The 57,671-nt window shown below is 49.9% G+C and carries 52 protein-coding genes, 1 other RNA gene and 2 riboswitches (1 of these 55 running past the window's edge); of the genes, 43 read left to right on the top strand and 10 right to left on the bottom strand.

Annotation, left to right across the window (positions count from 1 at the left end; genetic code table 11):
• The 4 genes from ABEW34_RS18405 to ABEW34_RS18390 all read right to left on the bottom strand — a co-directional run.
• Positions 1 to 417 carry the 5' portion of a cbb3-type cytochrome c oxidase subunit I gene (locus ABEW34_RS18405; RefSeq protein WP_430160596.1) on the bottom strand. 1,557 nt of this gene lie to the left of the window's left edge, so only the first 417 of its 1,974 coding nucleotides appear in the window; its start codon is at positions 415 to 417; its stop codon lies off the left edge, out of view.
• A 24-nt stretch (positions 418 to 441) separates the two neighbouring features.
• Positions 442 to 1,407 (bottom strand): ubiquinol oxidase subunit II, encoded by a 966-nt coding sequence (cyoA, locus tag ABEW34_RS18400; RefSeq protein ID WP_430160726.1) that lies wholly within the window; start codon positions 1,405 to 1,407, stop codon positions 442 to 444.
• A 303-nt stretch (positions 1,408 to 1,710) separates the two neighbouring features.
• Positions 1,711 to 1,986, bottom strand: a complete 276-nt coding sequence (locus ABEW34_RS18395; protein ID WP_430160595.1) for a hypothetical protein — start codon at positions 1,984 to 1,986, stop codon at positions 1,711 to 1,713.
• A 139-nt stretch (positions 1,987 to 2,125) separates the two neighbouring features.
• Positions 2,126 to 4,261: a transglycosylase domain-containing protein gene (locus ABEW34_RS18390; protein WP_430160594.1), complete on the bottom strand. Its 2,136-nt coding sequence runs from the start codon at positions 4,259 to 4,261 to the stop codon at positions 2,126 to 2,128.
• Between the two features lie 184 nt (positions 4,262 to 4,445).
• Between ABEW34_RS18390 and speE the strand changes: the two genes are divergently transcribed.
• Positions 4,446 to 5,273, top strand: coding sequence for a polyamine aminopropyltransferase (gene speE / locus ABEW34_RS18385; RefSeq protein WP_099517729.1), 828 nt, complete (start codon positions 4,446 to 4,448; stop codon positions 5,271 to 5,273).
• Positions 5,274 to 5,304: 31 nt separating this feature from the next.
• Positions 5,305 to 6,174, top strand: coding sequence for an agmatinase (gene speB, locus ABEW34_RS18380; protein ID WP_046229589.1), 870 nt, complete (start codon positions 5,305 to 5,307; stop codon positions 6,172 to 6,174).
• A gap of 123 nt (positions 6,175 to 6,297) precedes the next feature.
• On the opposite strand, the gene ssuD is transcribed toward speB, so the two are convergent.
• Both ssuD and ABEW34_RS18370 read right to left on the bottom strand, forming a co-directional pair.
• Positions 6,298 to 7,449 carry an FMNH2-dependent alkanesulfonate monooxygenase gene (gene ssuD / locus ABEW34_RS18375; RefSeq protein WP_430160593.1) on the bottom strand — a complete coding sequence of 384 codons (1,152 nt, stop codon included), beginning with the start codon at positions 7,447 to 7,449 and terminating at the stop codon, positions 6,298 to 6,300.
• A 48-nt stretch (positions 7,450 to 7,497) separates the two neighbouring features.
• Positions 7,498 to 8,937 carry a 4-hydroxyphenylacetate 3-hydroxylase family protein gene (locus ABEW34_RS18370; RefSeq protein ID WP_430160592.1) on the bottom strand — a complete coding sequence of 480 codons (1,440 nt, stop codon included), beginning with the start codon at positions 8,935 to 8,937 and terminating at the stop codon, positions 7,498 to 7,500.
• 243 nt (positions 8,938 to 9,180) lie between these two features.
• Between ABEW34_RS18370 and ABEW34_RS18365 the strand changes: the two genes are divergently transcribed.
• The 3 genes from ABEW34_RS18365 to ABEW34_RS18355 all read left to right on the top strand — a co-directional run bounded on the left by ABEW34_RS18365 (position 9,181) and on the right by ABEW34_RS18355 (position 12,439).
• Positions 9,181 to 9,795, top strand: coding sequence for a TetR/AcrR family transcriptional regulator (locus ABEW34_RS18365; protein ID WP_430160591.1), 615 nt, complete (start codon positions 9,181 to 9,183; stop codon positions 9,793 to 9,795).
• A gap of 331 nt (positions 9,796 to 10,126) precedes the next feature.
• Positions 10,127 to 11,203: a dimethylsulfone monooxygenase SfnG gene (gene sfnG, locus ABEW34_RS18360; RefSeq protein ID WP_430160590.1), complete on the top strand. Its 1,077-nt coding sequence runs from the start codon at positions 10,127 to 10,129 to the stop codon at positions 11,201 to 11,203.
• A 24-nt stretch (positions 11,204 to 11,227) separates the two neighbouring features.
• Positions 11,228 to 12,439 carry an acyl-CoA dehydrogenase family protein gene (locus ABEW34_RS18355; protein WP_430160589.1) on the top strand — a complete coding sequence of 404 codons (1,212 nt, stop codon included), beginning with the start codon at positions 11,228 to 11,230 and terminating at the stop codon, positions 12,437 to 12,439.
• A 76-nt stretch (positions 12,440 to 12,515) separates the two neighbouring features.
• Here the strand turns inward: ABEW34_RS18355 and ABEW34_RS18350 are convergent, their stop codons facing one another.
• Together ABEW34_RS18350 and ABEW34_RS18345 are read right to left on the bottom strand one after the other, a co-directional pair.
• The gene (locus ABEW34_RS18350; protein WP_056035029.1) at positions 12,516 to 13,067 is read right to left on the bottom strand and encodes a guanylate kinase; all 552 of its coding nucleotides are present in this window, start codon (positions 13,065 to 13,067) and stop codon (positions 12,516 to 12,518) included.
• A 178-nt stretch (positions 13,068 to 13,245) separates the two neighbouring features.
• Complete coding sequence (locus tag ABEW34_RS18345; protein WP_430160588.1) at positions 13,246 to 14,139, bottom strand: LysR family transcriptional regulator; 894 nt, start codon at positions 14,137 to 14,139, stop codon at positions 13,246 to 13,248.
• A gap of 113 nt (positions 14,140 to 14,252) precedes the next feature.
• Here ABEW34_RS18345 and ABEW34_RS18340 point away from each other — a divergent pair, with 113 nt between their 5' ends.
• Positions 14,253 to 14,627, top strand: coding sequence for a CidA/LrgA family holin-like protein (locus ABEW34_RS18340; RefSeq protein WP_430160587.1), 375 nt, complete (start codon positions 14,253 to 14,255; stop codon positions 14,625 to 14,627).
• Positions 14,624 to 15,307 carry an LrgB family protein gene (locus ABEW34_RS18335; RefSeq protein WP_430160586.1) on the top strand — a complete coding sequence of 228 codons (684 nt, stop codon included), beginning with the start codon at positions 14,624 to 14,626 and terminating at the stop codon, positions 15,305 to 15,307. Before ABEW34_RS18340 ends, ABEW34_RS18335 begins: the two co-directional genes overlap by 4 nt.
• Positions 15,308 to 15,363: 56 nt before the next feature.
• Here the strand turns inward: ABEW34_RS18335 and ABEW34_RS18330 are convergent, their stop codons facing one another.
• Positions 15,364 to 15,636 carry a hypothetical protein gene (locus ABEW34_RS18330; RefSeq protein WP_430160585.1) on the bottom strand — a complete coding sequence of 91 codons (273 nt, stop codon included), beginning with the start codon at positions 15,634 to 15,636 and terminating at the stop codon, positions 15,364 to 15,366.
• Positions 15,637 to 15,797: 161 nt separating this feature from the next.
• On the opposite strand from ABEW34_RS18330, the gene ABEW34_RS18325 reads away from it, so the two are divergent.
• From ABEW34_RS18325 to ABEW34_RS18220, 22 genes are all read left to right on the top strand, one after another.
• Positions 15,798 to 16,316: a DNA-deoxyinosine glycosylase gene (locus ABEW34_RS18325; RefSeq protein ID WP_430160584.1), complete on the top strand. Its 519-nt coding sequence runs from the start codon at positions 15,798 to 15,800 to the stop codon at positions 16,314 to 16,316.
• A gap of 81 nt (positions 16,317 to 16,397) precedes the next feature.
• On the top strand, positions 16,398 to 16,844 hold the full coding sequence (locus tag ABEW34_RS18320) for a DUF1934 domain-containing protein (protein ID WP_430160583.1): 447 nt from the start codon (positions 16,398 to 16,400) through the stop codon (positions 16,842 to 16,844).
• Positions 16,845 to 16,846: 2 nt separating this feature from the next.
• Positions 16,847 to 18,526 carry an arginine--tRNA ligase gene (argS, locus tag ABEW34_RS18315; protein WP_430160582.1) on the top strand — a complete coding sequence of 560 codons (1,680 nt, stop codon included), beginning with the start codon at positions 16,847 to 16,849 and terminating at the stop codon, positions 18,524 to 18,526.
• Positions 18,527 to 18,742: 216 nt separating this feature from the next.
• Entirely contained in the window at positions 18,743 to 19,759 is a 1,017-nt protein-coding gene (locus tag ABEW34_RS18310) for a glycosyltransferase family 2 protein (RefSeq protein WP_430160581.1), read from the top strand.
• Positions 19,760 to 19,762: 3 nt separating this feature from the next.
• Complete coding sequence (locus tag ABEW34_RS18305; RefSeq protein WP_430160580.1) at positions 19,763 to 21,022, top strand: mannosyltransferase family protein; 1,260 nt, start codon at positions 19,763 to 19,765, stop codon at positions 21,020 to 21,022.
• Positions 21,023 to 21,110: 88 nt separating this feature from the next.
• A riboswitch (cyclic di-GMP riboswitch) is annotated at positions 21,111 to 21,198 on the top strand.
• 82 nt (positions 21,199 to 21,280) lie between these two features.
• Positions 21,281 to 21,369: riboswitch (cyclic di-GMP riboswitch) on the top strand.
• Between the two features lie 85 nt (positions 21,370 to 21,454).
• Entirely contained in the window at positions 21,455 to 22,402 is a 948-nt protein-coding gene (locus ABEW34_RS18300; RefSeq protein ID WP_430160579.1) for a glycoside hydrolase family 26 protein, read from the top strand.
• 423 nt (positions 22,403 to 22,825) lie between these two features.
• On the top strand, positions 22,826 to 25,024 hold the full coding sequence (locus ABEW34_RS18295) for a glycosyltransferase (protein ID WP_430160724.1): 2,199 nt from the start codon (positions 22,826 to 22,828) through the stop codon (positions 25,022 to 25,024).
• A gap of 68 nt (positions 25,025 to 25,092) precedes the next feature.
• Positions 25,093 to 26,340: a Wzz/FepE/Etk N-terminal domain-containing protein gene (locus ABEW34_RS18290; RefSeq protein ID WP_430160578.1), complete on the top strand. Its 1,248-nt coding sequence runs from the start codon at positions 25,093 to 25,095 to the stop codon at positions 26,338 to 26,340.
• A gap of 32 nt (positions 26,341 to 26,372) precedes the next feature.
• On the top strand, positions 26,373 to 27,257 hold the full coding sequence (gene galU / locus ABEW34_RS18285; protein ID WP_430160577.1) for a UTP--glucose-1-phosphate uridylyltransferase GalU: 885 nt from the start codon (positions 26,373 to 26,375) through the stop codon (positions 27,255 to 27,257).
• Complete coding sequence (tuaD, locus tag ABEW34_RS18280) at positions 27,257 to 28,585, top strand: UDP-glucose 6-dehydrogenase TuaD (protein WP_430160576.1); 1,329 nt, start codon at positions 27,257 to 27,259, stop codon at positions 28,583 to 28,585. Before galU ends, tuaD begins: the two co-directional genes overlap by 1 nt.
• A complete protein-coding gene (locus ABEW34_RS18275) occupies positions 28,497 to 30,092 on the top strand; it encodes a lipopolysaccharide biosynthesis protein (protein ID WP_430160575.1) in 1,596 nt (531 codons plus the stop codon). Before tuaD ends, ABEW34_RS18275 begins: the two co-directional genes overlap by 89 nt.
• A 26-nt stretch (positions 30,093 to 30,118) precedes the next feature.
• Complete coding sequence (locus tag ABEW34_RS18270) at positions 30,119 to 31,264, top strand: glycosyltransferase (protein ID WP_430160574.1); 1,146 nt, start codon at positions 30,119 to 30,121, stop codon at positions 31,262 to 31,264.
• Positions 31,265 to 31,310: 46 nt separating this feature from the next.
• Entirely contained in the window at positions 31,311 to 33,131 is a 1,821-nt protein-coding gene (locus tag ABEW34_RS18265; protein ID WP_430160573.1) for a polysaccharide biosynthesis protein, read from the top strand.
• 43 nt (positions 33,132 to 33,174) lie between these two features.
• The gene (locus ABEW34_RS18260) at positions 33,175 to 34,485 is read left to right on the top strand and encodes an O-antigen ligase family protein (RefSeq protein WP_430160572.1); all 1,311 of its coding nucleotides are present in this window, start codon (positions 33,175 to 33,177) and stop codon (positions 34,483 to 34,485) included.
• Between the two features lie 66 nt (positions 34,486 to 34,551).
• A complete protein-coding gene (locus tag ABEW34_RS18255) occupies positions 34,552 to 35,301 on the top strand; it encodes a glycosyltransferase family 2 protein (RefSeq protein WP_430160722.1) in 750 nt (249 codons plus the stop codon).
• Between the two features lie 36 nt (positions 35,302 to 35,337).
• A complete protein-coding gene (locus ABEW34_RS18250; protein ID WP_430160571.1) occupies positions 35,338 to 35,913 on the top strand; it encodes a sugar transferase in 576 nt (191 codons plus the stop codon).
• A gap of 16 nt (positions 35,914 to 35,929) precedes the next feature.
• Positions 35,930 to 36,805 (top strand): SDR family oxidoreductase, encoded by an 876-nt coding sequence (locus tag ABEW34_RS18245; protein WP_430160570.1) that lies wholly within the window; start codon positions 35,930 to 35,932, stop codon positions 36,803 to 36,805.
• Positions 36,805 to 38,475: a hypothetical protein gene (locus ABEW34_RS18240; RefSeq protein ID WP_430160569.1), complete on the top strand. Its 1,671-nt coding sequence runs from the start codon at positions 36,805 to 36,807 to the stop codon at positions 38,473 to 38,475. Before ABEW34_RS18245 ends, ABEW34_RS18240 begins: the two co-directional genes overlap by 1 nt.
• Positions 38,476 to 38,629: 154 nt before the next feature.
• Positions 38,630 to 39,676, top strand: coding sequence for a hypothetical protein (locus ABEW34_RS18235; RefSeq protein ID WP_430160568.1), 1,047 nt, complete (start codon positions 38,630 to 38,632; stop codon positions 39,674 to 39,676).
• 4 nt (positions 39,677 to 39,680) lie between these two features.
• On the top strand, positions 39,681 to 41,078 hold the full coding sequence (locus tag ABEW34_RS18230; protein WP_430160567.1) for an MBOAT family O-acyltransferase: 1,398 nt from the start codon (positions 39,681 to 39,683) through the stop codon (positions 41,076 to 41,078).
• A gap of 12 nt (positions 41,079 to 41,090) precedes the next feature.
• On the top strand, positions 41,091 to 41,711 hold the full coding sequence (locus ABEW34_RS18225) for a YdcF family protein (RefSeq protein ID WP_430160566.1): 621 nt from the start codon (positions 41,091 to 41,093) through the stop codon (positions 41,709 to 41,711).
• A gap of 51 nt (positions 41,712 to 41,762) precedes the next feature.
• A complete protein-coding gene (locus tag ABEW34_RS18220; RefSeq protein ID WP_430160565.1) occupies positions 41,763 to 43,142 on the top strand; it encodes an ABC transporter substrate-binding protein in 1,380 nt (459 codons plus the stop codon).
• Positions 43,143 to 43,270: 128 nt separating this feature from the next.
• Here the strand turns inward: ABEW34_RS18220 and ABEW34_RS18215 are convergent, their stop codons facing one another.
• Positions 43,271 to 44,404: a S8 family peptidase gene (locus ABEW34_RS18215; protein ID WP_430160564.1), complete on the bottom strand. Its 1,134-nt coding sequence runs from the start codon at positions 44,402 to 44,404 to the stop codon at positions 43,271 to 43,273.
• A gap of 411 nt (positions 44,405 to 44,815) precedes the next feature.
• Here ABEW34_RS18215 and rpoE point away from each other — a divergent pair, with 411 nt between their 5' ends.
• From rpoE to ABEW34_RS18145, 14 genes are all read left to right on the top strand, one after another.
• Positions 44,816 to 45,388: a DNA-directed RNA polymerase subunit delta gene (gene rpoE, locus ABEW34_RS18210; protein ID WP_430160563.1), complete on the top strand. Its 573-nt coding sequence runs from the start codon at positions 44,816 to 44,818 to the stop codon at positions 45,386 to 45,388.
• 498 nt (positions 45,389 to 45,886) lie between these two features.
• Positions 45,887 to 47,491, top strand: a complete 1,605-nt coding sequence (locus ABEW34_RS18205; protein ID WP_056037640.1) for a CTP synthase — start codon at positions 45,887 to 45,889, stop codon at positions 47,489 to 47,491.
• A gap of 139 nt (positions 47,492 to 47,630) precedes the next feature.
• Positions 47,631 to 48,026, top strand: a complete 396-nt coding sequence (locus ABEW34_RS18200) for a response regulator (RefSeq protein ID WP_056037642.1) — start codon at positions 47,631 to 47,633, stop codon at positions 48,024 to 48,026.
• A 418-nt stretch (positions 48,027 to 48,444) separates the two neighbouring features.
• Positions 48,445 to 49,704 (top strand): UDP-N-acetylglucosamine 1-carboxyvinyltransferase, encoded by a 1,260-nt coding sequence (locus ABEW34_RS18195; RefSeq protein ID WP_430160719.1) that lies wholly within the window; start codon positions 48,445 to 48,447, stop codon positions 49,702 to 49,704.
• Positions 49,705 to 49,835: 131 nt separating this feature from the next.
• A complete protein-coding gene (gene rho, locus ABEW34_RS18190; protein WP_430160562.1) occupies positions 49,836 to 51,203 on the top strand; it encodes a transcription termination factor Rho in 1,368 nt (455 codons plus the stop codon).
• Positions 51,204 to 51,225: 22 nt separating this feature from the next.
• Positions 51,226 to 52,482 (top strand): radical SAM protein, encoded by a 1,257-nt coding sequence (locus ABEW34_RS18185; protein ID WP_430160561.1) that lies wholly within the window; start codon positions 51,226 to 51,228, stop codon positions 52,480 to 52,482.
• Positions 52,483 to 52,625: 143 nt separating this feature from the next.
• Positions 52,626 to 52,823 (top strand): 50S ribosomal protein L31, encoded by a 198-nt coding sequence (gene rpmE / locus ABEW34_RS18180; RefSeq protein WP_046229556.1) that lies wholly within the window; start codon positions 52,626 to 52,628, stop codon positions 52,821 to 52,823.
• 86 nt (positions 52,824 to 52,909) lie between these two features.
• On the top strand, positions 52,910 to 53,326 hold the full coding sequence (locus tag ABEW34_RS18175; protein ID WP_430160560.1) for a hypothetical protein: 417 nt from the start codon (positions 52,910 to 52,912) through the stop codon (positions 53,324 to 53,326).
• A gap of 141 nt (positions 53,327 to 53,467) precedes the next feature.
• Positions 53,468 to 53,735: signal recognition particle sRNA large type (gene ffs, locus ABEW34_RS18170), an RNA gene on the top strand.
• 168 nt (positions 53,736 to 53,903) lie between these two features.
• On the top strand, positions 53,904 to 55,691 hold the full coding sequence (dnaX, locus tag ABEW34_RS18165) for a DNA polymerase III subunit gamma/tau (protein ID WP_430160559.1): 1,788 nt from the start codon (positions 53,904 to 53,906) through the stop codon (positions 55,689 to 55,691).
• 22 nt (positions 55,692 to 55,713) lie between these two features.
• The gene (locus ABEW34_RS18160; protein WP_056037661.1) at positions 55,714 to 56,025 is read left to right on the top strand and encodes a YbaB/EbfC family nucleoid-associated protein; all 312 of its coding nucleotides are present in this window, start codon (positions 55,714 to 55,716) and stop codon (positions 56,023 to 56,025) included.
• Positions 56,026 to 56,068: 43 nt separating this feature from the next.
• Entirely contained in the window at positions 56,069 to 56,668 is a 600-nt protein-coding gene (gene recR / locus ABEW34_RS18155) for a recombination mediator RecR (RefSeq protein WP_046229552.1), read from the top strand.
• Between the two features lie 217 nt (positions 56,669 to 56,885).
• Positions 56,886 to 57,179, top strand: a complete 294-nt coding sequence (locus tag ABEW34_RS18150; RefSeq protein ID WP_430160558.1) for a DUF2508 family protein — start codon at positions 56,886 to 56,888, stop codon at positions 57,177 to 57,179.
• Positions 57,176 to 57,442, top strand: a complete 267-nt coding sequence (locus ABEW34_RS18145) for a pro-sigmaK processing inhibitor BofA family protein (protein ID WP_430160557.1) — start codon at positions 57,176 to 57,178, stop codon at positions 57,440 to 57,442. The genes ABEW34_RS18150 and ABEW34_RS18145 overlap by 4 nt, the downstream gene beginning before the upstream one ends.
• Positions 57,443 to 57,671: the final 229 nt, after the last annotated feature.

Below are 57,671 nucleotides of genomic sequence, written 5' to 3'. Positions count from 1 at the left end.
GTAGGCGACGTCGCGTGCGCCGATTTGCAGCGGCACAACGATATTGAATAAGCCGAACATAAGCGGCATCGCCATAAATAAAATCATAATAACGCCGTGCGTTGTAAAGATCGCATTATAGTGATCGGCGTGAAGGAACTCTACCTGCGGTATAGCGAGCTGCACCCGCATCAGCAGGGCATCGACGCCACCACGGAAAAGCATGAGAATCGACGCGATAATATACATAATGCCGATCCGTTTATGATCGACGGTGGTCAGCCATTCCGTCCATAGCCAGCGCCATTTTTTGAAATACGACAAGGCGAATACGACGGCAACCATGGCCAAGCCGATGGATACCTGTGCTCCAAGAATGAGCGGGTCGCCAGTGATGAAAAAATCATTGAGCAAGAAATCGATTAGATTCTGAAACATGCGGCGTCTCCTTTCGTCTTGTGTTTAGTGTGAATGCTGATTCGTTGAAGATTCTTGGTCATGATTCATATCCATACCGTCCATATCTTCCATGTCCATATCACTCATATCCATTTCGTCGTGATCCATGCTTGAGTTTTCTTCTGTAGCTGTGGAGCCGCCATGATGATGGGCAGAGCCGCCTTCGCCAATATATTGCATCACGACTTTCTGGAACAGTCCTTCAGGGAAGGAGGAGAACGATTGGACCGTCTCAACGCTTGGCTCAGTAAGCTTCTCGAAGCCTTCTTGCGTCAGTGCCGGAGCGGTTGTCTTCACCTCTTGAACCCACGCTTTATAATCATTCTCGGAAGTTGCCTTCACATTAAAGGTCATTTGGGCAAAATGCTCCCCCGTGAAGTTGGCGCCCGAGCCATAATAATTGCCAATCTCATCTGCTTGCAGATAAAGCGTCATGGCCATGCCGGACATCGTATAAATTTGGCCGCCCAGCTGCGGAATCCAGAACGAATTCATCGCCGTATCCGAAGTCAGTCTGAACTGAATCGGAGTGCCCTCTGGAATTTGAAGGTAGTTGACTGTAGAGATGCCCTCTTCCGGGTACGTGAACAGCCATTTCCAATCCAGCGAGGTCACTTCAATCGTTATCGGTGCTTTCGCAGAAGCAATCGGTTTGGATGGCTCCAAGTCATATGAATACTTCACCGTTACGATTGCTAGAATAGCGATAACTACAATTGGAATGCTCCACCAAATAATCTCCAGCTTCGTGCTGTGATTCCAGTTCGGCTGGTAAGGAGCGTCGTTGCCTTTTTTGTCACGGTAGCGCCATACGATGTAGCCGGTCAAGATTAGAACGGGAACGACAATAACTAGACAGAGGATTGTTGAAAAATAAATCAAATCCTTCTGGCTTTCGCCAATTGGCCCTTTTGGATCGAGCACCAGATACTGCTCGCCGCAGCCAGAGAGAAGAACGGCCATCAGCATGATGAGCAGGGGTGTCAATACACGAATATAACGTCTCAAATGGTTCAGCTCCTTGGATATACTCTTAGCCTTAACATTAGCAGAAGTTACGGAGAATAACTGCTGACTTAACAATTACGTCAACAATTCGTCTTTTTTTCGTAATAGAAAGTTCACCAGTTCGACAATTGTCATTCACTGGATCTCAAAAAGTCATAATTTTGGCTGCATTAAAGTAGGTTGAAAAAAATAAAAAGCCCCACTGTCAAATCGACGGTGAGGCTTTAAATTGTACGTTCTCAATGGTTGTGCTGCTCCAGCTGGTTACTTCTGTTCTTCATCAGCCTGCTGGGCCCGTCTTGCATGCACAAGGCCAATGGCAGTGCCAATGGTGTAAATAAATACGCTGCCTACCATAAATCCGAGCCCGACCATAAGCCATACGTTCTTATCGCTGAAGTGGCTGAGATTTATTAAGCAAAGGACTACGCCTACAGAGAGAACAGTCCAAGCGATGATGGTCATTGAAGTTACTAAACGTTTCACACTAGCTGCAGTTGCAGATTTAACGTCGCTGATTGTTGCTGTTTTCGTTGTCATTATAAACACCCCGTTTACTTGTAAGTGCTTTCTTGCACTCATTATAACACACTTTATGCGAAACGTTCAAAGAAAATTCACGATTTGATCAAATTTCCGACAAAATTAGGGGAAGTGCCTTTACTTTTAGGTTTTTGTATTAGTCGTGCTGCCACCAGCGCTTCAAATCATTCCACCATGATTTTCGCTCGTCGGCAGCTTTGCGCTCTCCTGTTCCCTGAACGGAGTTGTCCCCGGGCTCTCCCGATGCTTCGCCGCATACTTCGACAGGTTCGGTGCCTTTGACGAAATATTCAAGCTGCTTCGCCGAGCAGGTGGCCTCAGCCAGCTTGCCGCTGGCTGGATCGACGTAGACGCTGACGACATCCTCCGGTATCGGAAAAATTTTCGGCGGAACCGTCGACAGCGCCTGCTCGGTATAGGCGGCGAAAATCGGCGCTGCGCGGTGCGCCTCGGCAACGGTCAGCTTGCGGCCTTTGTCAAAGCCCGTCCACACTGCTGTAGCCAGCTCCGGCGTATAGCCAACGAGCCAAGCATCATTAGCGGTCGTGCCCGTTTTGCCCGCGATTGGCCGTTTAATCATGGCAGCTACGCGATTTCCTGTACCTCCGGTATCGAAGACACTCTCCATCAGGCTGGTCAATACGAACGCATTTGCGGGATCGACAACCTGCTCGGCTTGTTGCTTCGCTTCATATAAGATGTGTCCGCTGCGATCCTCTATTCTTGTAATAGCGATCGGCTCTACCCGTTTGCCGCCGTTAGCCAGCACGGCGAAAGCCGAAGCCATCTGGTAGGGGCTGACCGGGAAGGTGCCTAGCGCGAGCGAAGGCAGCGGGCTCATCGGGCTGGTAATGCCCAGCCTGCGCGCCGTCTCAATGACCTTGTCCGCCCCGACCGCCATAATCGTATCTACAGCGTAAATGTTATCGGAGCTGGCAATCGCCTGCCGCATCGTAATAAAGTCATTGGTGTACTTGTCATTGTAATTGCTCGGCTTATACACTTTGCGTCCCTCATCATAGAGGAAGGAGGTCGGCTCGCTTTTGAAGCGTGAAATGGGCGTCAACAGTCCGCTTTGGAGCGCGGTTAAATAAACAATCGGCTTGAAAGAAGAGCCGGGCTGGCGTGTATCCGCAAATACGCGGTTAAATTGATTGTTCTTGTAATCCCGTCCGCCAACCATGGCTTTAATGTAGCCATTACGCGGATCGAGCGAGATGAGCGCTGCTTGCTGACCGTCGCTGTCCGAAAGTTCCTTGTCGACGGCGGCTTCGGCAGCATTTTGCGCCACAGGATCAAGGGTTGTGTAAATCGTAATGCCGCCTTCGTTCAGCAGCTGCTCATTGATGCCAAGCTTGTCTACGGCTAAATATTTCACATAATCGCGAAAATACGGCGCGAATCCGGTCTGGTTGCCGGCCCCGAGCGGCTGGAATTGCAGCACCTCTTCATAAGCCTTATCCGCTTCCGTCTTCGAAATGACACCATCCTCCGCCATAATGGACAAAATGGTAAGCTGCCTGTCCTTGGCGTTTTTCATATCCATGTATGGGGAATAGTATTTGGGACCCTTCGGAATGCCGGCCAGCATGGCGCTTTCGGCAAGCGTCAATTCCGATGCTTTCTTATTAAAATAGAGCGAGGCTGCCGCCTCAATGCCATAAGCGCCATGCCCGTAATAGATTTGATTCAAATAGAGGCCCAAAATTTCGTCCTTGGAATAATGCATCTCCAGCTGCATCGTGTAGATCGCTTCTTTGAATTTGCGCTGCCACGTTTTCTCATGCGTCAAATACAAATTGCGGGCGAGCTGCTGCGTCAGCGTGCTGGCCCCTTGCTTGGCAGATAACGAAACGGTATTCGCCACGATGGCGCGTCCCAGCCCTTTGATATCGAAGCCAGGGTGGTCATAGAAGCGCCTGTCTTCTATTGCAATGGTTGCCTTCACCAGATTGGGGGATATTTGATCAAGCGGTACAGAACGGCGATTTTCGCCCGTATGGAATGTATCGATAACCTGGCCATGCAGGTCGAGCATTTGGGAAGTTTGGCTAATGGATGCCGCAGGCAGCGACTGCATGCTTAAATACAGCAGAGCGCCGACAAGGCAGGCGGTCAGCAGCAGAAACAGCGCGGCGAGCCGCCCCGCCCATTTTTTAAATCGATAAAAGGCTGTAGGGCGCTGGTGGAGTCTAGGGGAAAATCGTTCAGAAAACGCAGAAAGCTTGCGTCTTAAGGACGGCTTGACGGGCTTGATTTTGTGCTTGTTCATGGAGCGTGCTCCCTTCGGATGAACGATCATTCCTCTTTAGTATGGAAAAAGCAGGGAGGCTATATTCATCCTATGTTAGCGGAGTGTTAATTTTTTGGGCGGATATGGTGTAAAAGGTTGCTTTTTGACCTCGTTCTACTATAATACAGATTGAACCATTGACGGAAAGAAGGGATATCACGCTATGGAATTGTGGTACACGGAGAAACAAACTGACAGCTTCGGCATTACGGCGAAGATTAAAGAAACTTATGTTACGGAACAAACGGACTTTCAAAAGCTCGATATGATTGAGACGGAAGAATTCGGTACGATGCTCGTATTGGATGGCATGGTTATGACGACAGTGAAGGATGAGTTCGTTTACCACGAGATGGTTGCTCACCCGATCCTGTTCACGCACCCGAACCCTGAGCATGTGCTCGTTGTGGGTGGCGGCGACGGCGGCGTTATTCGTGAAATCATGAAACACCCTAAGGTGAAGAAAGCAGTCCTCGTTGACATCGACGGCAAAGTTATCGAATATTCGAAAAAATATTTGCCGACCATTGCTGGCGAGCTGGACAACCCGCGCGTAGAAGTTATCGTGAATGACGGCTTCATGCATATCCATGATCACAAAAACACGTATGATGTCATTATGGTTGACTCCACAGAGCCAGTTGGCCCTGCAGCTAACCTGTTCACACGAGGCTTCTATCAAGGTATTTACGAGGCGCTGAAGGAAGATGGCATTTTCGTTGCTCAGACGGACAACCCATGGTTTAAGGCAGACCTGATCCAAAGCGTCAATAAAGATGTAAAAGAAGTGTTCCCAATCGTGCGCGTATACGGTGCGAACATTCCTACGTATCCAAGCGGCCTGTGGACATTTACGCTGGGCAGCAAAAAATACGATCCGCTTGAGGTTGACGAAGCGTCAATCGCCGAGATCGAAACGAAATATTACACTCCGCGCCTTCACAAAGCGGCATTCGTGCTGCCTAAATTTGTGGAAGACCTGATTAAATAAGCTAACGTACAGAAAGCGAGGACAAGCCCTCATGAAACTCGATCAAAAATATTCCGGCAACGTCTTCATCCTGAGCTCTGAGGATTATGCGGCTTCCAAAGCAGTCATCTACGGCATGCCGATGGATTTCACCGTCAGCTTCCGTCCAGGCTCGCGCTTCGGCCCTCCGCGCATTCGCGAGGTATCGATTGGCCTGGAAGAATACAGCCCGTATCTTGACCGCAGCCTCGAAGAGATTGAATACTTCGATGCAGGCGACCTGCTGCTGCCATTCGGCAACGCGGCACGCAGCCTCGAAATCATCGGCGAATTTGTGCGCGGCGTACTGAACGATGGCAAAATGCCAGTCGGAATGGGCGGCGAGCATCTCGTATCTTGGCCGATTTTCCAAGAGGTGTATGCGAAATATCCGGATCTTGCGATCATTCATTTTGATGCGCATGCGGATCTGCGTGAAAGCTATGAAGGCGAGCCTTTGTCGCACTCCACGCCGCTGCGCAAAGCAGCAGGACTGCTTGGCGGCAAAAACATTTACCAATTCGGTATTCGTTCGGGCTCGCGCGAGGAGTTCCAATATGCCCGCGAGAACATTAATTTCCACCCGTTCGAGGTGCTGGAGCCTTTGAAAAAAGTGCTTCCGGAGCTGGCGGGACGTCCGGTTTACTTGACGATCGACATCGATGTGCTTGATCCTTCGGCAGCGCCGGGCACAGGTACAGCGGAAGCAGGCGGCATTACATCGAAAGAGCTGATCGAAGCGGTTCACGCGATCGCAGCTTCCGGTGTGAATGTTGTGGGCTGCGACCTTGTAGAGGTAGCGCCAGCTTATGACCCAACGGAGCAAACGCAAATCGTTGCGGCGAAGGTCATTCGCGAAATGCTGCTTGGTTTTATTAAGTAGCACTTGAATATAAGCAGCACTTGAAATCAGAAAGAAGCTTGCTCTGGCATAGATTGCCAGGGGCAAGCTTCTTTTTCATTCGGGCTCAGTTTTCTACTTCAGAAACGAAGGATTTTCGCGATTTCACCGCTTCGCCGTCAGCTTCTCCCCGCCCGGTATTTCATTGTTGGCAATCATTTCGCCAAATGGGCTGATGAAGGAAGGGTGGCTTCCGGCATCCCTGTGGTTTAAGGGCAGCTTCGGAAAGAGCAGCTCGGCTGTTCGATAAGCTTCCTCCAGATGCGGATAGCCTGACAAAATAAACGTTTCAATGCCCAGCTCCGCGTATTCTTTCATGCGTGCAGCTACGCTGTCCGGGCTTCCTACCAGGGCCGTACCTGCACCGCCGCGAACAAGTCCGATGCCCGCCCACAGATTAGGACTGATCTCCAGCTTGGAACGGTCGCCGGCGTGCAGCTGCGCCATTCTCTTCTGGCCCTCGGAATCCATTCGGGCGAAAATTTGCTGGGCCGAAGCAATCGTCTCTTCATCTAAATGCTGAATCAATTCATTTGCAGCCGTCCATGCTTCTTCGTCAGTAGGGCGGACAATGACATGCAGGCGAATGCCGAATCGCAGTGTTCGGCCCTGTGCGGCTGCGAGCTTCCGCATCCGGTTGATTTTTTCCTCCACCTGCTGAGGCGGCTCGCCCCATGTTAAATACACATCAACATGCTCGGCTGCGACCTCCATGGCTGCTTCCGAGGAGCCGCCGAAATAGAGCGGAGGGTAGGGCTTTTGAATCGATGGGTACAGCGCCTTGCCTCCTTCGATGCGGATATGCTCGCCTGCAAAATCCACCGATTCCCCTTCGAGCTCCTTGCGCCACACCTCCAGAAACTCATCCGTCAACGCATACCGATCATCGTGGCTGAGGAATAAGCCGTCACCGGCCAGCTCTACAGGATCGCCGCCCGCTACGACATTAATCAACAATCGCCCGTTGGAGAAGCGGTCCAGCGTCGCGGACATGCGGGCGGCAAGGGTGGGCGATATGAGCCCGGGCCTGACCGCCACCAGAAATTTCAACCGTTCTGTAACCGGGATGAGGCTGGAGGCGACGACCCAGGCGTCCTCACAGGATTTGCCCGTCGGCAGCAAAACGCCGCTGTAACCGAGCTCATCTGCCGCTTGGGCAATTTGCTTGCAATAGGAGTAGCTGACGGCGCGCGCTCCCTCGCGTGTTCCTAAATATCGCCCGTCGCCATGTGTGGGAATGAACCAGAATATTTCCATGCCGTAGTGGCCTTTGTTAAAATCGTTGCTACATCGCAAGCTTGTTATTCAGCGCTTGCTGCTCTCCTTAAGCAGCCGCCAGACGGGGTCTGTAAGGCTTCCCTTATCAAAGACGAGATATTGGTTGGCATAAGCCCGGACGGGATCGCCAGCATAGAAACGCTCATACAGCTCATGCCGTGAGCCGAGCGGACTTCCGACCAAATCCCAAGCCAGCTTGAACAACTGGACCTTCTTCTCGGCGCTGACGGAGGCACCCTCAAAATATAGATGCATCAGCTTCGAGATGGGGCCATAAAAGTCCTCGACGCCTGCGGGTGCCTGCACAAACCCGCCGCCGCCGACCTGCTGGACAATTTCAATGGCTCGCGGGTAAAACTTCGTTCCAATATTTCGAGCTGTATCGATGTAGGAAATTTCCGGAACGAGCACGCCGGCAGCATCGGGCCGGGCCTGTGTCTCGGAGGCGATGATAAGCGCCTTCATGACCGAAATTTGCGTCAGCAGCTCCCCTAGCTTTTCCTGCACATGCAGAAAGCCATTGGCGCCAATCGCCTCCGCAATCGCGAACGCAATGCCGGTTACAAATTCGAGCTTGGCGACATAGCGCACAACATTTTGATGGAAAGCCAGCGCATTGGCTGTCTTGTTCGCTCTGAGCGCGAGCACCTTCCCGGAATCGCCATGCAGCAGCACCCTTTCCCAAGGAATGAGCACATCATCGAAAAATAGCACCGCATCCATCTCGTCATAACGGGAGCTCAAAATATGATTCTGCTCTCTGCCGTCCGCGAAGGATTCCCGGCACACAATATGCAGCCCTGGCGAGTTGGCCGGTACGATCAGCACATGAGCGTGCTTGCGCTCCTCAGATTTGAATTTAAGAAAGGAGAAAATGAGGAAATCATGGGTGTAGGGCGCGCCTGTCGCAATCATTTTGGCACCCCGTACGACGATGCCTTCGCTCGTCTCTTTCACCACATGCAGAAAACGTTCAGAGATGCGGCTATCTTCCAAACTGCTGGATCGGTCAATCTGCGGGTCGATAATGGCGGTAGTCAAAAATAAATCCTGATCCCGCGCTTTCTCATAATAGGCGGAGATTTTGGATTCGAAATGGGGATCAAGCTGCCCCAGCTCGGATCTTGCCGCATACCAGCCGGTTACCATCGACCGTGCATAGTCGGACAGCCTGCTCATCATGCCGTGCGTCTCCTGTGACCAGAAGGCAAACGACTCGCTGCGTTTCGCAAGCTGCTCAGAAGTATAGGGCACAAGGAAGGAGCTGTGGGCATAGCGGTCGGTCCCTGGAACTTGAAAGCCGATTTTATCTCGCACTTCCGGGTCGTCGAGTTGATTAAATAAGGTTTTGATCGTCTCAAGCGTGCCTTTGAAGGCTGGATGAGCAGGCAAATCACTTAGCTTTTCTCCTCCGAGCCATACGCTTCTTCCATCATTCAAGCTTTGAAGAAAATGTCCTCCCCGCACTGAAGCTGGTCTCCTTTCATGGGTAAACCCTTGCTTTTTTAATCTCGCAAAAACCAATTGATTTAGTTTGATTTATTTATTATTATAGCTAGTAACCTGAAGGCAGCAACAAACAATCTGCCTGGTTTTATTGCTAAACCAACATTAAGCGGCCATATGTTGCCGTGCTTTGCCCATAGCCTATTTTTCCAACATATTCAATTCATGTGTCGGACTAAGCGGAGGAGGACTGAAGTTCATCAGATGGAACATTCAAACGCTCATTCTGTTGATCGCCGTATTCAACGCACGCGCCAGACGATTATCGATGCATTTGTGAAGCTCATGATGGAGAAGGAGTTTTCAAGCATTATCATTAAGGATATTACGGAGAAAGCCAATGTGAATCGCTCAACGTTCTATGCCCACTATTTGGATAAGTATGATTTACTGGATAAAATCGTGGAACAAAAGTTTTCTGCCCTCCGCATTCTTATGGAGCATGAGCTCGCAAAGCCGGAGCGCGAGCAGCCGGGTTTTGAAGCGCCTGATCCTTATTTTCTCGCTTTATTCGAGCATATTGCGGACAATGAAAGCTTTTATAGCGCGATGTTTGCTAATAAGCCGAGCGGAGCTTTCGGGGTGAAAATGGCGGATGTCATCCGGGAAAGCTGCTATGCCCAAATATCAGCGATGAGCCTGGAGAAGAAGATGATGGTTCCAATGGACTTGCTGCTGGATTATATGAGCGCATCCATTATGGGCATTATTCAAAGCTGGCTTGACCAGCGGATGATTTATTCCCCGCGTTACATTGCCCTTCAGCTTACACGCCTCTCCCTTTCGGGAACGTATTCGGCAATGGGACTGCAAAAATAAGCTCACTACAGATTCGGCTGCAAAGTGGATTATTGTTTTGATCCTTGCTATTCCATACGCGAAATGTAGGATATCCAACAAATTCGCTATAAATGGCGGTTGCATTGCTAGCGTGATTAGCTATTATAAATATCAAATACGATTAATTATATCGGAATTAAATGCTTTCTTTTTTTAAAACGTTTCATCATCAAAAACTGCCGATTAGACCACTAAAGGCACCTGATTTAAGTAAAGCTTCAGGTGTCTTTTTCGTGCGCAAAAATTGGGCCGCAAGGAGGGATAGCGCAGGCTATCCTCTTGACTAAAAAATCAGTAGAGGTGAGTAAAAATGACTTTGAAATTTGCTTATTGGGTGCCAAATGTAAGCGGAGGCTTGGTCATCTCCAAAATTCCGCAAAAAACCGGATGGTCGTTCGATGATAATGCGAGATATGCGCAGATTGCGGAAGAAGCGGGCTTCGAATTTGCGCTGCTGCAGACCCGTTTCATTGCCAGTTATGGAGCAGACAATCAGTTGGAGGCGATTAGTCTGGCTTCTGCGCTGGCGGCAGTGACCTCAAAGATTAAATGGATTGCGGCTGTATTGCCGGGTTTATGGCATCCGGGGACAGTAGCCAAAATGATTTCGACCATTGATCATATCAGCAATGGAAGGGCTGCTGTTAACATCGTCAGCGGCTGGTTTAAGGGAGAGTTTCATGGCTATGGCGAGCCATGGCTGGATCACGACGAGCGCTACCGCAGATCGGAGGAATTTATCCGCGTACTGCAAGAGCTGTGGTCGCAGGATGAAGCCTCCTTCCGCGGCGATTTCTACCGCCTGAACTCCGCCCCCCTGAAGCCGAAGCCGAGCGTCACTCCACCCGTATTTCAAGGTGGCAATTCCTCGGCAGCACGAAAGATGGCCTCGCGAGTATCGGATTGGTATTTTATGAATGGCAATACGATCGACGGCTTCAAGGCGCAAATTGATGAGGTTAAGGCGGATGCGGCGGCTAATAATCGTGAGCTGCGAGTAGGGGCAAATGCATTTGTCATCGTGCGGGATACGGAAGAAGAGGCCAGACAGGTGCTGAGGGACATTATTGCGTATTCGGACCCCGAGGCTGTGGAAGGTTTCCGCAGTCAAGTGCAGTTCGCCGGGAAAGCCTCGCCTGAGAAGGAGGGGATGTGGGCGAACTCGGATTACAACGATCTGGTGCAGTACAACGATGGCTTTAAGACGGGGCTCATTGGCACGGCTGAGCAGGTGGCTGACAAGATCATCGCGCTAAAGGCCATTGGGGTAGACCTCATTCTGACCGCCTTTCTGCATTACGATGAAGACATTCAAGCATTCGGCGAAAAAGTGATTCCTCTCGTTCGGGAGAAGGAAGCAGCATTGCTGAGCGTAGCATCCCAATAATAAGAAACTTAAGGAGAGATGAAGATGAGTGTACAAATAGCATCGACTGCAGACCCTGTTAAGCCTGACTATGAGCAGCTAAGGGAAGAAATTCGCAGCTTGGTAGAAGCGGAGATTAAGCCAAGAGCGGAGGCCACGGATAGAGAAGGCCGCTTTCCTAAAGAAAATCTGCAAGCACTGGCTGAAGCTGGCTGGAATGGCGTGCTGATCCCTGAGCAATGGAAGGGGCGCGGATTGGATCACGTCGCCTTCGCTATTGCGGCTGAGGAAATCGGCAAGGGCTGCCCTTCTACCTCGCTCGTATATGTGATGCATGTGGGCGCCGTCCAGACGATTGCGCTGTACGGCAACGACGATCAGAAGGAGCGCTGGCTTGTGCCGGTAAGCGAGGGGCTTGTAGGCACCTATTCAACAAGCGAGAAAGCATCGGGCGGTCATTGGTGGTTCAACTTCAGCGAGGCTTCCCGCGATGGGGACGATTATATACTGAATGCCGAGAAGTCGTTTACAACCAGCTCGGGCCAGGCGGATTTTTATGTGTTCCAGACGAGGACGCCTGGTGCGCAGACCCCTACCGACGTTAGCTTTTTCCTTGTAGATAGCAAGCTTCCGGGCATTACACCTGGCGTATGGGATGCATTGGGTGTACGAGGCAACCATAGCGGCCCGATTACTTATGAGGGTGTACGGGTTGAGGCGCAGGACAAATTAGGAATCGAAGGACAAGGCCGGGAGATTCTGGAGAGCGGCGTATCTCCGGTATACCTGATTGGGCTTGGATCAACCTGGCTGGGCGTTGCGGAGGCTGCTTTGGAGGCGGCGACCGCCTATGTGAAAGGCATGGTTCACCGGGATTTCAATAAACGGCTGGCTGATTATCAAATTATTCGCCAGCAGCTGGCCGAAGTGAAAATTTTAATCGAGAGCCTTAAGCCATGGCAGCAATCATTGGCGAAGCAGCTGGATGAGCTGCAGGCGCAGGGCAGACCGCAGGTAGAGCTGCTGCTGCCGCTGGTGGAATTTAAGGTGCATGCGGCCGAGGTGGCGAACAAAGCGACAAAAGCGGCATTGGATGTAACGGGAGGCTATGGCTACAAAAAAGGCGTATTCGAGCGTTTGTTTCGAGATGCCAGAGCCGGCATTGCGATGGGGCCTTCCAACAATATCGCCAGAGAGTGGATCGGCAAAGCGCTAGTCGGTCTGCCGCTGGAGTTGTGGCATGAGGGCGGAGACTAATAGAGGAAGGAAGAAGCTTTTAGATAAATAAATAACGGGTACTGCTCTGTTAGTAGAGCGGTACCCGTTTTTGCGATTATAAATGCGATTGAATCGCCTCGCGAATTTTCATCATCGTGCGATTCAGGTCGAGATTTTCCAGCACATGCTCGCATTGCTTGCGGTAGACGACCTCTTCGGTGTAAATCGACATGTAGCTGTTGATAACCTCTGCAGGAAGCCCCTTCGCCTCCAGCCGCTCGATGACGGTGCGTTTTTCTACGTACAGGAAGATGCGGACGACTTGCTCGCCGTATAGCTTCTTAATCAGGGAAGCGCCATCGCTGTTGAGAATCATATACACATGCTTGCCCTCGCTTAGTAAATCAGTAAGCTCATGAGTGCGGATTCCATAATGATGCTTATGGATAACGGCGGTTTCAATAAAATCGCCGCTTGCGTTCATCCGGTCAAATCGTTCTTGCTCAATATAGTGATAGTCGCGGTCAGGCGGCTCAGAATCTCGTGGAGGGCGTGTTGTGTAAGAGCTGACATGCTTGATGCCAAGTTCCTTGCCAATCCGGTGAGCCATTGTTTTTCTTCCAGATCCGCTAGTACCGGTGAAAATGAAGATATAAGGTCCAGCCATAGCCTGTCGCCTCCTTCATCGCGTAGAAATATAAGTCCATTTATAAGCTCATATATAGGCTCATCTACAAGCCCATCACTTAAAATGTCTTATATTTTAAAGATAGCATTCGACAAAAATCGCGTGAATCCTTCTTTATGGAAGAAGCGTTCATGTTAATTTTCAATAAATTGGTAAATCAAGCCCCCTTTGATTCAAAATAAGCCTTCGTAAACCGTATCCATTCTTGGGCGGCAAACGATAAATACCCGTCTCGACGCCAGATCATCGCGAGATTCCATGGAATGACGGGATCTACCATAGCAATCGTGTGGATGCGCGACGTATCGAGTTTCTGGCAAATGGCTTCGGGCAGCAGGGCGATGCCGAGTCCAACCGCCACCGTTTCACAAATAAAATCCCACTGGGAGCTTTCGAGCATAATTTTGGGTTTGAAACCGAGACGTGCGCATTCGTCTATGATGCGGGCATGCAGCGCGAAGTCCTCGCGGTACATAATGAACGCCTCCTGCTCAAGCTCGCGCAGCGTAAGCTTGCTGCGTCCTGCCAGAGGATGCTGGCGGTGCATAACGACTCTAAGGCTGGCAGTTTGAACCGGAAAAACCTCGAATTGGTCATTTCTCACAGGCATCATGACAATCCCGGCATCAATGGCACCGCTAGCTACTTCGGCCTCTACGGTCAGCGAGCCCTCCTCGATCAGCCGAATCGTCAGGCCGGGATAACGCTTCACGAACAGGCTGACGATCTCAGGGAACATAATCGAGCTGATCATCGGAGGGAGGCCAATGCGCACCAGCCCTTTGCGAAAATCAGTTACATCGTTAAGCTCGTTTTGCAAGGTTTTGAACAGGCGAACAATATCCTGCGACTGGGCCACGATAGCTTGACCTGCATCGGTCAGCTGCACTTTTTTTCCAGAACGAATGAATAGGGGAGTCTGCAGCTCATCCTCCAGGTTTTTAATCATTTTGCTAATGGTAGGCTGCGTAATATGCAGTGCCTCAGCTGCTTTCGTGAAGCTTTCATGGCGCACGACCTCCAGCACATATTCCAAATGACGAATGTCCATTCAGGCACTCCTATTTTTCTGACATAGATAATATCAATACGAATCATTCTAATTATTCATTTTACCTATGTCAATTCGCAGGTATACACTGGATGAAGGAAGGGGCTATACGCATGATAAGAAAAATAACACTTGGACTCATCCAGGTTCTCTTTTTTGTAGCACTGTTTTGGATGCTTAATGGCTTGTCGGTTTGGCTGCACTTGAAGGTACCGGGAAGCATTTTGGGACTGATTCTTGTCTTTCTGCTTCTGCACTTTAGAGTGATCAAGGTGGAATGGGTCGAACGGGGCTCGAAGTGGCTGGTGGCGGAAATGCTGCTGTTTTTCATTCCTCCTGCTGCGGGCATGATGCAGTTTAAAGATATATTGCTGGGAAGCGGCGTGCAAATTTTGCTCGTTATTGTGGTGACTTCTGTTCTCGTCATGGTGTGCGCTGGTGTAATGACGCAATTCGTAGCGGGCAGGAAAGAGCGGGGCAGGGGATGATGGCGCTGATGTATGTTCTGTTGACAGTCGGCATTTACTGGGGAGCGAAGCAACTTCATCGGTTGAAGCCCATGCTGCTGCTGTCTCCGCTGCTTGTGACACCGATCGCCGTCATAATTATTCTGGCATTAGGGAAAATTCCTTATCAAAATTATAATGAAGGCGGCCATTTGCTCAGCAGCATGGTTGGCCCGGCAACGATTGCTTTGGCGGTTCCTATGTATAAGAATGCAGCTATTATGAAAAAGCATGCATTTGAAATTATAACGGGCGTTCTCTCGGGCTGGATTTTCGGCATGATGGCGGCGCTGTTGTTCAGCCGTTCCCTTGAGCTGAGCGACAGCTTGATTGACTCGCTGCTGCTGCGCTCGACGACAACGCCGATTGCGCTGGTCATTAATGATATGATTGGCGGCATTTCTACCTTGACGGCTATTTTCGTGCTGGTTACAGGCATTCTTGGCACGATTATCGGGCCGCTCGTTATTCGAGTGGCACGCATTCGCAGCGATATTGCAAAGGGGGTTCTAATGGGGAGCAGCGCGCATAGCGCGGGTGCTCATAAAGCGTTTGAGTTTGGGCTTGTGCCGGGATCGATTGCGAGCATTGCGATGATCGCGACCGCTTTTATCTCACTGGCGCTGTTGCCTTGGCTGACGGGGCTGTTCATGCATGGGTAAATGAGGATAGGTGGTGAGTGAAGAGGGGGAAACGGAGAGGATTTGCTTGCCGCAGCTTAAGGTCCGAAAAAAAGCACGGCGAGCGGTGAAAACATAAAAATGTACCAGCCGAACAGCACGAAGTTGACCCATGCGACAGCTGCGTACCCAATGGATTGTTTTCTAGCCTGAAACGGGCCGCATAAGCTTAGAATCGAACCTGCCAGGCTGCTTGCAAACCCAATAAGCCACTGCGAACCGAACAACTGCTGCTTTGTCATTAAAAAATAGACGGTTAAAAGTGCCATGAATGCGGCTAATAGGGTAAGCATGCTGCGTGCTTTGCTCATTTGATCAGCTCCTTGTTCTTTTATTTTAGAAAAATAATGCGGATTGAAAAAGTACTAACTTTGTGTAGTACTTCTTATTTGCATGTGTTAATTTGTGCGCGAGAAATTTCCCGCCAAAAATGCCATAATAGTTAAAACAGCTGGCAGGGGGTGACAGAGCTATGACAGAACGTGTATATTCATTTCCTCCCGTCATTGATGAGCGGGCCCGCGTGCTGGTGCTGGGGACGGCGCCAAGCGTGAAATCTTTGGAGCATCGCCAGTTCTACGGTCATCCGCGGAACTATTTCTGGGGAATGGTGTATGGGTTGTTTGATGCTGGGGCGCCGGATGAGGATTATGCGAAGCGGCTCGCTTTTTTGCAGGAGCATCGGCTGGCGGTGTTCGACGTCATTGAATCCTGCGAGCGCGAAGGCAGCCTTGATGTGAATATTAAGGATGAGAAGCCGAATGATTTGCCTGCGCTGCTGGCGCAATATCCGGGGCTGCGCTGCTTTGCATTTAATGGCACGAAGGCGTACGATACGTTTCGAAAATATTTTCGCGAGCATCCGGCGTTTGATTCGCTGGCGCTGCTCAAGATGCCGTCCACGAGCCCGATCCCGACGCAGAAAATGCGAAATCTCGAAGATCGGATCGCAGCGTGGCGCGGCATTGTTCCTTTTCTAGAGGAACAGTAATCGACGGTAATCGTTGAAATTGAAAGGATACGTGTATATAGTAGAAGCATACGTCAAGACTGAAGATACAGGAGCACGAGCATGTCAGAAAGAATGAACGTCAGCATTAAGCTGGAAAGCAGGCAGGATGGCGCTGTTCAGGTGGGTGAGCACCTCGGGGAGCTGTTTCGCAAGGATCGCTCGCTCTATATCCGCTATGAGGAGCCGATCGAGGGAGAAGCGAATGCGGAGCCAATCAGGTCGCTTATTCGCTATCGCCAAGGCGAGCTGCTTATTACGCGCAGGGGAGCGGTAGAATCGGAGCAGCTTTTCGCCGTGGGCGGAAAGCGGGCTGGGCGCTATCGTTCCCCATTTATGAGTTTTCAAATGGAGACGGAGACGAAGCAGCTTGTGCTTCATGCGGATGGCGCTGCTGCGGGAGAGCTGGCGGAGCCTCCTTTTTCAATAGAGTGGAAATATGATTTGTGGATTGACGAGCATTTATCTGGCCGATTTCATATTCGGCTGCATATTCAGGGGGAACAGTAACGATGAGTGGAAATGTATTAGAGCAATTGTATGAGCAGGTAAAAGCGGCTATTGCCGACGCGGCAGTAGCGGGCGGGCTCGCAGCGAGAGACGAGCTGCCGGCATTCGTGCTGGAGGTGCCTAAGGATAAAGAGCATGGCGACTTGGCGACCAATGCAGCGATGCAGCTTACCAAGCTGGCGAAAAAAAATCCGCGGATGATCGCCGAAACGATCATCGCGAATCTCGATTATGCGAAAGCATCGATTCAATCGGCTGAAATCGCCGGACCAGGCTTCATTAACTTCCGTATGGACAAGAGCTACTTATACGCCGTTGTTGGCGAGGTTATATCAGGTGGCGACAACTACGGACGCACGCAAATCGGCGCAGGCAAGCGCGTGGAGATGGAGTTCGTCAGCGCGAATCCGACGGGCAGCCTGCATCTTGGACATGCACGCGGCGCAGCGGTAGGCGATGCGCTGTGCAATGTGCTTGAATATGCGGGCTATGAAGTAACCCGCGAATATTATATTAACGATGCCGGCAATCAGGTGAATAACCTGGCGAAGTCGATTGAAGCACGCTACCAGCAGGCGCTGGGCAAGGAAGCGGAGATGCCGGAGGATGGCTACCATGGCGCGGATATTGTCGGCTTTGGAGAGCTGCTGGCTGAGCAGGAGGGTGATCGTCTGCTGAGCCTCAGCACGGAGGAGCGCTTGGAGTTTTTCCGCAGCTTCGGCCTGGAGCGCGAGCTCGACAAGATCAAGCATGATCTTAATCGCTTCCGCGTCGGCTTCGACATCTGGTACAGCGAAACGTCGCTTTACAAGAACGGCAAGGTTGAAAAGGCGCTGGAGGCGCTTAAGGAGAAGGGCCACGTCTATGAGGAAGAGGGGGCAACCTGGCTCGATACGATGCCTTTCGGTGATGATAAAAACCGCGTGCTCGTCAAAAATGATGGCTCCTACACCTATTTGACGCCGGACATCGCGTACCATATGGACAAGTACAGCCGCGGCTACGACCGGATGATCAACATTTGGGGCGCAGACCACCACGGCTACATTCCACGCGTTAAAGCGGCGATGGAGGCGTTAGGCAACGACCCAGGCAAGCTGGTCGTGTTGATTGCCCAGATGGTCAGCCTGTTCCAGGACGGAGAAAAGGTGAAAATGTCCAAGCGTACCGGCAAAGCGGTTACGATGCAGGATTTGATGGATGAGGTAGGCGTAGACGCCATCCGTTATTTCTTCACGATGCGCAGCATGGACTCGCATCTGGATTTTGATATGGATCTCGCGATTTCGACATCCAACGAGAATCCTGTGTTTTATGTGCAATATGCGCATGCGCGGATTTGCAGCATTTTCCGCCAGGCGCAGGAGCAGAGCCTCGCGCTGCTGCCGCTTGAGCAGATCGACCTCAGCAAGCTAACGTCGGAGGCTGAATACGACCTGCTGCGCAAGCTCGGCGAGCTGCCGCAGGAAGTGGCGGAGGCGGCGGAGCAATATGCGCCGCATCGCATCATTCGTTATGTATATGAACTGGCCTCCCAGTTCCACAGCTATTACAGAGCAGAACGCGTCATTACCGAAGACGCGGCGCAGACTCAAGCTCGTCTGGCGCTGCTTGGCGCAATTCGCACCGTCATTGCGAATGCGCTCCGCCTTGTGGGCGTTTCGGCTCCTGAGCAAATGTAATATTCCCATGCAGACAAAGATCAGCCTTTGCGGCAGCGGTGGCAGACAGCTACCCTTGCAGCAAGGGCTTTTTTTCTTGAAAATGGTGCATAATACGGCTTAAACGCGCGGCGCCGCCAGAGGACGGCGACAGCCATTTCACCTTGCTTTAACCAATGTATGCTATTATACTAATTGTCGAAAATGGACAACATCATAGAGAGCGAGGGAAAAGTCATGAGAGGCGATGAGTCGGATTTGCCTATTGTATCGATCGTCATGCCCTGCTATAACGAGGAAGAAGCGCTGCCGGAAACGGTGCGGCAAATGTCCTTGCTGCTGGAGCGATTGGTGAAGGAGAGAAGGGTATCCGAGCACAGCAAAATGCTGCTTGTAGACGATGGCAGCCGCGATAAAACGTGGTCGCTTATTGATTCCTTTCACCGGAGCAACCGTTTTGTGAGCGGGCTGAAGCTTTCCCGGAACGTCGGGCATCAGCGGGCACTTCTTGCGGGCTTGTTGACAGCGAAGGAATATGCGGATTGCATTATTTCCATCGATGCCGATTTGCAGGACGATATTACGGTGATCGACCAGTTTATTGAGAAGTACAAGCAGGGCTATGAGGTCGTGTACGGCGTGCGCAACAAGCGGACGACCGATACGATGTTCAAAAAGTTCAGCGCGCAGTTTTTCTACAAATTAATGATTAAGCTTGGCGTAAATGTCGTTTATAATCATGCGGATTACCGGATGATGAGCAAGAAGATCGTTGATAAGCTGGAGGAGTACCAGGAGGTCAATCTATTCCTGCGTGGCATTATTCCTACCATCGGCTTCAAATCCGACAGTGTGTATTACGATCGTCTGGAGCGAACCGCCGGCGAATCGAAATACCCGTTGAAAAAAATGCTTATCTTCGCATGGGAGGGCATTACCTCCTTCAGCGTATCTCCTATCCGCGCAGTGTCGGTTGTCGGCTTTTTTATGTCGGTCATGAGCCTAGTGTTCGCCCTTTATGTATTCGTCAGGCATTTGCAGGGCAACACGGTATCCGGCTGGAGCTCGATGATTCTTTCGATTTGGTTCATTGGCGGCATTCAGCTGCTGTGTATTGGACTCATTGGCGAATATATCGGCAAAATTTACATCGAAACGAAGAAACGCCCGAAATACTTCGTGGAAACCGTGCTGCATAACGTTGTGCCAGCGGAAACGAAAACGAAAACGCAGCAATTACAAGAGACGAGGTGACGAATGGAATCGCTGCTGCTTAAAGCTAAATCTAATACGCAAGTTTTGATCTTTCTGCTCTCCTTGTTTGTCATCACGAGAATATTGCTTTATTTTGCAGGCTTTCTTGGCATGAATCTGTTTCCGAACTATCAAATTCCGCCAGACTATACGGTCGTGCAGGGGCATGATTTCACTTCGAGCCAACTCTCGATCCAGACGGATATTTCACAGCTGAAGAAGCCGAGCTTTGAGGATCTAAGAAAATTTGACAGCGTATGGTACTTGGGAATTGTTGAAAATGGCTACGATACGTATAACATCAACGAACCGCATCCTAGTGCAAATTGGGTGTTTTTCCCTCTATACCCTTTGTTAGTCTTTTTGGTGGAGTCTATTTCTAAATACGATGCAACAGTCGTGGGATCGGTTTTATCGAATTTGTTTTTGCTCGTATCGCTTTTTTATTTTTATGGCATTTGTTTAAAAAGAGGGCTGAAACAGGAGCACGCCCAAGTCGCGGTGCTGCTGCTGCTTGTTTTTCCGACCGCCATCTTCTATGCCGTGCCTTATACAGAGAGCCTGTTCCTCATGCTGTCGCTAATGACCGTCTATTATGCGATGCAAAAACGATATTTTCTCGCGTTTCTGTTCGGGGGCTTGTCCGCTGTGACGCGCAATCTGGGCTTCGTCAACTTGTTTTTCGTTGTGGGGACGCTGTTGATTGAACACAGGCTGTACCGCTTCAAGTGGAAGGACACGAAGTATTTAGGCTATGCAGTCATTTCCGCGCTGCCGCTAGCCGGGTATCTGTTGTACATGAAATGGCTTACTGGCGATATGCTGGCTCCGATTACTGAGCAAAGCATTAACTGGTATCGCAAGACGGTTGCTCCATTTTCGAACTATATTCATTTTATCCAAAAGCCATATTTCTCAGGAAATGGCGGATGGGAAAATGGCCTGCTTGCCTTTATTATCGCGAATGCCGTCCTCGTCATTTTTGCTGTTTTTCTTATTATGCGCTGGAAAGATATTCGCCGTAATGCTCATGAATGGCTGTTTTTTGCCTATGGTTTGCTGCTTATGCTCATTCCGTTCGCCAGCGCCGAATTTTTGCAGAGCATTCCACGTTATGTCATGGTCGCGTTCCCCTTCTATATTTATTTTGCGGATGTGCTGAAAAATAATAAGGCGCTGCAAATGTTTTACTTCATGATGTTTTTCCTGCTTCATATTGTGTATGCGATTTGCTACTTTAATGGATATTTTTTCGTTGTATAAATTTATGAAAAAATAAATTGACGAAATTTGCGCTTAAGGTGTACAATAGCACCATATTACTTTAGCTCGTACTTTATACCTAGGTCGTTTAACGAAAAGGCAAACTCAGGGAAACCTGATGTGCGCAAAGCTACAGGGGCTTCATTCCTAACGGAATATGCTCGCCAGCTACCGAATTCAACATCGATTCTTCCTTTATTAATCAAGGTAGACTTTGTTCTTTCGGGAGCAGGGACTATCTTTTTTTTATTGCTTACAAGCACGAAAAGGCAAACTCAGGGAAACCTGATGTGCGCAAAGCTATAGGGGCTTCATCCTTTAACAGGATATGCTCGCCAGCTGCCGAAGCCCGACATAGCCTCCTTTGCCTGATGAAGGTGTGGCGTGTTCTTCGGACCACGTACCATCATTCGCTCGGGGGAGGAACTTACTATGAAAACTACAAAATTCGCACTTACACTCCTTATGCTCGCTTCGACATTACTATGGGCACTCCCTGCTAGCGCACAAACGAGCTTTTACAACGGAGCATGGATCGGCACTTGGCCGAACCAAAGCTTGAACAACATCGCTGCCTACGAGCAACTAATCGGTGGACACCAGGATGTTGTACATACTTTTGTCAATTCGAACCAAGGGATTAATGAATGGAAGGGCTTTATGGACTATGTAAATAATAATGGTTCGATTAACCTACTTACCCTTGAGTTTAAAAATAAAAATTACAAAGAATATTCGACCGCTGATATTAATAGAGGCGTAGTAGACGCTTACCTGAAACAAACGGCTAAACAACTGGTTAACTGGCAAGCAGCTAACAAGAACCCGGAAATTTGGCTTCGCATTTTCCACGAAGGCAATGGCAACTGGTACGGCTGGGGCGTTGGCGACAGCACAGTTAACACAAACGAGACTTACAAAGCGGCATTCCAACGTGTCGTTACGATTTTCAGAGAGCAAGGCGCAACGAACGTGAAATTCATGTACAACGTAAACGCTGAAAATGTTGGCAAAAACGCATCGTTTACAGCTATGTACCCAGGTGATGCTTACGTAGACCTGCTTTCGATCGATGGCTACAACTTTGGAACGAAAGAATCGTGGAGCTCGTGGAGAAGCTTTAACGACGTGTTCTACGCTTCGTACAAAGCGCTGACAAGCATTTCGAGCAAGCCGATCATTATCGCTGAAACAGGCACAACCGAAAGCGGCGGCAGCAAAAACGAATGGGTTATTGATGCGATGAATCAAGTGCAATCGCCAGCTTACAGCCAAATTAAAGGCTTGATCTGGTTCAACGAGAACAAAGAGCTGGACTGGCATATCGATTCGTCGGCTGATAGCCTGAGCGCTTACCAAACGCTGCAAAAAACGCTTTAATAGAGTGGTAGACTGGGCTAGTAGTTTAATCCTGGTGTCAACTCTTTCAAACACTGGCTGGTATAGTACTAAATAGGTATTCTGAAAAAACTCTAATTTCGCGCAAACCGCGTAAAATTAGAGTTTTTTCGCTTTTTTTCTACACATTTGCCAAGAAGATTACGATGTTAAAAAGAAAAATTAACTTTTAAAGGGGCAAAGATTGTGATAAGATAACTTTGAATTTGAGCCTTAGCCGCCAAAAATATCATATTTCCGGCCGATTTAACAAATATCGACAGCGAAAATAGACAGTATAGTCAATCCATGTTGTAGATTAGTCAGAAAAGGAATGGAATTATGGCGAATAAATAGAGCGCAAAGGATTGGGGTTATTTGAAAACAAAAGCTAGGTACATATTAACAACAGTATCCATTGCTATCATGATCGTGTATCTAGTATGGAGACTTGTACAAACACTCCCATCTGGCTGGTCATTAATTTTTGGATCGTTGTTACTATTTTTTGAAATCATTTCTATTTTTCAATCCGTTTTATTCCACATTCTTCTGCTGAAACCCACTGAAAGAAAGCCTGCGCCATTACCTGACAACCTTTATTCCGTGGATGTTACAATCGCTACCTACAATGAGCCACCATCCTTGGTTAGAAAAACTATCCTTGCTTGTAAAAACTTGAATTATCCGGAGCATTTGTTAAATATTTGGGTGTGTGATGACGGAAAACGAGCGGAAATGAGAGAATTAGCCGAAGGCTTAGGCGTTCATTATCTCGATCGTCCAGGAAATGAGCATGCTAAAGCGGGTAATTTGAATCATGCGCTGACGAAGATGAAGGGCGATTTGCTCCTTACTTTGGATGCAGACATGATGCCAAAACCGGATTTTTTACAGCGAACGGTAGGTTTTTTTGCAGAGAATGAGAAGCTTGCTTACGTACAAACGCCCCAAGTTTTTTACAATGAAGATATTTTCCAATACAACTACTACCAAGGGCGTAACATTCCGAACGAGCAGGATATGTTCATGCGGCTTATTCAGTCGGGAAGAGACCGTTTTAATGCTGTTATTTATGTGGGCAGCAACTGCATTTTCCGGCGAAGCGCCATTGACCATATCGGCGGCTTCGTTATTGGTACGATCACGGAGGATTTGGCTACAGGGATGAAGCTTCAATCCAATGGGTTTGAATCTTATTGCCTGAATGAGGTGCTGGCACTTGGCCTAACGTCTGAGTCCATATCTGATCAGATTAAACAGCGGGCCCGCTGGGCGAGGGGCACGATACAAACGACGAGGATGTCCAATCCGCTTGAGGCAAAGGGCTTGTCGTTGATGCAGCGGCTGCTGTATTTCTCCAACCTGCTGTACTGGTACTTTGGCGTTACACGCTTTATGTACATACTGTCACCAATGCTATTCTTGACCTTTGGCGTGGCTATTCTTGAAACAAGCTTGCAACAACTGCTTATCTTCTGGCTGCCATATTTCTTGTTCTCGGTTACGGTAGTGCCTTATTTAACGAATAAGAAGCTCAATGTGTTCTGGAACAACGTTTACGAGACGGCCATGACGCCAACGCTATTCCTCGCAGCCCTTCAGGAAACAATCTTCCGCAAGGCTATTCCCTTTGAAGTGACGCCGAAAGGCATTTATCAGAACAAAACATCTATTAATTATCGCTATATGATGCCATTGTTTGTTCTGCTTGTGCTGTCAATTGTACTGTTGGGTTTAAATGTGGGGCGTATTGCGGGTGCAGGGGAAAATGAATTGCAGCCGATGCTTATTAATTTATTTTGGCTTGGTTATAACGGAGTATTTCTCCTTCTCGCTCTGTTGCTTGGCTTTGAGCGCCCGCGCATGCGGGAGGCGGAGCGCTTCGCCAAGGAGCTGCCGCTCACGCTTCGATATATGGAAGATGAAGAGCTGAAGATGGCAAGCGTCAGGACACTGGATATTAGCGAGACGGGCTGCCGTATTTATACGGACGCGATTTTGCCGCTTCCAGAGCGCATGGAGCTGGATATTCCGTTGTCTCAGGACGCTATACGCGTAGCTGCCGAGAAAATATTTTATGATAAGCATGGCTCCGGATTCCAGGTGGGCTTCAAGCTTCATTGGAACAACATTGATGAGGAGCGCAAATGGCTGGCTGAAGTATATGGCAATGCAGATGATTTCGTTAAGGGCATTTTCCAGGCGGGCGTATGGACTTCTGTGACCAGTTATCTTTCTAATTTCAAGTACACCTATAAATCGATAAATCGCAAGTCCCCGAGAGTTAGGCTGAAGCGGCGCGCTTCGATCGTAGTCGATCAAGAAGACCGCTACCGGACACAGCTGCTTGATATTAGCTACACGGGCTGCCGGATTGAGCTCCCGCAGAAGGCGGCGATGCATGAAGGCAAGAAGGTCAGGCTGCAAATTATCGGCTCGGCGTTCGAGGCAAACGGTCGTCTTATCCGCGTGGGCTGGGCCAAACGCAATAAGATGACAGCGGCCATTGTATTCGATGAAGCTTTTGATTTAAGCCTGCTGCTGGGGGAGTCCAGCAGCATACCGCCAAGCAAGGAGCTGCGTTCTGGCATTGTGCCAGCAGAAGCGAACTCCAAGTCGTAGACAGGCTGAATAGGAATAAACGTCAGGCTATGACGGGCGAATGATTGTTTTGCAAGGGGATGAGAGATTTGGAAATACACAGAATGGTTAAGCTGATCATCCGCAGATTGCCGTTTGTCATTATTCCGGCACTGCTGCTGTCAGTCGCAGTGGGCTATGTGAAAATGCAAAGTCCTCCGTCTTATAAGGCAACGGCTGAAATTGTAATAACCTCACAAGAGACAAGTGACAATTTCACTTCCATTCAAGGCAGTCTCAAGCTGATGGATACGTATAATGTTATTTTGAAAAATCCACTGATTTTGGAGCAGGTAATTGCGGCGCTTGGCCTGCCTTACAGCACAGATCAACTGGCTGCCAAAGTTAGCGCGAAAAGCGTCGAGCTCTCGCAGGTTATCCGAATTACCGTAACCGATGGTGACCGTAAGCAGGCAGCCTCCATTGCCAACACCATCGTTAGTGTGTTCCGCTCGCAAAGCTTGGAGCTGTTCAAAATCAACAACGTAGTTTTATTGCATAAAGCAAGTGCGGAAAAGGCGGTTTATGTGAACCCCAATCCGTTATTTTATATGCTGCTAGCTTTTGTTGGCGGACTGCTTGTCCTGTTGTGCTTATGGCTTCTGCTGCATATGATGTCGCGCAAGCTGCAGACAGCGCCGGAGGTGCAAGCGATATTCGCCGAGGTTCCAATGGAAACGACGAAGCTCGCCAGCCGGACGGAAGCCGCTATTCCGTTCTATGGGGGATGGTTGAAGCGCCGTGCGGCAGAGGAAGCGAAATCGCGTGCCATGCGTTACCGCCATGTGATGGAGAAAAGCGGGAAGCGGACATTGGCCTTTGGAACGCTTGACCGCAAGCATATGAGCGGGAATATTAGCAAGCAGCTGGCGCAGAAGCTGGCTGGGGAAAGCAGAGTCGCATGGGTGAGGTTTAACCCGAACGGCAAGCTGCCAAGTACGGCTTCCGGCAAAAAAGGCTATACGGAATGGTCAATTAGCCCAGGCTTTTATGGCAAAATCAAAACCGCCGGACAGCAATTGGATTTCATCGAGGTATGCGTGGTAGGCGGACGTCTTTCTATGAAAACGTCGGCTGAGGAATTGATGGCACAGCTTCGGGACAGCTACGAAGTTGTAATCTGGGATTTGCCTTCTTATGTTCATTGCTCGGATGCGCAGACGATTGCAGAGCTGGCCGACTGGCATACGCTCGTGATCAAGGAGAACCGGGTACTCGCTCCGGTTGCACAGGAATGGAAAAGCCGTCTTGCGGCAACGGATGTTCAGATAAATAGTATCGTGTTTATTGAAGTGTAATCACTTTTTATCTAACTTGGGAGGGATTTGCGATGAAAGTAACAAAAGCGATTATTCCGGCGGCCGGACTTGGAACGAGGTTTTTGCCAGCAACAAAGGCGATGCCGAAAGAGATGCTCCCTGTCCTGGACAAGCCAACGATTCAATATATTGTAGAAGAGGCCGTTCAATCCGGGATTGAAGAGATTATTATTGTAACGGGTAAAGGCAAACGTTCCATCGAGGACCATTTTGACAATGCGTTTGAGCTGGAAGCGAATCTGCTGAAAAATCAAAAGCTGCATCTGCTTGAGAAGGTGCAGGAAATTTCCAAAGTCGACATTCACTATATTCGTCAAAAAGAACCAAAAGGTCTTGGGCACGCGATTTGGTGCGCACGCAAGTTTATCGGCAATGAGCCTTTCGCCGTGCTGCTTGGTGATGACATCGTTAAAGGCGAGACGCCATGCACGAAGCAGTTGATTGATGCTTTTGAGCAAACGGGCAAATCGGTTATCGGCGTACAGCATGTACCGGATAAAGAAACGGCGCGTTATGGCATCATTGATCCATCTGAGGTGAACGATCGGTTTATTAAAGTGAATAATCTGGTAGAGAAGCCGAAGCTGGGCACAGCACCCTCCAACTTTGCCATTATGGGACGGTATGTGCTGACGCCGGAAGTGTTCAACCTGATTGAGCAGCAAGAGGTTGGAGCTGGCCAGGAAATTCAATTAACCGATGCGCTGCAAAAGCTGAACCAGATCGAGGACGTGCTCGCTTATCTGTTTGAAGGCAGACGTTACGATGTCGGTGAAATTCCGGGCTTTATTTTGACAAATGTAGAGTTCGCGCTCGAACGTCAGGAGTTTTCCGCAGATTTAATTAAATCACTTGAACAGATTTTAAGCCGTGCGAAAAGTGGAGTGAATGCATAATGAAAGTTACGATAATTGGTACAGGCTACGTCGGCCTGGTGAACGGCGCTTGCTTCGCAGAGAAAGGCCATCATGTCATTTGTGCCGACATTAACCAAAACAAAATTGACCAGCTGAATGACGGTCAAATTCCAATCTATGAGCCGGGCCTTGCTGAATTGGTACACGCGAACCGCCAAGCGGGAAGACTTGCCTTCTCAAGCGACGTGGAAGCGGCTATTCAGGCTTCGGATATTATTTATATCGCAGTGGGTACGCCAATGTCGCCAACCGGCGAAGCGGATCTGACTTACGTTGACGGCGTGGCCGAGACGATTGGGAAGTCGCTGAACGGCTATAAAGTCGTCGTGAACAAAAGCACAGTGCCCGTTGGAACGGGCAAGCGGGTAGAGTCGATCATTCGGGGGCATTTAGGCGGAAGAGAGGCAGGCTTTGATGTCGTATCCAATCCGGAATTTTTGCGAGAAGGTACGGCCATTAAGGATTGCATGAATATGGAGCGCGCTGTCATCGGCGCTGAAAGCAAACAGGCGATGCAGTTGATTCGCGAGCTCCATGAACCATTCAACACGACCATTGTCGAGACCAACATTGAAACGGCTGAAATGATTAAATATGCCAGCAATGCCTTCCTCGCGATGAAAATTTCCTTCATAAATGATATTTCCAATATTTGCGAGCGAGTCGGTGCGAATGTCGTCGATTTGTCTTACGGGCTTGGTCTGGATAGCCGCATTGGAAATAAATTTTTAGACGCCGGTATCGGATTTGGCGGTTCTTGCTTTCCGAAGGATACCGAAGCACTCATTTCCATCTCCAAAAATGTCGGGTACGAATTCAAGCTGATTGAATCGGTTATTGCAACGAACAAAAATCAGCCGATCCATTTTGTACAAAAAATCGATACAATTGTAGGTTCTGTCGCAGGCAAAAAAATTGCCGTGCTCGGTCTGGCGTTTAAGCCGGAGACAGATGATATGCGCTCTGCGCCTTCGATTCCGATCATTCGCGAGCTTATCAGCCGCGGTGCTGAAGTGCATGCGTATGATCCGGTAGCAGTTGAACAAGCGAAGCTGGTTATTGGCACGGATGTTGTTTATTCGGATAATCTGCTGCAAACGGTCGACGGCTGCGATGCTTGTGTCATTTTGACCGAATGGCCGCAGGTAGTGAAGATGGATTTGGATGAAGTGAGAAAGCGGCTGAAGCAGCCGATTTTGATCGACGGACGCAACATATTTGATTTGGCAGAGATGGAGAAGCGGCAGTTCGTTTATGCTTCCATCGGTCGCCCGGATATTAACGCTTATGCCAGCCAACTCGGATAATCATGTGTCGGAAGCCGGCTTGACCCGCAGAACCCGCAAGGGTTTTCTGTGGGCATTCACGGGAACCGGATTGCAAAATGTCATCCAGATGGTCGTGCTTGTCGTCCTTGCCCGCTTCGTCGGTGCCGAGGAGTTTGGACTCATTAATATGGCGCTCGTAATCGTCAGCTTCTCGACCTTGTTTGCCAGTATTGGTGTAGGTCCAGCCATTATTCAGCGCAAAGAAATTCACGCGGTCGACTTGCAGGTGTCCTTCTTTATTTCTTCTATGCTTGGCGTTGTAGTGGCAGCGGTACTTTGGCTGTCCTCTGATCTGCTGGCAGTTTTTTTCAAAATGCCGCAGCTTGCCGAAGTGCTGGGCATATTGGCGCTCGTATTTCCGCTCAATGGCGTGGCCATTGTTTCTGAAGCTTTGCTGCAACGGGAGCTGAAGTTCCGTCAGCTATCGCTGTCGCAAATCGTATCTTATACGGCGGGCTACGGCATCGTCGGCATTACGCTCGGCGTGTATGGCTATGGCATTTGGGCGCTGTTAGCAGCGCATTTGGTGCAGACGGCTATCCGTTTTACGATGCTGATTGCCGCACAGCCGCCCCGGTTTCTGCGGGAAAAGACGAGTGGACATGCACAGGCGGCGAAATCGCTGCTGCGATTCGGCGGTGGCGCGACCATCGACAGCCTTAGCAATTATTTAGCGGTCCAAAGCGACAATTTGATCATTGGCCGCGGGCTTGGCGCAGCTGCGCTGGGATTGTACGGCAGAGCCTATCAGTTGGCCGTGCTTCCGGCTACGCTGCTTGGGCAAGTGCTCGATAAAGTGCTGTTTTCGTCGATGTCCAAGCTTCAGGATGATCTTCAGCAGCTCAAAGCCTCTTATATAAGAAGCATTTCTTATACATCCCTGCTTGTTGCTCCTATCAGCGTCATCTGTTATTTGCTAGCTCCCGAGATTGTCGCCGTCGTTCTGGGAAGCGGGTGGACGGAGGTCGTTATTCCATTCCAAATTTTATGCGTGGGCATGTTATTCCGTACAACTTACAAAATCAGCAATTCACTCGTATTGGCTAGAGGGTATGTGTATAAACGGGCTTCACGGCAGGTGCTTTATGTCCTGCTTGTTATCGCGGGCGCAGGGATTGGCATGCGCTGGGGGTTGTCCGGGGCTGCTTTCGGCGTTTTAATTGCCATAAGCTTGCACTACTTCAATATGCTGTACCTGTGTAAAACGATTTTGTCGTGCACGTGGCGGGAGCTGGGGAAGGCACATTTACCTGCGCTGCTTGGCAGTGTGTGGACGCTGATTGGCTTATATGTCATGACGGAGGCGATCAGGCCGCTTGGGATGGTCAGCTTTGTAAATCTTGCAGTGTCAGGCATTTTTGCAATGGTATGGTTTGCAGTTGTTGTGCTGTTGTTCCCTAAAATGATGGTACATACGAGCAGAACGGCGCTCCGCGGCAAAATGCAGCAGTTGCTGGCCAAGGTGCGCAGAAAACGGCAAGCTTAAATTATTCAGGCAGAAGGTGGTTTACGATGGTTCAACATAAGGTGGTTCATATGACAACGGTGCACCATCCGATGGATACCCGCATTTTCCATAAAGAATGCGCCTCGCTCGCCAGTGCGGCCTATGATGTGACGCTGATTGCGACGGATCATCCGGATCTGGACCGAGTAAAACCGGCTTTCAAGCTGATCAAGCTTCGCAAAGCAGCGAACCGCTGGGTTCGTATGACGAAGAACAGCTGGCAGGCTTACCGGCTCGCCAAGCAGCTTGAGGCGGATGTGTACCATTTTCATGATCCCGAGCTGATTTGGGTAGGGTGGCTGCTCAAAAATAAATCCAATCATGTCGTTTACGACATCCACGAGGATTACGAAACGGGTATTCGGCAGAAGAAATATTTGCCGGTTTGGGCTAGAAATACGCTTGCGAGCCTTTATCGCATCGTTGAGAAGCTTTGCATTAACCAGTTCGAAATTGTGCTGGCAGAAAAATATTACCGGGACAAATATTTGCGCGGCGTAGATGTGCTGAACTATCCGATCTTGCAGCCGATGGCGGACAAGCCTGCTGCAAATGCGGAAGCAGAAGCGGGCGGGGCGCAGCAGGATGATGCCATTCATCTGCTGTACACGGGCAATGTCACGCTGGATCGCGGCTCCGAGCTGCATGCTCAGATAGCAAAGCTGGATGAACGCATTCATGTGCATTATGTAGGCAAATGCGCGCAGCCAATTGCAGACCGGGTTGCCGAAGCTGCCGGGGAAGCGGCGGATCGTGTAACGATCGACGGTGTGGAGAAGTTTATCGCCCGCGATGCGATTGACGCTTATTATGCCGAGAGCCGCTGGCTGGCGGGCCTCGCGCTGTTTCCGCCGACTGAGCATTATGCGAAGAAAGAGCTGACGAAGTTTTTTGAGTATATGAATGCGGGGCTGCCGATCATTTGCTCCAATTTCCCAAGCTGGGAGGCGTTCGTAAATCTTCATGGGTGCGGCATTGCGGTTGATCCTAACGATGGGCCGGCGGTGCTGCGAGCGATTAATGAACTTAAGAATGATCCGGCAAAAGCGGCGAGAATGGGACGCAATGGAGCGCGCGCCGTACGCGAAGAGCTGAACTGGGTGCACGAAGAGAACAAGCTGCTTGGTTTCTACTCGCAGCTGCTGACCTAATAGAGTCTACAATTATAGTAAGTTGGTATAGGAGGAGAGAAGAGAGATGTGGAAAAAAAGAATTCCACTCTTGTTATTCGTTGATATGATTACAAGCACGCTCATCACATTAATTTGCTTCGCTTTGATGTATGAAGGCGAAGGAGCGAGCTACTGGCATGCGGTGCTTATTTTTGCGCCAGTCCTGTCGGCATCAACGATTTTATTCATGCTTCGTTACAATTTGTACCAGCGAATATGGAAGTATTCGAGCGTCGGCGAGCTTGTGTCGATTTTCAAAGCGGTCTCGTTAGGCGTTATCGTCAGCGGAATATTGTTTAGCGTTCTGAAGTGGGAGTGGGTGGATCTAGCGCTGCTGCTGTTCGTTTTCCAGTCTTCGCTAATCGTAAAAGGCAGCACGCGCTTCGCGCTGCGTCTCAAAAGCGATACCTACAACAAAAAAGGCACCGGCGACCTCAAAGTATTGATTATCGGCGCAGGCGACTGCGGCTCGATGGTTGCCAAGGAAATTAAGCAAAACAAATACATCAACAACAGCTATCCAGTCGGTTTCATTGATGATGATGAGCAGAAGCGGGGCAACCGTGTAGGCGGACTTCGCGTATTGGGCAATCGTAATGATATTGCCGCCGTTGTAGAGAAGCATGAGATTAACCACATCATTATTGCGCTTCCGGCAGCAAGCAAGAAGGATATTTCCGACATTATCAATCTCTGCAAGGAAACAGGCTGCGAGCTTAAGATTGTGCCGCGGCTGGACGACATTATTCTCGGCAAAGTGACGGCATCATCGATTCGTAATGTCGAAGTAGAAGATTTACTTGGCAGAAGCCCAGTTGCAATCGACCTTGAAGGCATTGCGAATTACGTGGAAGGCAAGGTTGTACTGGTGACAGGAGCGGGCGGTTCTATCGGTTCCGAGCTATGCCGCCAAATTGCGCCGTTTAAGCCAGGCAAGCTGCTGCTGCTCGGTCATGGGGAGAACAGCATCTATCAAATTGATATGGAGCTGGGCAAGACGTTTAAGGAATTGCAGACGGAGGCGATTATCGCTGATGTGCAGGACCGGGAAACGCTGTTCGCGCTGTTTGGCGAATACAGTCCCCAAGTCGTATTCCACGCAGCCGCACATAAGCATGTACCCCTGATGGAGCGCAATCCGAAGCAGGCGGTCATGAACAATATTATGGGTACGAAAAACGTAGCCGAAGCCTGTGATCAGCACGGCGTGGAGCGATTTGTCCTTGTCTCGACGGACAAGGCGGTCAACCCGACGAGCGTCATGGGTGCGACGAAGCGCGTAGCGGAAATTATCGTGCAGTCGATCAGTTTTTACAGCGAAACAAAATTTGCAGCTGTGCGATTCGGCAACGTATTGGGCAGCCGGGGCAGCGTCATACCGCTGTTCAAAGCGCAAATTGCCGAGGGCGGCCCGGTTACCGTAACCGATCCGGAGATGATTCGTTATTTTATGACGATACCGGAAGCTTCCCAGCTGGTCGTGCAAGCAGGCGCCTTCGCCAAGGGCGGCGAGGTGTTCATTCTCGATATGGACAAGCCTGTCAAAATTTACGAGCTGGCCAAAGACTTAATTCGCTTATCCGGCTTCGAGCCGTACCGCGATATTGACATTAAATTCACCGGCCTGCGTCCAGGGGAGAAAATGTATGAGGAGCTGCTGACCGATGCTGAAGGCATGTCGGCTACGCTCAACAACCGTATTTTCATCGGTAAGCCAATGGCGCAGGATATTGAGCCGGTCATGCTGGAGCTTCAGCATTTGGAAGGCATTATCCGTTCGGATTTATCGGAGGTTAAAGCCTTCGTGAAGCGGACGATAACATCCCGCAGCCGCAGCGCCGTATAGCTTTACAGCATAACTTTATGAAGGAAAGAGAGGGTGGTCACTGATGTTAAAACCGAATGCATTTGGGGCCACGCTCTTGCCTGGCGCCAAGCGGAAGTGGGGGGCTTTGGCTGCCCCGTTTGCGCTATTGGCGTCAGGGGAATTTCTGCTGGGCGTATTTTTATTATCCGGCTATATTAAATCGGGCATCTCGTTTCCCGTAGACTTAACCTTTTTTCTAATGGCAGTGACGATGTTTCTTTATTTTGTTCGCCTTATGCAATCCCAAGAGCTGCCGAAGCCGGCGCTAATTCCGTTGCTGCTGTTTGTGCTGCTGATTGGCTACATTTTGTTCAGCTTTTCTTATTCAACAAGCTATTCATTCGCGATTCAGAAAACATCCCGTTTCATGCTGCTGACCGCCTGGTCCTTCATCGGGCCTTTTTTGCTCATTCGTGATAAAAAAGGGCTGGAGCGATTTTTCGTCGGCATTATTGCCGTCTCCTCGCTGATGACCTTTTATTGCCTGCAGATGTTTTTGGAGAAGCTGCAAGCGGGTCAATTCATCGGGCAGATTGAGGTGCTGGGCTCGGATTATCTCTCGCTTGGACGAACGAATGGCATCGCGGTTATCGCCTTGATCGGTTTATATTTATACAATCCGCTGCTGCGGACACCGGCCAAAATTGTCGCCAGCCTGTTTCTGGCGTTGACCTTTCTATCGGTTGCTGTCAGCGGAGCCCGGACGCCGCTTATTACGCTGGTCGGAACGATCGTGCTGATTATGCTCCTGTCTGTGAAAGTGAACCGGGGCAAAATCACCTTCTCCAAAGGAGTAGGCACGCTTTTTTTCATTATTCTGCTGCTCGCTTTGCTCGCAGTACCACTTGTGGCTTCTGGCGTCATGGACACCTTCATTTACCGTATCTCGGTGCTGTTTAACCAGCCGGGAGGCGGGGAGTCGGCGGAAGGCCGGGTGGAGCGTTATGCGGTAGCGTGGCAATTGATACAGGATCATTTTTTCTTCGGTGGCGGTATTGGCAGCTTTACAATCGCATTCGCCCATGAGGACGTTTCGAATTATCCGCATAATATTTTTCTGGAGCTGTGGAGCGAGCTTGGGCTTGCTGGCGTATTGCTGTTTCTGGCGATATTCTGGGGAGCGGTTCGAGCAGCTGCGCACTTTATAGCTGGAAAAATGACAGACCGCTTCACTTTAGTTACTGTTTTCTCGGTAGTGTTCCTATTTCTGAACGCCAATGTGTCCGGTGATTTGAATGAGAACCGATTGTTGTTCTGTTACGTAGCGATAGCTTGGCTGCTGCCCTATGCTACGCTCCAAGAGCGCAAGCCGCTGGATTTATTCAGGAGGTAGGCCGTAAGCCTGCCCGCGCCACAAGCGCCCTAATGATAAGCTGGAGGGATATTCGTGTCTAATCTGATGGACCCGGTCGTTACGATTGTAACGCCGTCCTATAACTGCTCGCGTTTTATTAAGGAAACGATTGCCTCGGTCAAAGTCCAGACGTTCACCGACTGGGAAATGATTATCGTGGATGATTGTTCATCGGACAATTCCTGCGAAATTATTGAAGCGGAAGCTGCGCTCGACAGCCGGATTAAGCTGCACCGCTTGCAGAAGAACAGCGGGGCGGCCGTAGCCCGCAATACAGCGATGAATATGTCGCGGGGCCGTTATCTCGCTTTTTTGGACAGCGATGATTTGTGGCTCCCGACGAAACTGGCGCTGCAGCTTGATTTTATGCGTACGCAGGATATCGGCTTTTCCTTCACGAGCTACCGGGTGATGTCGGAGGAAGGGGAACTGACGGAGCGTGTGATCGGAGTTGTTCCTTCTATTAATTACGATACGCTATTGAAAAATACGATTATCGGCTGTCTCACCGTCATGCTGGATCGGCATAAGCTCGGCCAGGTGCAAATGCCGAACATACGGGCGAAGCAGGACACGGGCATGTGGCTGTCGATTTTGAAAAAAGGGCATTTGGCCTACGGCCTGCCCGTTGAGCTGAGCTATTATCGTCTCGTGAAAGGCTCGATTTCGAACAATAAAGCGAAAGCCGTTTACAAAATGTGGCGTCTGTACCGCGATGTGGAGAAGCTGAATCCTTTTAAAGCCTTATGGTGCTTGACGAATTATGTGAAAAACGCCGTGTTTAAGAGATTGTAGAGATAGAGGCTGTATAGTGGGGAGGTGCGAAAACGCATGTACAATCAATTGGGGAAAAGAGCGTTCGATTTTATTTCCGCTGGCATCGCGCTCATTTTGTTCAGCCCGGTCATGCTGGTGGTGGCGATTTTGATCAAGCTGGAATCACGGGGCCCCGTGTTTTTCGTTCAGCAGCGGATGGGGCAAAATAACGAGCTGTTTGCCATTTACAAGTTCCGCAGCATGCGGACAGATACGCCGAACGTAGCGACGGATTTGCTGCAAGATCCAGCATCCTACATAACGAAGACAGGAAAATTTTTGCGAAAATCAAGCCTCGACGAGCTGCCTCAGCTCATTAACGTCGTGAAGGGGGAAATGTCGGTCGTTGGCCCAAGGCCTGCGCTGTACAATCAATATTCCCTCATTGAGAAGCGAAATGACCGCAAAATCAATGCTATTAAGCCGGGCTTGACGGGCTACGCCCAAGTGTCGGGCCGGGACTCGATCTCCGATGACGAGAAGGTCCGTCTGGACGAGCATTATTTGCAGCAGATGTCCTTCGGCTTTGACCTCAAAATTATTTTCATCACGATTTTCAAAGTTTTCAAAGCAAGCGATATTAAAGCTTAAGGCGGAGGTAGGAGCAATGATTCTGGTAACGGGCATAACAGGGCTGACGGGCCGATTTCTATATGAGCAGATTCAGCGGGATTTCAAGCGTGATCAAGTATGCTACATGGTCAGGGAATCAAGCGACGTATCCTGGATGAAGGAAGGCGAGCGTTTCGTCTATGGCAATTTGCGCGATGCAGGCGATGTGCGGAACGCTCTCGGCCATGAAGGTATAACGGAGGTGCTGCATCTAGCGCCGCGCAATCAACTGAAACATGTGCTCGAAGCTTGCCTACAGCATGGCATTCAGCGCATTTATTACGTGAACAGCACCGGCATCTACAGCAAGTTCAAAAGCTCCTCGCATATTGATTTGCAAAATGAACAGCTGCTGCGTGCCAGCGGTCTGACCTATACGATTATTCGTCCGTCGATGATTTGCGGCAACCAGCAGGATGGCAATATTCATATGCTCGTCAAAATCATGAAGCGTTTTCCCGTTTATCCGATACTGGGTGCAGGGGACGGCCTGATGCATCCGATCTACGCCAATGATTTGGCGAAGGTGCTCGTTTCGATGCTGAATCGCGAGGAGCTGACGCGCGGCCAGGAATACGATGTCGCGGGAAAGGCACCGCTGAAATACAAGGAGCTGCTTAGCCTGATCGCGGAAGCGATGGGCAAGAAGATTGTATTTTTGCATATTCCTTATAAGCTTGCTCTCATCGCAGGCCGAATCGGAGAAAAAATTCCGAACCGAATTATTAATTACGAGAAGGTTCTCCGCCTGAACGAGGACAAAAACTTTGACTACTCCAAAGCGGCGAAAGAGCTGGATTTCAAGCCGATAGGCTTCGATGAGGCCATCGTGCTGGAAGTTGCAGCGCTTCGCAAGCATGGGACGATATAATGAGCCGATTCACGAGAGAGGGAAACAACAACACGATGAGACGCAGCTGGATTTGGGGAATTAGTTTGGTACTTGTCATTTTGACGGCGCTGGCTTTGCCATCTCTGAAGTCGGACAAGGCGCAAACCTCTACTACTGGCGGGAGCACTGGCTTCCATCTGGAGGTAGAGGGGAGTCCGGTGGTGAGCGCCGCAGCAGCGACAAGCGGTGCGGATGCCGCTTCTATTAATGTAGTGGACTACGGTGCAGTAGGGGACGGGAAAAAGGATGATTGGAGCGCCATTTCCAAAGCGATTGCCAAGGCAAAGGCGCTGCGGGATAAGGGACGGCAAGTAACGCTGCTTTTCCCGGAGCTAACGGAATACCGCGCCTCTAAAGCAATCGTGATTCCAGCGAATATTTCAGTGGATCAGCGTGCCCCGCTCATCTATACCGGTAAGGCCTATGAGCCTTTTCTGACGCTGGGCGAGGAAAGTACAGTGACGGGAGCTGAATACAGCGGCCTTAATGTACGGCGAGGCAAGCTGGCGGATTGGTCCAAGGACAAGTCGCATAAGGCGATCGGCATTCGGATTATTAATGCCAACAATTCGGGTATTCACATTCAGCGTGCCGAAAATTTCTCCGTAGGCGTAGAGACAATCGGGATTGGGACAGGCTTCGCCTACAATGACATTCGGCTTGGCAAGCTTACTTCCAACCAAATCGGCCTAAAGGTGACCAATAAGCGAAATAAAGCCAAAGTATCGGGCTGGAACAATGAGAATTTGTATACGGGCGGCAACTTCGCGGTGTGGAGCGGCAACAATACGTCGCAGAGCCGATACGGCATTGTGATTACGACGGAGGACGGTTCCTACACGAATAATAACAACAATGTATTCGTAAAGCCTAGCTTTGAGCTGAACCAGCGCAATACGACCGGCTCTGCCGAGAGTGTGCCCATCGTCATTGAACATGGTTTAAACAATACGTTTGATTATGTTCGCAATGAGACGAATGGCGTTTATATGGCCCGGTTGAAAAATAAAAGCAACAACAACACCTTTAACGTCAGCTACGGCGACGCCAAGCTGGATGACCAGTCGGAGTTCGGCAATCAAATGGTTTCGACGCAGGAATCGAGCTTTTTTGACCAGTTCACGCTGCGCGAATCGTTTAATTTGTCGGAGCGCTGGAACAAGACGAATACACATGTCTCGCTTGACGGCATGTCCTTCCTGAGCAATACGGGCGGCGTGCCAACGGCGACGAATAACTTTGCCTGCATCAGCAGCGGCAAAGGCTTTGTTACTTTCGCAAATGGGTGTGTCGCTGTGGGAGCCATGGTTGATGTCTCGGTCGTCAAGCAGTTCGTTATTAAGCGGGCGGTGCAGGATGAGCTGGGTGGACGGGTTATTGTTCGCGGCTATGACAAAAATGGCAAGCAGCTCGGCAGCTCGGGCAATTGGCTGCGCGGCATGAGCAACAACAGCTTTTATTTCGCCGATACGTTCGGCGGTGTGTATATGTCTGCTCGCGATATGGCGGACCCGATCTACTTCGACGTGAAGGATAATGTGAAGAAGGTTTGGGTCGGCGTAACGGCTGGCAGCGGCAAGGCGGTTATTAATTCGTTTGGCATCTTTACGAAATCCACCCAGTACCCTGCGGTTTATAGTGGCGAATAATAGGGCTTTGCTTGGTGAAAAGAGGGCTGCGCTGCGTGGACAGGTGTGTGTGGTTCGTGTGTGGTTCGGCCGTATGGTGTCCGCCAGTTCTACTACTGGTGTGGAAAGTAGAAGGTATCTACGCAGTGGAAGTTGATAATGGGGTGTGGGATGAATGAGGTACAAACTTGCGGGTAAAGCGCTGCTGGCCTTGCTTGTTGCGCTGGTGGCCTGGGAAGGCATTTTGGAGGTTACAACGATTCGTACGACAGGCTTCCAGCAGCATCCGGAACTGGGGCGCATCTTGAACCCGGGGCTGTATGTGAATGGGCAGGAAGGCTACGGCATCACTAAAATTTATGCGGAAGGCGCCATCGCACAGCCTTTCCCTGATCCCAATGAGACGGCCGCTGCCCGCAAGGCAGAGTACCGGATTTTGTTTTTGGGTGACTCGTATACGGAAGCGCTTCAAGTTGGCGATCAAGTGAAGTTTTTTCACCAAGTGCAGACTAGGATGCCCGAGCTGGATTCCCGCAAGGTGATGACCTATGATGCTGGACGCAGCTCCGCCTCCCCTGCGCATTATGCCTATTTGGCGAATTTTTACAAGAAGCGGGTCGATCCGGATGCCGTTGTCATCCAAATGAATGAGAATGATCTCAAGGATTTGTACGGTGAAAATACAAGCTACTATGCCAAGAAGGACGGAGACTCGTATAAGCTTGTCTTTAATGAAGACTTTATTAGCCGCAATGCGGTTGCCGCGAAGCTTCAAGCCCTTTACGGCTTGCTGCGGCTGTCGGTAGTGCGTGTTGGCTCGGACCACATGCAAAAGCTGCTGGAGAAGGAAGATGCGTCAGGTGAAGAAACGAAAGGCTCAGACTTCACGCCTCAACCGGGGGATGCGGAGCTGGTGAAGTGGATATTCGGAATTTTGAAGGAACAATATCCGCAGCTTGTTTTCGTTTTTTTACCGCAAATCGATTTTCAGTCGCCAGAGGATGAGCAGCAGCCGGGTTATTTTGAAGAGCTAGCCGAGCGCACAGCCAAGGAGCAGGGTATTCCGATGCTGAATATGAGACAGGATTTTGTGAACGCCTATCAGGCTACGGGGCTGCCAGCCTATGGCTTCTCCAACACTGCGTATGGAACTGGGCATATGAACAGCTCTGGGCATGATTTAGTGAGCAAAGCAGTAGCGAATTATTTCGAAGGAAGATGAGAAAATGATATTTTCAAGCTGGGAGTATCTGCTGTTTTTTGCCGTAATGCTTATCCTGTTATCTACTATTAAAATACATGCGCTGAAAAAAGCAGTTTTGCTGATCGGCAGTTATTATTTTTACAGCGTATGGGATTACCGCTTCGTCCTGCTCGTAATCGTGATGACGCTTATTAACCATGTGAGTGCCGTGTCGATCGACCGGGCAACAGAGGCTGCGGTGCGCAAGCGCTGGCTCATATTCAGCGTCATTGCCAATCTCACCATTCTTGGCTTCTTCAAATATTTTAATTTTTTCATAGATTCGGCGAATGGCTTGCTGGATCAGTTTGGCATGACGTTTCCGCTGCTGTCGATCGTGCTGCCCGTGGGGATCTCGTTTATTACGTTCGAGGTGATGAGCTACACGATAGATGTGTACAAGCGCGACATTAAGCCGTCGTCCATTTGGGACTTCTCGCTGTTAATTGTGTTTTTTCCGCATTTGATCGCAGGGCCGATTCTCAAGCCGCGGCATTTTCTGCCGCAAATGGCCCGTGACATCGTCATTAAGCGCAGCAACTTAATTGAAGGCGGACAAATATTCATCTTTGGTCTAGTCAAAAAAATTATCATTGCCGATCATATGGCGATGTTTGTCGATCCGGTATTCGCAAGTCCCGGCGATTATTCGCCACTAACCGTATGGCTCGCCGTCATTGCGTATGCGGTACAAATCTATTGCGATTTTTCCGGCTATTCCGATATGGCGATCGGTTCGGCAAAATGCATGGGCATCGACATTCCGCGCAACTTCAATATGCCGTACCTGTCCCGCAGCGTGACGGAATTTTGGCGGCGCTGGCATATTTCGCTGTCGTCTTGGCTGAGAGAATATTTGTATTTCTCGCTCGGCGGCAATCGCAAAGGGCCTATTCGTGCAAACATTAACCTCATTCTTGTTATGCTGCTTGGCGGCCTGTGGCACGGAGCAAGCTGGAATTTCGTATTTTGGGGGCTGCTGCACGGCCTTGCGCTCGTCATTCATAAGCTTTATTTCAACCATGTGCTCAAAAAACAGGAAATCAACCACTGGCTGTACCGAACGGCTGCGTGGGCGCTTACGTTTGTATTTGTCTGCATTACCTGGGTGTTCTTCCGCTCCCAAAGCTTTGAGCATTCCTGGCTGGTGCTGCGCAAAATGTTCCTCATCGACACCGGCGGCCTCATGTGGTTCTATCCTTATTTGGGCTTCGTGCTTGTGCTTGTGCTGGCTAGCCATATCGTTGGGGTACGGTTGAAAGATTATCCTCGCGTTAGGCTAACGACCTTTGGCGGCTTGTTTATTTTATTTTTCGTATTGCTCGCACTCTTATTGCTTATGCCAACAGCCTCCACACCATTTATTTATTTTCAGTTTTAAGGGGGACGAGGCGTGAAGCGGCATTGGAGTCGAAGAAAACGTATCACCTTATGGACGCTCGGCATGCTGCTCGTTATGCTTGCGCTTGCCGTATGGCGCGCCGGCTACTTTTTGGCGGTTGCGCCGAACCCTGCTCCCTCGCAGGCGATCATAGTACTGAGCGGCGAGGAGGGGCGGCTGGCGAAGGGGCTGGAAGTTTTTCAGCAATATGGAGCAGAAGCGCTCATTATTTCAAGCGCAAACGACCATTATATTCAAGAGGAGCTTCGCCTCGCTGTTTTGCCGCCAAGCGGGGTTTATTTGGAGACGCAGGCGCGAAGCACGAAAGAAAATGCGGCTTACGTACGGGAGCTAATGAACCAGCATGGGCTCAGCTCCGCTATTGTGGTCACCTCTGATTTTCATATGCGCCGCGCGAGGTACCTTTTTGAGCAAACGTTTGAGGATGGGCATTTCCAGCTCACCTATGCCAGCTACGAAAGTCCGCAGTTTAGCGCCGCCAAATGGTGGAGCAGCAAAACCAGCCTGATGATCACCGGCAACGAATATATCAAGCTGGGCGGGAATTGGCTCGGTATCGATGGGAAGGAGGCCAAACGCCTGCTTAAACGCCTGAATAAAGCTGTATTCTGAATGGGACAACGACAACTGCAGCCAGAATGATTTTACAATGGGGGTCTTGTGATGAAAAAAATGTGGGTGGTCCTTGCGCTTCTTGTGCTTGTGATAGGTATCTATCTGGCCTTCGGCCAAACGAAGCAGCAAGGTGCCTCTCCGGAAGCGTCTCCGACAAAGCCTGCAGAAAAAATCAGCTTGTCCTTCTGGACGTATTACGGCGGCTGGGAGGACACGATTAAAGCCTTTAACGACCTTCATCCGGAGGTTGCGATTAAGGTGACAGAGGTTACCTACGCCGATCAAGTTGAAAAATATACCGAAGCGCTTGCCTCAGGCAGCGTTCCAGATGTCATTATGCTCGATAGCGCCGCTTTCCCGAACTTTGGGGATAGCGACAAGCTGGAAAATTTGCTCGACGCTCCTTACAATGCTGGCGAGTATAAGGCTGGCTTCAGCCAGTCGCTGTGGGACAGCAACCTTTCCTTTGACGGAAAGCGCCTGATCGGCTGGCCGCTCTCCTCATCGCCAAAGGTAACCTATTACCGCGAGGATATTTTGAAAAAATACGGCTTTCCTACCGATCCGGAGAAGCTGGCGACGTATATGGATGAACCGGACAACTGGGTCAAGATGAACAATACGCTGCAAAATAAAGGCGTTCGCATTACGCAGTGGTACGGCGAGACGATAAATTTGTTCGCCAGCGCCCAAAGGACCGGCTTGGTGAATGACAACCATCAGTTTGCCTTCAATAATGATACATTTGAGCAGGCGATTGCCCTGACGCAGCGCTTGAAGGAGCATGTGCCTGGTGTCAATATTTGGGAAGAGTCAGGTGAGCAGGCTGTTCGTGACGGCAAGCTGGCTATGGTGTACCTGGGCATCTGGGGAGATTCGGTGCTGGAGCAGTGGGCGCCGGAAACGGCAGGCAAGTGGCGGCAAACGCGTCTGCCGCTGAAATTGAACGGCTGGGAAAATAGTTCCGTATTTCTGCTGCCTTCTGGCGGCAAGCATAAGGAGATGGCCTGGGCGTTCATGAACTACGTCGTAACGGATCATGCGAAATACGGTCTCGGCAATGCGGTTCCGGCCTATGGCCCCGTGCTGAGCAAGAGCAGTCAGAAGCCTGAGCCTTCGACATTTTTAGGAGGGCAAATCGTTTATCCGCTTAATGTAGAGCTCGCTAGCAAGATGCATGAGCGCAAATACACGGCGCTGGATAATGACGCGCAGAAGCTGTGGAACGAACAGCTCGCCAAAGGCATGGAGAAGGGCTGGAAGCCGAAGACCATTTTGAATCAGGCTGAAAAAGAAATCAATCGCAGCCTCGCTGACTTAGCAGGCAAAGCTGTGACCACAGCACCGGCAGCAGATGCAGCAGACAACGCATCAACTGATGCTGCCGCAGTGTCTGAGGGCGCCTCCAGCGCGCCGGCGAAGCCCTAAATGGGGTTATGCGCCGCAGCGGCGCTGCATGGCTGCTAGCGGGCATGAGAGATGAAAGAAACAGACTGCACGCGCGAGCTGCAGTCTGATTTGCGTTAAGACAGCAGCAAGCGAAAAAGCCGCTGGCCTCATCGGTCAGCAGCCTGCAGCATGCGCATAATATCAAGCTCCCCGATGAGCCGCTGGGCTTTGCTGCCCCTCAGCGGCTGGGTGGATCGCTTGAGTATCCATTTAATGTCGGCGGGCGATAGGCCTGGTTTATAGGCGAGCAGCAGTGCAACGGCGCCACTGACATGAGAGGTTGCCATGGAGGTGCCACTCATCTCATGGTATTTGCCGCGCAGCCATGAGGAAACGATTTTATCGCCAGGGGCGTAAATATCGATATGGGCACCACGATTGGTGAAAGGGGCGACGCGCCTAAGCCGTGTAGTTGCGCCTACAGAAATCGTTTGCGGATAACGGGCCGGATAATCAACCGAGCGGCGTTTTCCGTCGTTGCCTGATGAGGCGACTACTATGATTCCTGCGTTATAAGCATTGGTAATGGCAGTAAGCAGCGCCTTGCTGCGGGTTTTCATGCCGAAGCTCATATTGATAATGTTAACCCGGTTTCTTACACACCAGTCAATGCCGAGTATAATGTCCGAGACGAAAGCGCTGCCGTTGTGATCGAACGCTTTCACGGGATAAATTTGCGCACGCGGAGCGATGCCAATCATGCCCTGCAACTGATTGGCAGCTGCAATGGTTCCGGCAATATGGGTCCCATGTCCGTTGTCATCATGCGGAAGCATGCTGCGGTTCAGCAAGTTAATGCCGCGCGACAGCGACTGGCGCAGGTCGGGATGGCTGAAATCGACGCCGGTGTCAATGACGCCAATTTTAATGCGATGGCCGGTAGTCATGCCCCAGGCTTGCGGAGCTTTGACATGCTGGACGCCCCAAGGAACTCCTTTTTCGGACATTAAGGATTTGGGTGTAGCGGCATGAACTTTAATGCGTCGATCATCTTCAATCCATACCCCTGTGGAGAATCGGGCGAGGGTTTCTTCGACAGGCAGACGACAGGAAATAGCGCGAATGATGGGCATCTGTTTGACGGCTTTAAGCGCTGCCTTGCCATCTGGCAGCTCCGACCAGTCTTTTATAAAGCGCTGGTACTCGCTCTGCTGGTAAAAACGGATAATGCGCTTTTGTGTCGTCTGCTCCGAGCTTGCCATCGCGCCTTGCAACCAATGGAGAAAAACGGTAGTGTCCAAATTTCGCGTCCCCTCCCGACGGACGATGCTGAGCTATTGTATGACGGAGAGGAGCAAGCTGCATGAGCCACTTGCCTTTTTTGATATAATTAGGCGTGAAGCCGTGTCAAAATGCACAGTCGTACATAGGATGATGTAAGAGTTCTATGGGGCTCTTACCTCTCCGGAACGTTAGCGGCCAGCGCGGCCCGGATGGATACAGTCAGAGCGAAGGAATTCCTTCGCTTTTTATCCTGTTGTCCAAGCTGTGAAGAGCGGTTCAAGCCGCTCTAGCGCTAATAAATTCATTATCGCGGTGTGAGCTTTGTGGACAAGCCTCACAATGGATAGGCTGACGCTTGCTTTTTTGAAAGAAATAGGTTTTACTATAGTTTGATAATGAATGAAGATGGCAAGAGAGGATGTGTCCATATGAGCGGCAGCAACATCACTTTGAAGCTGGACCCTGAGCGGATTAAGGAAATGCCAATGGTTGATTTGGCATTTGAATTTCTTAAGACAGCTAATACGCCGTATTACTACCGTGATCTCATGATGGAGATTGCTAAAATACGCGGATTGTCTACGGATGGGATTAATCAGGTCATTGCACAAGTATATACTGAAATTAATATTGACGGCCGTTTCGCTTGCGTCGGCACAAATATGTGGGGCCTTAAGCGCTGGTATCCAGTAGAGCGCAGCGAAGATCCAATTTCCAACGCCAAACGCTCCAGAATCATTAACGACGACGACGATCTCGATGATGATGATCTGTTCGCGGATGAGGAAGAGGAAACTTACGCAGCGGATGAAGAGGACTACGATGTTTATGATGAAGATCGTGAGTTCGAGGAAGCTGAAGAAGAAGCCGAAGCAGACGAAGAAACCGGAATCGAAGGCGAAGAGCTGGAAGATGGCGATGATGATTCGGATGAGGAGCTGGAAGACGGCGAGGAAGCGGACGATTTTGAAGAAGATGAAGAGGAAGAGGACGACAAATAGGTTCTTGTTCACCCATGAATCGTGTAGACTTGAAATCGAAGAAAGGGTAAGGAGGCTTCTTATCCATCCCTTCTATTTCTGGGCAGAACGCTCGCTGACGCCAAGTATGACAGGCAGCGCCGTTTATACTTGAATTCTAAGAAAATATATAAGTTTTATCCGTATATCCGCTTAGAATTCACCGACAAAGCTCTTCGCTCGTCCTAGAAGGACGACGAAGTCGTTTTTGCTTGACAGGTTGTATACGTCAGAGTAAACTATTGCATGGGCTTTAGATTCGGTTAAGACAACCGCTTAATAATACGCCAAACGAAAAGTGCCCCGTACTCTACGGGTGTCACTTTTTTTGTTTGTAGAAGAACATGTTCGGCGGCGGAAGGCTTCGGCTTTTCGTTTGATGATACAGATAAACCGCTGTGGCGCGTAAGCGCCTATGTTTATTGGATAGATTGGGAAACCTATAGGAATACACACTAGAGCTTGGAGGGTATTGGCACAGTGACAAAATATATTTTCGTAACCGGAGGCGTTGTCTCTTCCTTGGGTAAAGGGATTACAGCCGCATCGCTTGGTCGATTGTTGAAAAACAGAGGCCTCAAAGTAACAATTCAAAAGTTCGACCCGTACATTAACGTAGACCCGGGAACGATGAGCCCTTATCAGCACGGTGAAGTGTTTGTAACCGATGATGGCGCAGAGACGGATCTTGACCTTGGCCACTACGAGCGTTTCATCGATATCAACCTGTCCAAAAACAGCAATGTAACGACAGGCAAAATTTATTCCAACGTTATTACCAAAGAGCGCCGTGGCGATTACTTAGGTGGAACGGTGCAGGTTATTCCACATATTACGAATGAAATCAAGGATCGTGTATTCCGCGCAGGCAAAGAATCGGCATCCGACGTTGTTATTACGGAGATTGGCGGTACGGTTGGCGATATCGAGAGCTTGCCATTCCTGGAAGCTATTCGTCAAATCAAGAGCGATATTGGCCGTGACAATGTAATGTATATTCATGTTACACTGATTCCTTTTATTAAAGCAGCTGGCGAAGTGAAAACAAAGCCGACCCAGCACAGTGTAAAAGAGCTTCGCAGCATCGGCATCCAGCCGAACGTAATCGTATGCCGTACGGAGCATGCGATGGCTGAAGACCTGAAGCACAAAATCGCCTTGTTCTGCGATATTGATGCAAATGCAGTTGTGGAGTGCCGCGACGCTTCCACGCTGTATGAAGTGCCTTTGATGCTTCGCGAGCAAGGCTTGGACGATATTGTCGTCAACCACTTGAAGCTCGGCACGAACGAGCCGGATATGACGGAGTGGACGAGCCTCGTTCAGCGCGTGAAGTCGCTGCACAAAACAACAGAAATCGCTATTGTTGGTAAATACGTAGCTTTGCATGATGCTTACCTCAGCATCGTGGAATCCCTTGCTCATGCAGGTATTGATGCAGATTCCGAAGTGAAAATCCGCTGGGTAAATGCGGAAGAGCTGACGGACAGCAATGTAGCAGACCGCTTGCAGGGCGTACACGGCATTCTCGTGCCGGGCGGCTTTGGCGATCGTGGTATTGAAGGCAAAGTGATTGCCATTCGCCATGCCCGCGAACAGCAAGTGCCGTTCTTTGGTATTTGCCTTGGCATGCAAGTTGCCGTTATTGAATATGCACGTCATGTGGTTGGCCTTGATGGCGCCAACAGCTCGGAGATTAACCCATCGACTCCATACCCTGTCATTGACCTGCTGCCTGAGCAGAAGGACATTGAAGACATGGGCGGCACGATGCGTCTTGGCCTGTATCCTTGCAAGCTTATTCCAGGCTCGCTCGGTGCTACAGAATATGATGATGAGCTCGTCTATGAGCGTCACCGTCACCGGTACGAGTTCAACAATGAATTCCGCGAGCAGGTGGAAGCAGCTGGCTTGACCATTTCGGGAACTTCGCCGGATGGCAGACTGGTAGAAATGGTGGAAATGAAGGATCACCCTTGGTTCTTGGCCGTGCAATTCCACCCGGAATTCACTTCCAGACCTAATCGTCCACAGAAGCTGTTCCGCGGTTTTGTCCGCGCTGCGCTTGCGTTTTCGGAGAGATAGTTTATTCGTAACATAAATGTATAAACCGTCCAATTTTTTTCCTGGGGCAGAAGGATATTCCGACTTGATCCGCGAATATATTAACGATGATGGAAGAGCTGGCCAATTGTTGTCGCTCTGTCGTGGGAGGTATTATATTTTGGAACAAAAGAAGCTATTAATAGTGGACGATCAGAATGGAATCCGTGTGCTTTTGATGGAAGTGTTCAGCAGCGAGGGTTATGCGACTTTTCAAGCCTCCAACGGCAAGCTTGCCTTGGAAATTGTGAAGAAGGAAAGCCCTGATTTGGTGCTGCTTGACATGAAGATTCCCGGGATGGACGGTTTAGAAATTTTAAAGCATGTGAAAGCCATTAATAAAGACATAAAAGTCATTATGATGACGGCTTATGGTGAGCTGGATATGATTAAGGAAGCGACCGATCTCGGAGCTTTGATGCATTTCACCAAACCGTTTGATATTGATGAAATGCGAATAGCGGTGAACATGCAGCTAGAAGGCGGTTCCAGCAGTCGTTTCGCGATAGGGTCCTGATTAGCGGGCCCTTTTTTATTATTCTATGGTTTGAACCTTGGCAAAAGAGCTTTACCATTCCTGACGCCATTATGGTATAATGGCTCAGAATCTAGCTGTTTATTTGTCTATCGCATGAGGTATTGGTAAAATAAAAGTAAACACAGAGAACCAAGTGGCTTGCAGCTCTGCAATTTTCGAAAATGATGTCGGCGAATGGACAAGTCATTCATCCATGGAGACACCTGGCTCCTGCTCGCTTTGCTAAGCAAGCCGTATTTCAAGAGAAAATCCGCTTGTTCGGAAGTAACAATCAAGCGTAACAACAGGAGCACGGGATGACGAACCGCCTTCTAACAGTGTGCATGCGGCGGCGTGTGCTCGCTGTGGCGGTTTTTCCTTTGTTCTCTTTCGATACAACGGGAGGACTACAAAATTGATGGAGAAATTGATGATACGCGGCGGACGTCCGCTGCAAGGAACGGTCCAAATCAGCGGTGCTAAGAACAGCGCCGTAGCGTTGGTTCCCGCTGCAATACTAGCGGAGTCCGAGGTTGTGCTGGACAATTTGCCTCATTTGAGTGATGTTGCTGTTTATAGTGAAATTTTGCAAGATCTTGGTGCGGTCATTGACTGGCAAGGCGATATGATGCGAATTGATCCTTCTAATCTTAAAGCGAGGCCTATGCCGAATGGAAAAGTTAAGCTGCTTCGCGCTTCCTACTATTTGATGGGAGCGATGCTGGGACGCTTTGGAGAAGCCGTTATTGGCCTGCCTGGCGGCTGCAATTTTGAACCTAGACCTATCGATCAGCATATTAAAGGCTTTGAAGCGCTGGGCGCAACCGTAACGAATGAGCATGGCTCGATGCGCATATCTGCCAAGCAGCTGCGGGGAGCGAAAATTTATCTTGATGTGGTAAGTGTAGGAGCAACGATCAACATTATGCTTGCGGCCTCTCGGGCCAAAGGCTCTACGATAATCGAAAACGCGGCAAAAGAGCCTGAAATTATAGATGTAGCTACTCTTCTCAATGCCATGGGCGCAAAAATCAAAGGGGCCGGCACGGAAACCATTCGGATTGAAGGAGTGGATAGCCTGCACGGCTGCCGCCACTCCATTATTCCTGATCGCATTCAAGCTGGAACTTACATGATTATCGCCGCGGCAACGCGTGGAGATGTCCTGATTGACAATGTCATCCCGAAGCATATGGAAGCTATGACGGCGAAGCTGGAGGAAATGGGCGTTACCGTATACGAAATGGATGAATCTATCCGCATCGTGGGCGCTCCAAAGTACAATGCCATTGATGTTAAAGCATTGGTTTATCCGGGCTTTGCGACCGATTTGCAGTCCCCTATGACGAGCTTGCTGACCCAAGCGAGCGGTGTAAGCATTTTAACCGACTATGTATACAGTAATCGTTTCAAGCATGTTCCTGAGCTTGCGCGCATGGGCGCCAACATTCGTGTTGAAGGAAGATCAGCCATTATTGAAGGCGGACCGCTTAACGCCGCTAAGGTGCGAGCAGCAGATCTGCGCGCAGGCGCGGCGCTTGTTATTGCGGGATTGACTGTCCCGGAAGGCATTACCGAAATAAGCGGTGTGGAATACATTGACCGTGGCTATGACCACTTGGTTGATAATTTGCGCAGACTGGGCGCCGATGTGTGGCGCGAGACGGAAACCTCCTAAATAGGCAGGAAGACCGGAGCTTGGCGCTGATTCAAAGGGATGAGGAATATCCGGCGCCATCTCTGGTATATACTGATAGATCGGAATATAGCGGTTTGCTGTACCATAAAACTGAATAAAGTGGTGAGAACATGACAGATCTTCAGATCGCCGATCTGGAAGAGTTGAAGCTGACGGATTTGTACAAGCTGGCGAAGCAGTATCAAATTCCGTATTATGGCCAACTCAAGAAGAAGGAATTGATTTTCGCAATATTGCGGGCCCAGGCTGAGAAAAGCGGCTTGATGTTCATGCAAGGCGTCCTGGAAATTTTGCCGGAAGGCTTCGGCTTTCTTAGGCCTATCAACTATTTGCCAAGCAAAGAGGATATTTATATTTCGGCTTCCCAAATTCGCAAGTTCGATCTTCGTACGGGCGATCTCGTATCCGGCAAATGTCGGCTTCCGAAAGATTCGGAGAAATACTTTGGTTTGCTGCAAGTAAATGCAGTTAATGGGACGAGTCCTGAACTCGCAGCTGAACGGTTACATTTTCCCGCATTGACTCCTCTTTTTCCACAGAAGAAACTGGTGCTTGAGACGGCATCCTCTAAACTTTCCACACGAATTATGGATTTAATTGCGCCTGTTGGACTTGGCCAGCGTGGACTCATTGTTGCACCTCCGAAAGTCGGCAAAACGTTGCTTCTCAAAGAGATTGCCAACAGCATTTCTACCAATCATCCTGAAATCGAGCTGTTCGTACTGCTTATTGATGAACGGCCTGAGGAAGTAACGGATATGCAGCGTTCGGTTAAGGGCGAAGTCATCGCTTCCACTTTCGATGAAGTGCCGGAAAATCATATTAAGGTAACAGAGCTTGTCTTGGAGAGAGCGTTGCGACTGGTGGAGCATAAGAAGGATGTTGTTATTTTGATGGATAGCATCACGCGTCTGGCTCGTGCCTATAACTTGGTAGTGCCGCCATCCGGCCGTACGCTGAGCGGTGGTATTGACCCTGCTGCATTTCATCGTCCGAAGCGATTTTTCGGTGCGGCGCGGAATGTGGAAGAGGGCGGAAGCTTGACGATTCTCGCGACAGCGCTTGTAGAGACGGGCTCGCGTATGGATGACATCATTTATGAAGAGTTTAAAAGTACTGGTAATATGGAGCTGCACCTAGACAGAAAACTGGCTGAACGCCGGATTTTCCCAGCACTCGATATCCGCAGATCGGGTACGCGCCGTGAAGAAATGCTCCTGACGCAGGAAGAGCTGGAGAAGCTATGGGTAGTTCGCAAAAATATGAACGATTCCATTGAGTTCGTAGACGGCTTCCTCAAAAAGCTGAAAAACAGCGAAACGAATAGTGAATTTCTCATGTCGCTCGATTCCATGCCAGAGACGAAGCCGCCGCAGCGCAGCAGCACGATCAAAAGCAGCAGTACCAGTTCGTCGTCATCATCAACGACAGCGGCCGGACGCCGTTCGGCAGCCCCCCGTACGACGCATAGCTCATAGCGCTGCCTGAAAGGAGAACATCATGAATCTTGTATATGCTGATGAGCAAGGTAATGTCTTTGATCATCCTCACTATATAGCTTTAGGCCGCAGCGGCGATATGATTGTCGAAATGATGGAGGACGAGCTCATCCCGTTGCCGGAGGGGGCGACGCTTGTAAGCTTGCCATTTACGAAGGCGGTTGGCCTGAACCCAGATACGGGCGAAATGCAGCTGCTTCCTGGCAATAAGCAAGCGGTAGGCGCGCTTTTGCCGCAAGGCTTTACGCGGCTTGCCCTGCCAGGCTATGTCAAAGCGGACAAAAATGAAAAACTGCCTTTGTTTGGCTATACAGCAGTCGTATGGAAGAACAATGGCTTCTACGTAGCAGCTGAGCAGTGCGATGATCCGGAACGCTGGGATCCGCTGAATTGCGACCGGGATGAGGTTAAGCAGCAGGTAGAGCGCATCACTTCTAAATATCCAGAAAATCGTCTATATAAGCATTTGTCGAACTGTGCACTTGGGTATGAATGCTTGACGTCGTCCAATACGTTCCTGCAGCGCTGGGAAGGTGCGGTTCCGGTATCGTATTCGTGCAATGCGGGTTGTTTTGGCTGTATTTCCGAACAGCCGGATGACAGCGGCTTTGTTGCTCCGCAAACCCGGATGAATTTTAAGCCGACGGTGGACGAAGTAACGGAGATTATGCTGGAGCATCTTCGCCATGAAGATTCGATTATCAGCTTCGGGCAAGGCTGCGAAGGCGAGCCATCTACGCAGGTGCGGATTATTGTCGAAGCGATGCGCCGGGTGAGAAGCCAGACGTCGCTTGGCTACATTAACATTAATACGAACGCTGGGCTGACGGATCACATTCGTGCAATTGTTGATGCGGGCTTAAATCTGATGCGTGTCAGCACCATCAGTGCGCTTGATGACCATTATAATGCCTATTACAAGCCGCGCGGCTATACGCTCGCCAATGTTGAGAAGTCGTTGAAATATGCAACGGACAAGGGTGTTTATACGTCAATAAACTATTTGATTTTCCCTGGTGTGACGGATCGTGAGGAAGAGATGGAGGCAATGATCGGCTTTGTAAAGCGGACGGGCCTCAAGCTTATCCAAATGCGGAACCTGAACATCGACCCGGAAAGCTATTTATCTTTGATTCCGCCGGCACAAGGCGAAATTTACGGTATGAAGCAGATGCTGGAAATTTTCCGCGATGAGCTGCCCGATGTCGTAATTGGCTCATTCACGCATGTTCCGCCTGCGAGCTTAATTCAATCTTGATGCCCTAGAAGGAGCAGATTGTCCAGTAACGGTCAGCTCCTTCTATTGTGTTTTACAACATGGACTGGGCTATGCTATAATGCAGAGATGTATGACTTAATTCTGGGCCCGCCTGTGGCTCAGGGCAGAAAGAGGTGAAAGAGATGAAACAAGCTATTCATCCGACATACCATATCACTACAGCAACTTGCGCTTGTGGTAACACTTTCGAGACTGGTTCCATTAAACCGAACCTTCGTGTAGAGATTTGTTCCCAATGCCACCCATTCTATACGGGTAAGCAGAAGTTCCTGGATGTGGGCGGCCGCGTCGATCGTTTCAAAAAGAAATACGGCATCTAATTGCTGTGATGTCTATTTTGTCTATATTTGGCAGAATACAAGAACCTCCCGTAGCCATTCTAATGGTTATAAGGGAGGTTTTTTTGATGAGATTGAACCGGAGCATATTGCCTTTAAAAAGCTCTCGCATGCTGTTGTTGGCTGGCTTCTTGCTGCTGGCCGCATCAAGTGTTGCCGGCTGTGGCCAGCCTGATCATAAACAGCAGATGCAATCCTATGGCCATGACGGTTATATGGGGCTGTCCAACAGCAACCCGAACATACCGAATAAGCATTCGTATTTAAATTATGGCTCAGACGGCAAGTTCGTCGGCGAGCTGATCAAGAAGATGGACGGCGTTCAAAAAAGCTGGATTCATTTTAACGGGGAGCATCTGGTCGTTCATTTGACCGCCAAGCCGGGCATGTCCGATGCACAGGTGAAGCAGCTTCAGCATAAAGCAGAGGAGACTTTGCAATATAATATGCCGCGCTATGAGGTACGGGTCAAAACGAGCCGGTAGCCTACAATGCCCACTTTTATGCGAAACAGCGCCTTTCGTCAAGGAAAGGCCAAGCTGTTCACGCTTGATGAAAAGGGACATTTTATGTCTTGTCCCCAGAAAAGTTGCGCTTTGTAGCATTATCAGCTATACTTATTTTTGCCGTGCTAGATGGGGAGTTAGCGGTGCCCTGTAACTCGCAATCCGCTTTAGCGAGGTTGAATTCCTGTTTGAGGTTATGTCTATGCGGGGTTTGGCGCTTGCGAGCAGTGTTGACAGTTGGGTCCTCCGCAATGGACGCTTGTGAACTCGGTCAGGTCCGGAAGGAAGCAGCCGTAAGTAAGTTAGTTCATGTGCCGGGGGAGTGCCTGGCTCGAGCTGTGGTGCAAGAGTGCCGCCTGGGTTACATTAATCAAGGGCAGGTGCACGGTATTAAAGTTTTATATTACGGATGTTAACAGACACCGGCGACGCTTTTCGATGAACTCGAATGGTGCTGCGGGTGTTTTTTGTTTGGCTTGAGGCTTCGATCATGTATAATAAGAGATAGAGTATTTTTGCAGAATTCCTGTAAGGAAACAAGAAGGGAACGGTCCATGTGACTCATATTGCCTTGTACCGTGCCTGGCGTCCCCAGACGTTTCGGGACATGGTAGGACAACAGCATATTGTGCAGACGCTGCAAAATGCGATAAAAGAGGATCGCGTTTCACATGCCTATTTGTTCAACGGTCCTCGGGGGACGGGGAAGACGACGACAGCTAAGGTATTGGCGAAAGCAGTCAATTGTGAATCCGGCCCGGCAGTGGAGCCCTGCAACGAATGTGACGCGTGCCGCGGTATTACAGCTGGTCATATTATGGATGTCGTGGAGATTGACGCTGCCTCCAACCGAGGCATCGACGAAATTCGCGATATACGGGATAAGGTGCGTTACGCCCCATCTGAAGTGAGATATAAAGTGTACATTATTGATGAGGTGCACATGCTTACTTCAGAGGCATTCAATGCTTTGCTCAAAACATTGGAAGAGCCGCCTGCACATGTTATCTTTATATTAGCAACAACAGAACCGCATAAGCTTCCTGCAACGATCATTTCTCGCTGCCAGCGTTTTGATTTTCGGCAGGTGTCGCTTGCTGAGCAGTCGGAGCGGCTTCATGAGATTTGCAAGGAAGAAGGCATTACCGCCGAAGAGGATGCGATTGCTTATATTGCTAGGCTGTCAGAAGGCGGCATGCGTGACGCCATCAGCTTGCTGGAGCAGGTAGCAGCTTTTGGAGGCGGAAGCATTACGCTGGACGGCGCTGTCGATGTGACGGGCGGAATGGCGGCCGACCAGTTCTACGAGCTGGCGGAAGCGGTTCGCGACCGTGATGTTGGCGCTGTGATGCCGCTTGTTGAAAGCTTGACGCAAGCGGGCAAGAGCGCGGATAAGTGCATGGAAAACCTGATTTATTATTTCAGAGATTTGCTTGTGCTCAAGCTTGCTCCGCAAGGCGGAGCGGCAACGGAACGCGTCGTTGATGCAGAACGCTTCCAGGCAATGGCGGATGCTTTTACGCCGGATCGCCTGTTTCGCATGATTGATACGCTGAACAGCTATCAATCCGAGATGAAGCACGCCGCTCAATCGCAGACGCTGTTTGAAGTCGCGTTGATGAAAATTTGCACCATCGGCGATAGCCGTGAGAGCGCGTCTGCAGGGGACGCCGCCCAGCCATCTGGCGGGACGGCCAGTTCTTCAGCAGAGGTGAGCCGTCTGCGCCAGCAGGTAGAGCAGCTCGAGCATAAGCTGGAGCAGCTGTTGCAAAATGGCGTTCCAGCTGCTGGCGGAGGAGCGTCTGCCAGCGGCGCAGCGGCTCGAGCCGGGGCGAATGGCAATCGTCCAGCCTTTAATAACCGCAGCGGCGGCTCTAACTCGGTATCTGTTCGGACGCCAGTTAAGCTGGGGCCCTATTTATCCGCTGCTGGCAGCAGTGAAACGGGGCAAGTTCGCATGAAGTGGAGCGAGCTGCTGCAGCGGGTGAAGGAAACCAAAATCACAGTGCATGCGTGGTTGATGGATGGCGAGCCGGTATCCGTTGTGGACGGCAACGTATTGGTCGCTTTTAAAAATACGATGCACCGAGAAACAACGGAGAAGCCGACGCATAAAGAAATTATTGAGCGGGTTATGCAAAGTGTGTTTGGGCAGCCGCTTCAGCTTGCGACAGTTATGATTAAAGAATGGCAGTCTGCAACCGATAATGGCTCAGAAACGCCGGACGAAGCGTTTGAACTGCAATCGGATATGCCGGACGCAGCGCCTGCCCAGCCTAAATGGGTAGAAGAAGCGGTAAAGCTGTTTGGCGAAGAGCTTGTCGTTGTGAAAGAGGATTTTTAACTATAAATAAGAGGTGATTACAATGAACAATATGAATCAAATGATGAAGCAAGTGAAGAAGATGCAAGAGCAAATGATGAAAGCGCAGGAAGAGCTTGTCCACAAAACCGTTGAAGGCACAGCAGGCGGCGGCGTAGTTAACGTTACTGTGAATGGCCACAAAAAAGTTCTTGATATTACAATTAAACCGGAAGCGGTAGATCCGGAAGATGTAGAAATGCTGCAGGACTTGATTATTACAGCTGTAAACGATGCCTTGTCAAAAGTGGACGATGTTGCGAACCAGGACATGGGCAAATTTACAGGTGGTATGAAAATCCCAGGCTTGTTCTAAAAATAAGCCGCAGCTCGTTCTGATTTGAAAGGAGCTACACCTGTTGCATTATCCCGAACCGATAGCGAAGTTGATTGACAGTTTCACCAGGCTGCCGGGTATTGGACCGAAAACAGCTGCGAGACTGGCTTTTTATGTGCTGCGCATGAAGGAAGATGATGTCATTGATTTTGCTAAAGCGCTAGTAAGCGTGAAACGCAATCTGACTTATTGCTCCATCTGCTGCAACATAACCGATACGGACCCTTGCCGTATTTGCCAAGATAAGCTCAGGGACAACTCCGTCATCTGCGTCGTACAAGAATCGAAAGATTTGGTGGCGATGGAGCGGACGAAGGAGTTCATGGGGCATTATCACGTGCTGCAAGGGGCGATCTCTCCTATGGAGGGAATTGGTCCGGATCAGATCAAAATTGCCGAGCTGCTGCGCCGCCTCAGTGATGAGCGAGTGCAGGAACTTATTCTGGCGACTAATCCGAATGTCGAAGGAGAAGCGACCGCTATGTATATATCGCGGCTGGTGAAACCTTTTGGCATACGGGTCACGCGAATCGCTCACGGCTTGCCGGTTGGCGGCGATTTGGAATATGCCGATGAAGTTACGCTGTCCAAAGCACTGGAAGGCCGCAGAGAGCTGGGTTAAAGATAGGCAAAGCTGTTCTTATCGTTCAAAACGATAGGGGCAGCTTTTTTATATGAAGCATATATAGGGTGGGGTCTCATAACGCAATGCCTTTTCGTTTAGAAAGCTGCTGCGGCTGATTGATTTCGGTGCTGGTTCTATTTGCAAGTCTCTCCGCTTATATATGGAATATAGGCAGCCTTGGCTTTTGAATGGACAAGCGGGAGGTCATGAGGGAATGAAGCAGCTCAATAAATGGAGAATCGGCAGTAAGACAGCGGAGAAAAAGTCGGTTAATGGGGTTCAAGGGGAGATGGATGCCCTGCAGTGGACAGATCGGCTGCGCCAAGAAATTTATGAGGCCCATCTGGAATGGGAAAATGCAAACCGTTTTTTTGACTATGCTTTGGGCAAAGATCAGATTGATTATGCGATATACGCCATTATTACGGCTGAAAAGCGATATGACTCTTTGCTCCGCACTGCCAAAAGAGCTTGCAAGAGCTGGTCGGAATGGAGGGCGGTCCAATGATGAATACAATCCTACTCATTGTCCTTGTCTTCTCTTCGGTTGCACTGCTTGCCGTAATTGTTCGACATCGTCTTTCATGGTCATGGACGAAAAGCTTCACCTTGCATCTGATAAGTGCCTGCGCAGTTCTTTATTTGTTGAATTACTCCGGTCTTATTTCCGATATTAAAATCCCCATTAATCCGGCGACGATATCAACGGTGGTCGTACTCGGTATTCCGGGTATAGCGCTTATTGTAGGTCTGCAGCACATAATGGTGTAGTTATCCGCAAGCAGCGGAAGGCAATGTTCATGGGCTAAAGGTGATCAGGACAAGCCTGGATAAGGGCTTTCCTGATTTTTTTGCGTTTGGGTTGACTTGTCCGTATGGTTCATGGTATTCTATATCTCGCGTCAAGGGCAGGTACATACGGGGTTGAAAAACACCGAAAAAGTTTTTTGAAAAAAGTACTTGCAATTGCCTAGGCGCCTGTGATATATTATATGAGTCG

It is taken from the genome of Paenibacillus algorifonticola, from assembly GCF_050481745.1.
Classification (GTDB): Bacteria; Bacillota; Bacilli; order Paenibacillales; family Paenibacillaceae; genus Pristimantibacillus; species Pristimantibacillus algorifonticola_A.
Note: the sequence above shows the minus strand (reverse complement) of the source record. Positions and strands in the feature narration are given on the sequence as shown.

Excerpts from the sequence above, each read along its gene's own strand:
- cyoA (WP_430160726.1), bottom strand. The coding sequence starts at position 1,407 with ATGCTGATGGCCGTTCTTCTCTCTGGCTGCGGCGAGCAGTATCTGGTG.
- ABEW34_RS18395 (WP_430160595.1), bottom strand. The coding sequence starts at position 1,986 with ATGACAACGAAAACAGCAACAATCAGCGACGTTAAATCTGCAACTGCA.
- ABEW34_RS18390 (WP_430160594.1), bottom strand. The coding sequence starts at position 4,261 with ATGAACAAGCACAAAATCAAGCCCGTCAAGCCGTCCTTAAGACGCAAG.
- speE (WP_099517729.1), top strand. The coding sequence starts at position 4,446 with ATGGAATTGTGGTACACGGAGAAACAAACTGACAGCTTCGGCATTACG.
- speB (WP_046229589.1), top strand. The coding sequence starts at position 5,305 with ATGAAACTCGATCAAAAATATTCCGGCAACGTCTTCATCCTGAGCTCT.
- ssuD (WP_430160593.1), bottom strand. The coding sequence starts at position 7,449 with ATGGAAATATTCTGGTTCATTCCCACACATGGCGACGGGCGATATTTA.
- ABEW34_RS18365 (WP_430160591.1), top strand. The coding sequence starts at position 9,181 with ATGGAACATTCAAACGCTCATTCTGTTGATCGCCGTATTCAACGCACG.
- sfnG (WP_430160590.1), top strand. The coding sequence starts at position 10,127 with ATGACTTTGAAATTTGCTTATTGGGTGCCAAATGTAAGCGGAGGCTTG.
- ABEW34_RS18355 (WP_430160589.1), top strand. The coding sequence starts at position 11,228 with ATGAGTGTACAAATAGCATCGACTGCAGACCCTGTTAAGCCTGACTAT.
- ABEW34_RS18350 (WP_056035029.1), bottom strand. The coding sequence starts at position 13,067 with ATGGCTGGACCTTATATCTTCATTTTCACCGGTACTAGCGGATCTGGA.
- ABEW34_RS18345 (WP_430160588.1), bottom strand. The coding sequence starts at position 14,139 with ATGGACATTCGTCATTTGGAATATGTGCTGGAGGTCGTGCGCCATGAA.
- ABEW34_RS18340 (WP_430160587.1), top strand. The coding sequence starts at position 14,253 with ATGATAAGAAAAATAACACTTGGACTCATCCAGGTTCTCTTTTTTGTA.
- ABEW34_RS18335 (WP_430160586.1), top strand. The coding sequence starts at position 14,624 with ATGATGGCGCTGATGTATGTTCTGTTGACAGTCGGCATTTACTGGGGA.
- ABEW34_RS18330 (WP_430160585.1), bottom strand. The coding sequence starts at position 15,636 with ATGAGCAAAGCACGCAGCATGCTTACCCTATTAGCCGCATTCATGGCA.
- ABEW34_RS18325 (WP_430160584.1), top strand. The coding sequence starts at position 15,798 with ATGACAGAACGTGTATATTCATTTCCTCCCGTCATTGATGAGCGGGCC.
- ABEW34_RS18320 (WP_430160583.1), top strand. The coding sequence starts at position 16,398 with ATGTCAGAAAGAATGAACGTCAGCATTAAGCTGGAAAGCAGGCAGGAT.
- argS (WP_430160582.1), top strand. The coding sequence starts at position 16,847 with ATGAGTGGAAATGTATTAGAGCAATTGTATGAGCAGGTAAAAGCGGCT.
- ABEW34_RS18310 (WP_430160581.1), top strand. The coding sequence starts at position 18,743 with ATGAGAGGCGATGAGTCGGATTTGCCTATTGTATCGATCGTCATGCCC.
- ABEW34_RS18305 (WP_430160580.1), top strand. The coding sequence starts at position 19,763 with ATGGAATCGCTGCTGCTTAAAGCTAAATCTAATACGCAAGTTTTGATC.
- ABEW34_RS18300 (WP_430160579.1), top strand. The coding sequence starts at position 21,455 with ATGAAAACTACAAAATTCGCACTTACACTCCTTATGCTCGCTTCGACA.
- ABEW34_RS18295 (WP_430160724.1), top strand. The coding sequence starts at position 22,826 with ATGATCGTGTATCTAGTATGGAGACTTGTACAAACACTCCCATCTGGC.
- galU (WP_430160577.1), top strand. The coding sequence starts at position 26,373 with ATGAAAGTAACAAAAGCGATTATTCCGGCGGCCGGACTTGGAACGAGG.
- tuaD (WP_430160576.1), top strand. The coding sequence starts at position 27,257 with ATGAAAGTTACGATAATTGGTACAGGCTACGTCGGCCTGGTGAACGGC.
- ABEW34_RS18270 (WP_430160574.1), top strand. The coding sequence starts at position 30,119 with ATGGTTCAACATAAGGTGGTTCATATGACAACGGTGCACCATCCGATG.
- ABEW34_RS18265 (WP_430160573.1), top strand. The coding sequence starts at position 31,311 with ATGTGGAAAAAAAGAATTCCACTCTTGTTATTCGTTGATATGATTACA.
- ABEW34_RS18260 (WP_430160572.1), top strand. The coding sequence starts at position 33,175 with ATGTTAAAACCGAATGCATTTGGGGCCACGCTCTTGCCTGGCGCCAAG.
- ABEW34_RS18255 (WP_430160722.1), top strand. The coding sequence starts at position 34,552 with ATGGACCCGGTCGTTACGATTGTAACGCCGTCCTATAACTGCTCGCGT.
- ABEW34_RS18250 (WP_430160571.1), top strand. The coding sequence starts at position 35,338 with ATGTACAATCAATTGGGGAAAAGAGCGTTCGATTTTATTTCCGCTGGC.
- ABEW34_RS18245 (WP_430160570.1), top strand. The coding sequence starts at position 35,930 with ATGATTCTGGTAACGGGCATAACAGGGCTGACGGGCCGATTTCTATAT.
- ABEW34_RS18240 (WP_430160569.1), top strand. The coding sequence starts at position 36,805 with ATGAGCCGATTCACGAGAGAGGGAAACAACAACACGATGAGACGCAGC.
- ABEW34_RS18235 (WP_430160568.1), top strand. The coding sequence starts at position 38,630 with ATGAGGTACAAACTTGCGGGTAAAGCGCTGCTGGCCTTGCTTGTTGCG.
- ABEW34_RS18230 (WP_430160567.1), top strand. The coding sequence starts at position 39,681 with ATGATATTTTCAAGCTGGGAGTATCTGCTGTTTTTTGCCGTAATGCTT.
- ABEW34_RS18220 (WP_430160565.1), top strand. The coding sequence starts at position 41,763 with ATGAAAAAAATGTGGGTGGTCCTTGCGCTTCTTGTGCTTGTGATAGGT.
- rpoE (WP_430160563.1), top strand. The coding sequence starts at position 44,816 with ATGAGCGGCAGCAACATCACTTTGAAGCTGGACCCTGAGCGGATTAAG.
- ABEW34_RS18195 (WP_430160719.1), top strand. The coding sequence starts at position 48,445 with ATGGAGAAATTGATGATACGCGGCGGACGTCCGCTGCAAGGAACGGTC.
- rho (WP_430160562.1), top strand. The coding sequence starts at position 49,836 with ATGACAGATCTTCAGATCGCCGATCTGGAAGAGTTGAAGCTGACGGAT.
- ABEW34_RS18185 (WP_430160561.1), top strand. The coding sequence starts at position 51,226 with ATGAATCTTGTATATGCTGATGAGCAAGGTAATGTCTTTGATCATCCT.
- rpmE (WP_046229556.1), top strand. The coding sequence starts at position 52,626 with ATGAAACAAGCTATTCATCCGACATACCATATCACTACAGCAACTTGC.
- ABEW34_RS18175 (WP_430160560.1), top strand. The coding sequence starts at position 52,910 with ATGAGATTGAACCGGAGCATATTGCCTTTAAAAAGCTCTCGCATGCTG.
- ABEW34_RS18160 (WP_056037661.1), top strand. The coding sequence starts at position 55,714 with ATGAACAATATGAATCAAATGATGAAGCAAGTGAAGAAGATGCAAGAG.
- ABEW34_RS18150 (WP_430160558.1), top strand. The coding sequence starts at position 56,886 with ATGAAGCAGCTCAATAAATGGAGAATCGGCAGTAAGACAGCGGAGAAA.
- ABEW34_RS18145 (WP_430160557.1), top strand. The coding sequence starts at position 57,176 with ATGATGAATACAATCCTACTCATTGTCCTTGTCTTCTCTTCGGTTGCA.